This window comes from Hydrogenophaga pseudoflava NBRC 102511 (assembly GCF_001592285.1).
Taxonomy (GTDB): domain Bacteria; phylum Pseudomonadota; class Gammaproteobacteria; order Burkholderiales; family Burkholderiaceae_C; genus Hydrogenophaga; species Hydrogenophaga pseudoflava.
Genome location: NZ_BCWQ01000005.1, coordinates 1 through 55,806 on the forward strand (window position 1 = coordinate 1; position 55,806 = coordinate 55,806).

General features: G+C 67.6%; 54 protein-coding genes (1 of these 54 only partly in view). 14 read left to right on the forward strand and 40 right to left on the reverse strand.

What is annotated here, in order from left to right; genetic code table 11:
• Positions 1-232 precede the first annotated feature (232 nt).
• From HPS01S_RS07605 to HPS01S_RS07635, 7 genes are all read right to left on the reverse strand, one after another.
• Positions 233-1,114 carry a carbohydrate kinase family protein gene (locus HPS01S_RS07605; protein WP_066153445.1) on the reverse strand — a complete coding sequence of 294 codons (882 nt, stop codon included), beginning with the start codon at positions 1,112-1,114 and terminating at the stop codon, positions 233-235.
• 18 nt (positions 1,115-1,132) lie between these two features.
• Complete coding sequence (locus HPS01S_RS22170) at positions 1,133-2,170, reverse strand: zinc-ribbon and DUF3426 domain-containing protein (protein WP_084397159.1); 1,038 nt, start codon at positions 2,168-2,170, stop codon at positions 1,133-1,135.
• 44 nt (positions 2,171-2,214) lie between these two features.
• On the reverse strand, positions 2,215-3,099 hold the full coding sequence (prmA, locus tag HPS01S_RS07615; protein WP_066154009.1) for a 50S ribosomal protein L11 methyltransferase: 885 nt from the start codon (positions 3,097-3,099) through the stop codon (positions 2,215-2,217).
• A 16-nt stretch (positions 3,100-3,115) separates the two neighbouring features.
• A complete protein-coding gene (accC, locus tag HPS01S_RS07620) occupies positions 3,116-4,465 on the reverse strand; it encodes an acetyl-CoA carboxylase biotin carboxylase subunit (RefSeq protein WP_066153451.1) in 1,350 nt (449 codons plus the stop codon).
• Positions 4,466-4,480: 15 nt separating this feature from the next.
• Positions 4,481-4,939, reverse strand: a complete 459-nt coding sequence (accB, locus tag HPS01S_RS07625; RefSeq protein WP_066153454.1) for an acetyl-CoA carboxylase biotin carboxyl carrier protein — start codon at positions 4,937-4,939, stop codon at positions 4,481-4,483.
• A gap of 248 nt (positions 4,940-5,187) precedes the next feature.
• Positions 5,188-5,709: a TlpA disulfide reductase family protein gene (locus tag HPS01S_RS07630; protein WP_066153456.1), complete on the reverse strand. Its 522-nt coding sequence runs from the start codon at positions 5,707-5,709 to the stop codon at positions 5,188-5,190.
• The gene (locus HPS01S_RS07635) at positions 5,706-6,335 is read right to left on the reverse strand and encodes a hypothetical protein (RefSeq protein WP_066153458.1); all 630 of its coding nucleotides are present in this window, start codon (positions 6,333-6,335) and stop codon (positions 5,706-5,708) included. Before HPS01S_RS07635 ends, HPS01S_RS07630 begins: the two co-directional genes overlap by 4 nt.
• Before the next feature lie 39 nt (positions 6,336-6,374).
• Between HPS01S_RS07635 and mpl the strand changes: the two genes are divergently transcribed.
• Entirely contained in the window at positions 6,375-7,769 is a 1,395-nt protein-coding gene (gene mpl, locus HPS01S_RS07640) for a UDP-N-acetylmuramate:L-alanyl-gamma-D-glutamyl-meso-diaminopimelate ligase (RefSeq protein WP_066153461.1), read from the forward strand.
• Here mpl and HPS01S_RS07645 read toward each other — a convergent pair.
• The 6 genes from HPS01S_RS07645 to rodA all read right to left on the reverse strand — a co-directional run bounded on the left by HPS01S_RS07645 (position 7,763) and on the right by rodA (position 14,228).
• Positions 7,763-8,083, reverse strand: coding sequence for a hypothetical protein (locus tag HPS01S_RS07645; RefSeq protein ID WP_066153464.1), 321 nt, complete (start codon positions 8,081-8,083; stop codon positions 7,763-7,765). The genes mpl and HPS01S_RS07645 overlap by 7 nt on opposite strands.
• A gap of 65 nt (positions 8,084-8,148) precedes the next feature.
• Positions 8,149-9,180, reverse strand: coding sequence for a hypothetical protein (locus HPS01S_RS07650; protein ID WP_157576141.1), 1,032 nt, complete (start codon positions 9,178-9,180; stop codon positions 8,149-8,151).
• A 119-nt stretch (positions 9,181-9,299) separates the two neighbouring features.
• Positions 9,300-10,427, reverse strand: coding sequence for a 3-deoxy-7-phosphoheptulonate synthase (locus HPS01S_RS07655; RefSeq protein WP_066153470.1), 1,128 nt, complete (start codon positions 10,425-10,427; stop codon positions 9,300-9,302).
• Positions 10,428-10,650: 223 nt separating this feature from the next.
• Complete coding sequence (gene tldD / locus HPS01S_RS07660; protein ID WP_066153473.1) at positions 10,651-12,111, reverse strand: metalloprotease TldD; 1,461 nt, start codon at positions 12,109-12,111, stop codon at positions 10,651-10,653.
• Between the two features lie 60 nt (positions 12,112-12,171).
• The gene (locus tag HPS01S_RS07665; protein WP_066153475.1) at positions 12,172-13,074 is read right to left on the reverse strand and encodes an NAD(P)-dependent oxidoreductase; all 903 of its coding nucleotides are present in this window, start codon (positions 13,072-13,074) and stop codon (positions 12,172-12,174) included.
• Entirely contained in the window at positions 13,074-14,228 is a 1,155-nt protein-coding gene (rodA, locus tag HPS01S_RS07670; protein ID WP_066153477.1) for a rod shape-determining protein RodA, read from the reverse strand. The genes HPS01S_RS07665 and rodA overlap by 1 nt, the downstream gene beginning before the upstream one ends.
• Before the next feature lie 23 nt (positions 14,229-14,251).
• Between rodA and HPS01S_RS07675 the strand changes: the two genes are divergently transcribed.
• Genes HPS01S_RS07675 through ruvC form a run of 7 tightly spaced genes read left to right on the forward strand, consistent with a single transcriptional unit; the run spans position 14,252 to position 20,821 of the window.
• Positions 14,252-14,878: a YqiA/YcfP family alpha/beta fold hydrolase gene (locus HPS01S_RS07675; RefSeq protein WP_066153481.1), complete on the forward strand. Its 627-nt coding sequence runs from the start codon at positions 14,252-14,254 to the stop codon at positions 14,876-14,878.
• A 39-nt stretch (positions 14,879-14,917) separates the two neighbouring features.
• The gene (locus HPS01S_RS07680) at positions 14,918-16,963 is read left to right on the forward strand and encodes a ribonuclease catalytic domain-containing protein (protein ID WP_066153484.1); all 2,046 of its coding nucleotides are present in this window, start codon (positions 14,918-14,920) and stop codon (positions 16,961-16,963) included.
• A 22-nt stretch (positions 16,964-16,985) separates the two neighbouring features.
• Positions 16,986-17,852, forward strand: coding sequence for an energy transducer TonB (locus tag HPS01S_RS07685; protein ID WP_241559696.1), 867 nt, complete (start codon positions 16,986-16,988; stop codon positions 17,850-17,852).
• A 13-nt stretch (positions 17,853-17,865) separates the two neighbouring features.
• Entirely contained in the window at positions 17,866-18,654 is a 789-nt protein-coding gene (locus HPS01S_RS07690; RefSeq protein ID WP_066153487.1) for a transglycosylase domain-containing protein, read from the forward strand.
• Positions 18,651-19,268: a lysophospholipid acyltransferase family protein gene (locus HPS01S_RS07695; protein WP_066153490.1), complete on the forward strand. Its 618-nt coding sequence runs from the start codon at positions 18,651-18,653 to the stop codon at positions 19,266-19,268. Before HPS01S_RS07690 ends, HPS01S_RS07695 begins: the two co-directional genes overlap by 4 nt.
• Positions 19,269-19,275: 7 nt before the next feature.
• Positions 19,276-20,262, forward strand: coding sequence for a phosphatidate cytidylyltransferase (locus HPS01S_RS07700; RefSeq protein WP_066153493.1), 987 nt, complete (start codon positions 19,276-19,278; stop codon positions 20,260-20,262).
• A gap of 10 nt (positions 20,263-20,272) precedes the next feature.
• Positions 20,273-20,821, forward strand: coding sequence for a crossover junction endodeoxyribonuclease RuvC (gene ruvC, locus HPS01S_RS07705; protein WP_066153495.1), 549 nt, complete (start codon positions 20,273-20,275; stop codon positions 20,819-20,821).
• Between the two features lie 117 nt (positions 20,822-20,938).
• Here the strand turns inward: ruvC and HPS01S_RS21955 are convergent, their stop codons facing one another.
• The 17 genes from HPS01S_RS21955 to mraZ form a co-directional block, all read right to left on the reverse strand.
• The gene (locus tag HPS01S_RS21955) at positions 20,939-21,115 is read right to left on the reverse strand and encodes a hypothetical protein (protein ID WP_169803934.1); all 177 of its coding nucleotides are present in this window, start codon (positions 21,113-21,115) and stop codon (positions 20,939-20,941) included.
• Between the two features lie 22 nt (positions 21,116-21,137).
• Positions 21,138-22,061, reverse strand: a complete 924-nt coding sequence (gene lpxC, locus HPS01S_RS07710; RefSeq protein ID WP_066153498.1) for a UDP-3-O-acyl-N-acetylglucosamine deacetylase — start codon at positions 22,059-22,061, stop codon at positions 21,138-21,140.
• Between the two features lie 164 nt (positions 22,062-22,225).
• Positions 22,226-23,434 (reverse strand): cell division protein FtsZ, encoded by a 1,209-nt coding sequence (gene ftsZ / locus HPS01S_RS07715; RefSeq protein WP_066153500.1) that lies wholly within the window; start codon positions 23,432-23,434, stop codon positions 22,226-22,228.
• Between the two features lie 158 nt (positions 23,435-23,592).
• Positions 23,593-24,822, reverse strand: coding sequence for a cell division protein FtsA (gene ftsA / locus HPS01S_RS07720; protein ID WP_066153502.1), 1,230 nt, complete (start codon positions 24,820-24,822; stop codon positions 23,593-23,595).
• A 13-nt stretch (positions 24,823-24,835) separates the two neighbouring features.
• Positions 24,836-25,627 carry a cell division protein FtsQ/DivIB gene (locus HPS01S_RS07725; RefSeq protein ID WP_066153507.1) on the reverse strand — a complete coding sequence of 264 codons (792 nt, stop codon included), beginning with the start codon at positions 25,625-25,627 and terminating at the stop codon, positions 24,836-24,838.
• A 10-nt stretch (positions 25,628-25,637) separates the two neighbouring features.
• On the reverse strand, positions 25,638-26,591 hold the full coding sequence (locus tag HPS01S_RS07730) for a D-alanine--D-alanine ligase (RefSeq protein ID WP_241559697.1): 954 nt from the start codon (positions 26,589-26,591) through the stop codon (positions 25,638-25,640).
• Positions 26,592-26,605: 14 nt separating this feature from the next.
• On the reverse strand, positions 26,606-28,009 hold the full coding sequence (gene murC / locus HPS01S_RS07735) for a UDP-N-acetylmuramate--L-alanine ligase (RefSeq protein WP_066153509.1): 1,404 nt from the start codon (positions 28,007-28,009) through the stop codon (positions 26,606-26,608).
• On the reverse strand, positions 28,006-29,097 hold the full coding sequence (gene murG / locus HPS01S_RS07740; RefSeq protein ID WP_066153512.1) for an undecaprenyldiphospho-muramoylpentapeptide beta-N-acetylglucosaminyltransferase: 1,092 nt from the start codon (positions 29,095-29,097) through the stop codon (positions 28,006-28,008). Before murG ends, murC begins: the two co-directional genes overlap by 4 nt.
• The gene (gene ftsW / locus HPS01S_RS07745) at positions 29,094-30,329 is read right to left on the reverse strand and encodes a putative lipid II flippase FtsW (protein ID WP_084397188.1); all 1,236 of its coding nucleotides are present in this window, start codon (positions 30,327-30,329) and stop codon (positions 29,094-29,096) included. The genes murG and ftsW overlap by 4 nt, the downstream gene beginning before the upstream one ends.
• Before the next feature lie 53 nt (positions 30,330-30,382).
• On the reverse strand, positions 30,383-32,185 hold the full coding sequence (murD, locus tag HPS01S_RS07750; protein ID WP_066153518.1) for a UDP-N-acetylmuramoyl-L-alanine--D-glutamate ligase: 1,803 nt from the start codon (positions 32,183-32,185) through the stop codon (positions 30,383-30,385).
• A 7-nt stretch (positions 32,186-32,192) separates the two neighbouring features.
• A complete protein-coding gene (gene mraY / locus HPS01S_RS07755; protein ID WP_066153521.1) occupies positions 32,193-33,371 on the reverse strand; it encodes a phospho-N-acetylmuramoyl-pentapeptide-transferase in 1,179 nt (392 codons plus the stop codon).
• The gene (locus HPS01S_RS07760) at positions 33,361-34,800 is read right to left on the reverse strand and encodes a UDP-N-acetylmuramoyl-tripeptide--D-alanyl-D-alanine ligase (protein WP_066153524.1); all 1,440 of its coding nucleotides are present in this window, start codon (positions 34,798-34,800) and stop codon (positions 33,361-33,363) included. The genes mraY and HPS01S_RS07760 overlap by 11 nt, the downstream gene beginning before the upstream one ends.
• Entirely contained in the window at positions 34,797-36,326 is a 1,530-nt protein-coding gene (locus HPS01S_RS07765; RefSeq protein WP_066153526.1) for a UDP-N-acetylmuramoyl-L-alanyl-D-glutamate--2,6-diaminopimelate ligase, read from the reverse strand. The genes HPS01S_RS07760 and HPS01S_RS07765 overlap by 4 nt, the downstream gene beginning before the upstream one ends.
• Positions 36,326-38,071: a peptidoglycan D,D-transpeptidase FtsI family protein gene (locus tag HPS01S_RS07770; protein WP_066153527.1), complete on the reverse strand. Its 1,746-nt coding sequence runs from the start codon at positions 38,069-38,071 to the stop codon at positions 36,326-36,328. Before HPS01S_RS07770 ends, HPS01S_RS07765 begins: the two co-directional genes overlap by 1 nt.
• Complete coding sequence (ftsL, locus tag HPS01S_RS07775; RefSeq protein WP_066153528.1) at positions 38,068-38,370, reverse strand: cell division protein FtsL; 303 nt, start codon at positions 38,368-38,370, stop codon at positions 38,068-38,070. The genes HPS01S_RS07770 and ftsL overlap by 4 nt, the downstream gene beginning before the upstream one ends.
• Positions 38,367-39,290, reverse strand: a complete 924-nt coding sequence (gene rsmH / locus HPS01S_RS07780) for a 16S rRNA (cytosine(1402)-N(4))-methyltransferase RsmH (protein ID WP_066153532.1) — start codon at positions 39,288-39,290, stop codon at positions 38,367-38,369. The genes ftsL and rsmH overlap by 4 nt, the downstream gene beginning before the upstream one ends.
• Before the next feature lie 8 nt (positions 39,291-39,298).
• Positions 39,299-39,724 (reverse strand): division/cell wall cluster transcriptional repressor MraZ, encoded by a 426-nt coding sequence (gene mraZ, locus HPS01S_RS07785; protein ID WP_066153535.1) that lies wholly within the window; start codon positions 39,722-39,724, stop codon positions 39,299-39,301.
• Between mraZ and HPS01S_RS21960 the strand changes: the two genes are divergently transcribed.
• Positions 39,672-39,926 (forward strand): hypothetical protein, encoded by a 255-nt coding sequence (locus tag HPS01S_RS21960; RefSeq protein ID WP_164868307.1) that lies wholly within the window; start codon positions 39,672-39,674, stop codon positions 39,924-39,926. The two genes, mraZ and HPS01S_RS21960, sit on opposite strands and share 53 nt — an antisense overlap.
• Positions 39,927-40,047: 121 nt before the next feature.
• Here the strand turns inward: HPS01S_RS21960 and hslU are convergent, their stop codons facing one another.
• The 10 genes from hslU to dapF all read right to left on the reverse strand — a co-directional run bounded on the left by hslU (position 40,048) and on the right by dapF (position 50,791).
• Positions 40,048-41,376: an ATP-dependent protease ATPase subunit HslU gene (gene hslU / locus HPS01S_RS07790; RefSeq protein WP_066153538.1), complete on the reverse strand. Its 1,329-nt coding sequence runs from the start codon at positions 41,374-41,376 to the stop codon at positions 40,048-40,050.
• Positions 41,377-41,378: 2 nt separating this feature from the next.
• Complete coding sequence (hslV, locus tag HPS01S_RS07795) at positions 41,379-41,924, reverse strand: ATP-dependent protease subunit HslV (protein ID WP_066153541.1); 546 nt, start codon at positions 41,922-41,924, stop codon at positions 41,379-41,381.
• 147 nt (positions 41,925-42,071) lie between these two features.
• Positions 42,072-43,955, reverse strand: coding sequence for a type IV pilus assembly protein FimV (locus HPS01S_RS07800; RefSeq protein WP_066153545.1), 1,884 nt, complete (start codon positions 43,953-43,955; stop codon positions 42,072-42,074).
• 39 nt (positions 43,956-43,994) lie between these two features.
• A complete protein-coding gene (dksA, locus tag HPS01S_RS21500; RefSeq protein ID WP_255284181.1) occupies positions 43,995-44,999 on the reverse strand; it encodes an RNA polymerase-binding protein DksA in 1,005 nt (334 codons plus the stop codon).
• Positions 45,000-45,323: 324 nt separating this feature from the next.
• Positions 45,324-46,397, reverse strand: coding sequence for a CobW family GTP-binding protein (locus HPS01S_RS07810; protein ID WP_066153548.1), 1,074 nt, complete (start codon positions 46,395-46,397; stop codon positions 45,324-45,326).
• Between the two features lie 60 nt (positions 46,398-46,457).
• Positions 46,458-47,642: a class I SAM-dependent rRNA methyltransferase gene (locus HPS01S_RS07815; RefSeq protein WP_066153551.1), complete on the reverse strand. Its 1,185-nt coding sequence runs from the start codon at positions 47,640-47,642 to the stop codon at positions 46,458-46,460.
• A gap of 24 nt (positions 47,643-47,666) precedes the next feature.
• The gene (locus tag HPS01S_RS07820; protein ID WP_066153554.1) at positions 47,667-48,104 is read right to left on the reverse strand and encodes a DsrE family protein; all 438 of its coding nucleotides are present in this window, start codon (positions 48,102-48,104) and stop codon (positions 47,667-47,669) included.
• 132 nt (positions 48,105-48,236) lie between these two features.
• Complete coding sequence (locus HPS01S_RS07825) at positions 48,237-49,178, reverse strand: tyrosine recombinase XerC (RefSeq protein ID WP_066153557.1); 942 nt, start codon at positions 49,176-49,178, stop codon at positions 48,237-48,239.
• 34 nt (positions 49,179-49,212) lie between these two features.
• On the reverse strand, positions 49,213-49,893 hold the full coding sequence (locus HPS01S_RS07830) for a DUF484 family protein (RefSeq protein WP_066153560.1): 681 nt from the start codon (positions 49,891-49,893) through the stop codon (positions 49,213-49,215).
• A 22-nt stretch (positions 49,894-49,915) separates the two neighbouring features.
• Positions 49,916-50,791: a diaminopimelate epimerase gene (dapF, locus tag HPS01S_RS07835; RefSeq protein WP_066153563.1), complete on the reverse strand. Its 876-nt coding sequence runs from the start codon at positions 50,789-50,791 to the stop codon at positions 49,916-49,918.
• Between the two features lie 170 nt (positions 50,792-50,961).
• On the opposite strand from dapF, the gene HPS01S_RS07840 reads away from it, so the two are divergent.
• The 5 genes in view from HPS01S_RS07840 to HPS01S_RS07860 are tightly spaced (at most 53 nt apart) and all read left to right on the forward strand, a layout consistent with a single transcriptional unit that may run on beyond the window.
• A complete protein-coding gene (locus tag HPS01S_RS07840) occupies positions 50,962-51,969 on the forward strand; it encodes an ABC transporter ATP-binding protein (RefSeq protein ID WP_066153565.1) in 1,008 nt (335 codons plus the stop codon).
• A 53-nt stretch (positions 51,970-52,022) separates the two neighbouring features.
• Positions 52,023-53,300: an ABC transporter substrate-binding protein gene (locus HPS01S_RS07845; RefSeq protein ID WP_066153568.1), complete on the forward strand. Its 1,278-nt coding sequence runs from the start codon at positions 52,023-52,025 to the stop codon at positions 53,298-53,300.
• Between the two features lie 21 nt (positions 53,301-53,321).
• On the forward strand, positions 53,322-54,242 hold the full coding sequence (locus HPS01S_RS07850) for an ABC transporter permease (protein WP_066153571.1): 921 nt from the start codon (positions 53,322-53,324) through the stop codon (positions 54,240-54,242).
• Between the two features lie 2 nt (positions 54,243-54,244).
• Positions 54,245-55,120, forward strand: a complete 876-nt coding sequence (locus HPS01S_RS07855; RefSeq protein WP_066153574.1) for an ABC transporter permease — start codon at positions 54,245-54,247, stop codon at positions 55,118-55,120.
• Positions 55,117-55,806 carry the 5' portion of a GntR family transcriptional regulator gene (locus HPS01S_RS07860; protein WP_066153577.1) on the forward strand. It continues 12 nt past the right edge of the window, so the window shows 690 of its 702 coding nt (coding positions 1-690); it begins with the start codon at positions 55,117-55,119; its stop codon lies beyond the right edge, outside the window. The genes HPS01S_RS07855 and HPS01S_RS07860 overlap by 4 nt, the downstream gene beginning before the upstream one ends.

The window sequence follows — 55,806 nt, forward strand, 5'->3', positions numbered from 1 at the left end:
TCCGGCCAAGAAAGCCGCTGCCCCCAAGAAGGCTGCCGTCAAAAAGGCAGCCCCCGCAAAAAAAGCTGAGCCGGCCAAGAAGCCGGCAGCCCCTGCGGCCCCTGCAGCGCAAACCAAGCTGAACCCTCAGGCTGCCTGGCCGTTCCCCACGTCCAGCAAGCCCTGATTCATCCTCCGGGATGATTGACAAGCCCGGCGTGAAAACGCCGGGCTTTTTCATTGCCGCGCCCAGTCAGAGCGTGTAGTTCTGGCCACCCCTGCTGGCGATCTTGGTGGCCCCCAGGCGGTTGCCCAGTTCCGCACAACGCTCCAGAGACCAACCTTGCGACAGCCCGTGCAGCAGCGCGGCACGGAACGCATCACCGCAACCGGTCGGGTCCACCACCGCACTCGCAGACACACCAGCCACCCGGGTCTGGCGCCCCTCTGCATACACATCACAGCCGTGCTCGGCCAGCGTCACGACCAGCCCCTGAACCTGGCCAGCGATCTCCGACAGGCTCAAGCCCGTGCGATCGCTGAGCATCTTGCCTTCGTAGTCGTTGACCGCCACCCAGCTGGCCATCGACACGAAGTGGCGCAGTTCGTCGCCGTTGAACATCGGCAGGCCCTGACCGGGGTCGAACACAAAGGGAATGCCCGCGTCGTGCAGCTGTTGCGCATGCTCCAGCATGGCGTCCCTGCCATCCGGTGCCACGATCGCCAGGCGGATGCCGGCGTCGACGGGCACACGGTTTTCATGGGCCTGCGACATGGCGCCGGGGTGGAACGCCGTGATCTGGTTGTTGTCGCGGTCGGTCATGATCATCGCCTGCGCGGTGTAGTTGTCCGCCGTCGTGCCGATGAAGCGCGTGTCCACACCCAGGCCCTGCAGCCGCGACAGGTAGTCCTGCGCATCGTTGCCGACCATGGCCAGCGGCACCGCATCAGACCCCAGTTGCCGCAGCCCATACGCAATGTTGCCGGCACAGCCACCAAACTCCCGGCGCATGCCGGGCACCAGGAAGGACACATTGAGGATGTGCAACTGGCTGGGCAGGATCTGTTCGGCGAAACGACCTTCGAAAGTCATGATGGTGTCGAACGCCAGGGAGCCGCAGATGAGGATGGACATGATGAAAAGAAAAAGGGATCAGGGATAGAACACCAGGGCACGGTAGCCCGTCATGGAAGACACACCGCTGTCGGCGATGGACAGCCGCAGGCTCATGGACACGGCGCCTTGCGCCGGCAACACCTCTGGTGCTCCCGGCAGCTCGGCCGGAAGAAACACCCGCCGGACGATCACGTTGTCCCGGGTATCGGTCAGGCTCAGTTCGAGCGCGGGCACCGCCAGCGGCAGCGCGGCACTGTTCTTGAGCACCAGGTCGAATGAATAGAAGTTGCCCAGGCGACGCACCAGGTTGGAGCTGTCGATGAGCACCGCCTCGATCTCGCGGGCCGGACCGATGCTGCAGTCCAGAGGCCGGCACAGCATCGCCAGCAGGGGCGCGCTGAACGGATACCGGGCCGCCAGCCGGTCCCGGTCGTGCACGGCCCACTGAGCCATCAGCCCGGCCAGCAGCACGAAGCACACCGCCACCAGGGACACGCGCACCCCCGGGGACTGCCAGAAAGCCTTCCGCCGGGCCTGCCGAACGAAGCTGGGTTCTGTCAGCACGGGCACATCGTCATCCCGCACCGGTTCCGCCGCCACCGGCGGTGGCTGTGTTGCCGCCACCGGAGGGCGCGCAGGAGGCGGACTCACGTCCGTCGCCGCCGCCTCTTCGGTAGACGTTGGCTCAGGAGCCGGGGGTGCGACGGAGACTTCCGAAGCCTGGACATCGTCTTTGGCCTGCGCTGCGAACCGGCGCAACTCGTCGGAAAACCCGTCGTCGGCATTTGCCGGGCCCGGCCCTGACGGCAGCTCGTCGGTCGATGGCTTCGAGTGCAGCAGCCATTCCTCATCCGCGTCATCGTGCGCCACAGGGACTGGAGGCGGCGAGGCGGCGACGACGGAAGGGGCTTGCACCGGTGCGGATACAGCCACCGGGTCTCCCTCCAGGAACAGCGTGGCATCGAACACATCGGAACAATGCCCGCAACGCACCCAGCCGTCGGATATCTTGAGCTGGTCGGGAACGATCCGGAAGGTCGTTCCGCAAGCCGGACAGCGGGTGGTGAAACTCATCAATTATTGCAGGCGGCCGCAGCACGCCCGGCGGCAGAGACGCTTCACGCCTTGCGGGCGGTCATGAGAATCCAGCCGTCTTCCTCGTCGCTCACGCGCAGCTGCACCCAGGGCGCATAGGCTTCCCGCAGTTCGTCTTCCTGCCGGGCCAGAATGCCGGCCAGCACCAGATGGCCACCCGTCTTCACACGCTCGCACAGCAGAGGCGCGAGCACCTTGAGCGGCGTGGCCAGGATGTTGGCCAGCACGACATCGAAGTGCCCGTCGACCGCATCGGGCAAGCCGGTGCGCAGTACCACGCCGTTGGCATCGGCGTTGAGCCTCGTGGACTCGACGGCGGCCGGGTCGATGTCGACCGCCACGATGGGTTCGGCGCCAAACTTGGCCGCGCCGATGGCCAGGATGCCCGATCCGCAACCGTAGTCGAGCACGCGCTGTCCCTGCGGTGCATGGGCAGCGATCCAGCGCAGGCACATGCGGGTGGTCGGGTGGGTGCCCGTGCCAAAGGCCAGGCCAGGGTCCAGGCGGATCACTTCCTTCGCAGCGGCAGGCGGCTCGTGCCAGGTCGGCACGATCCAGAAGGTCGGGGTGATCTCGACCGGATCGAACTGCGATTGGGTCAGGCGCACCCAGTCCTGGTCCACCACGGCGCGCACGCCCATCACCTGCGAGCCCTCGAAGAAGTCTTGCGGCAGCAGCAACTCCGCCGCCTCGCGCGCCGCCGCCTCGTCCGGAAACAGCGCCACCACGCGCGAGCGGTTCCAGCCTTCTTTGGGTGGCGGCATGCCGGGTTCACCGAACAGCGCCTGCTCGGCCGGGGTCAGCGCATCGGCGTCCTCGACCGAGACGCTCAGCGCGTCCAGCGCCACCAAGGCATCACCGACCGGCTCGACACCGGCCTCGGGCACCAGCAGCACCAGTTCGTACAGCGAGCCACCGGACACGTCAGCGCTCACGCTGCGACAGCCACTCTTCGAGGTAGTGGATGTTGGTGCCGCCGGCCACGAAGCTGGCGTCGACCATCAGCTCGCGGTGCAGCGGGATGTTGGTCTTGATGCCTTCGACCACACACTCGGACAAGGCGGTGCGCATGCGCGCCAGCGCCTGTTCGCGCGTATCGCCGTGCACGATGATCTTGCCGATCATCGAGTCGTAGTTGGGCGGCACGAAGTAGTTGGTGTACGCATGCGAGTCCACGCGCACACCCGGCCCGCCAGGCATGTGCCAGGTGGTGATGCGCCCGGGCGACGGGGTGAACTTGTAGGGGTCTTCCGCGTTGACGCGGCACTCGATGGCGTGGCCTTTGAGCTGGATCTGGCGCTGCGTGAACGGCAGCTTCTCGCCGGCTGCGACCGCGATCTGGGTGCGCACGATGTCCACACCCGAAATCCACTCGGTCACCGGGTGCTCCACCTGCACACGGGTGTTCATCTCAATGAAATAAAACTCTCCGTTTTCGTACAGGAACTCGAAGGTGCCCGCACCGCGGTAGCCGATCTTCTTGCAGGCCGCCGCGCAGCGGTCGCCGATCTTTTCGATCAGGCGGCGTGGAATACCCGGCGCCGGCGCTTCCTCAATCACTTTCTGGTGGCGGCGCTGCATAGAGCAGTCGCGCTCGCCCAGATAGACCGCGTTGCGGTGCGTGTCGGCCAGCACCTGGATCTCGATATGCCGGGGGTTCTGGAGGAACTTCTCCATGTACACCTCGGGGTTGCCGAAGGCCGCCGCGGCTTCCGCCTTGGTGGTCTGCACTGCGTGCAGCAGCGCCGCCTCGGTGTGCACCACGCGCATGCCGCGACCACCACCGCCGCCCGCGGCCTTGATGATCACCGGGTAGCCCACCGCCTTGGCGGTCTTCTTGATCACGGCCGGGTCGTCAGGCAGCGCGCCTTCGGACCCCGGCACGCAGGGTACGCCAGCGCGGATCATGGCCTGCTTGGCCGAGACCTTGTCGCCCATGATGCGGATGGACTCGGGGGTCGGGCCGATGAAGGTGAAGCCGCTGCGCTCAACGCGCTCGGCGAAATCGGCGTTCTCCGACAGGAAGCCGTAGCCGGGGTGGATCGCTTCTGCGTCCGTGACCTCGGCGGCCGAGATGATGGCCGGCATGCTGAGGTAGCTCTGACCCGATGGCGCCGGGCCGATGCAGACCGCCTCGTCGGCCAGCCGGACGTACTTGGCGTCTCGATCGGCCTCGGAATACACCATCACGGCCTTGATGCCCATCTCGCGGCAGGCACGCTGCACACGCAGGGCGATTTCGCCGCGGTTGGCGATGAGGATTTTCTTGAACATGGGGCGAGGATCCCCTTACTCGATGATGAACAGCGGCTGGCCGTATTCCACCGCCTGGCCGTTCTCGACCAGGATCTGCGTGATGGTGCCGCTCTTGTCGGCCTCGATCTCGTTGAGGATCTTCATGGCCTCGACGATGCAGATGGTCTCGCCTTCCTTGATGGCCTGCCCGATCTCGGCAAACGGCTTGGCACCCGGGCTGGACGCTCGGTAGAAGGTGCCCACCATGGGCGATTTGACCGTGTGCCCGGCCGGAGCCGGCGCAGCGGCAGTTGCAGACGCGGCATCGGCCACGGCCTGCACTACGGGGGCTGCGACCGCCGCCACAGGCGCTGCGGCGACAACCTGGGCCACTGCGGCCGCTGGAGCACTCTTGACGATCCTGACCTTGCCTTCGGCTTCGGTAATTTCCAGCTCGGACACGTTCGACTCGGACACCAGGTCGATCAGTGTCTTCAGTTTTCTAAGATCCATGATTTCTCCAACGAATTGCAGTCAAGTTGGTCAAACTTCGCTTATTTTCGATCAAACGAAGCACTGCCGTCTTGCCGGGGTGCGCAGTGTACACGAGGCGGACCACACCGGAAGTGCCGCTCGTCACACCCGAAGAAGCGGGTGGCGGGCCGCGGCAGGCCCGCAAACTGGTCAAAGTTGGCGGGACTTTAACCGCTTTTTAATTCTGTTCGCAACGTTTGACGGGCACCGCCCGTCCGGTGGCGGACTCAGACCAGAAGGGCCCACTGTGCCAGCTCTTCGGCACTGACCTTGCCCAGCTTGCGGTGCAGCACAGCCCCGTCCACGTCAAACACCACGCTGAAAGGCAAGGCTCCGCTGGGGTTGCCCAGGCTTCGGGCCATGTCGGAACCGGCGAAGCCAGCCAGCGCCACGGGAAAGTCCAGCGGCAACCGCGCCAGAAACCGCGACACCGGAGCGGCCTGATCCACCGCCAGCCCCAGCACCTGCCAGCCGCGGTCCGAGTGCTCCCGGTAGAAGGTGTTGATGAGCGGCAGCTCCTCCACACAGGGCGGGCACCAGGTGGCCCAGAAATTCACGAGCAAGGGGCGCCCCCTGAAGCCCGCCATGGACACCGGAGCGCCCAACACATCAGGAAACGCGCTCGCCCAGAACTGGCTTTCTGCCTCACCGAGCACCGGCCCCGGGCGCAGCCGCCACCAGGCCACGCCCGCACCGGCCGCCGCAGCCGCCGCGCCCACCCCCCCCATCAACAAGGTCCGCCGGTTCATGCTGGCGCCCTCTGGGAACCGGCGTCGGCGGCCAGCAAGGCGCGCACCTCCTGTGCATCGCCCCTGGGGCGCCGCCCCTGCGCGTCCGGCCTGAGCGCGCCGCGCAAGGCGTCGTGGTCCAGCACCAGCAGGTGCAGGAGCACCCACTGCCCCAGTGCCTCGCAGCGCAGCCTCAGCGTGAGGGCCTCGACCGGATCCCCTTGCGCATCGCTGGCCGCCGTCCCCGGGTGGTACTCGACCCGCTGGTCCAGCAGCGCCCACTCGGCAGATTTCTGATCGTCGCAGTACAGCTGCACATAGATGTCGCTGTGGCGGGTGGCGGTCCCGTGCCAGACCGCACCGCACAGATGGGGTCTGAACGCGGCCAGCCGCTCCATCCACGCCAGTGCCAGCTCCCGCAGCGCCCGCAGTTCCACAGGCTGTGTGTCGGAGCAGAAGATCGCGATGTGTTCGCGCACCGCTTCCTCCACGGCTTGGTTGTCGGGCCAGGGGGTGCGCGAGGGTGGAAGGCCGAGCTGCCTGGCCGCACGCCGCTTGGCTGCCGCGTATTCCAGGCCCTCGTCGACCACCAGGCGCGCTGCCACCGAGGCGATCTCGGCGGACGTGTCGGTGCGGAAGCTGTCCATGGACGGGGATTGTGCATGGGTGCCCCCTAGAATCGCTGGATGCACATTCATATCCTGGGCATTTGCGGCACATTCATGGGCGGCCTGGCCGCACTCGCACGCGAAGCCGGCCACCGCGTCACCGGCTGCGACGCCGGGGTCTATCCTCCGATGAGCGACCAGCTGCGCGCGCTGGGCATCGACCTGATCGAGGGGTTCTCTGCCGACCAGATGGACCTGGCCCCGGACATGTACGTGGTCGGCAACGTGGTCAGCCGCGCCCGACTGGCCGACGGCAGCCCGAAATTCCCACTGATGGAAGCCATCCTGGAAGCGGGAGCCCCCTACACCAGCGGCCCCCAGTGGCTGGCAGAGCACGTGCTGCAAGGGCGCCATGTGCTGGCGGTCGCCGGCACCCACGGCAAGACCACCACCACCTCGATGCTGGCCTGGGTGCTGGAAGCCAGCGGCCTGCAACCCGGTTTCCTGGTGGGAGGCGTGCCGATGAACTTTGGCGTGTCCGCACGCCTGGGCGCAGGCAAGACCTTCGTGATTGAGGCAGACGAATACGACACCGCCTTCTTCGACAAACGCAGCAAATTCGTCCACTACCGCCCGCGCACCGCCGTGCTCAACAACCTCGAGTTCGACCACGCCGACATCTTCGACAACCTGGCCGCGATCGAGCGGCAGTTCCACCACCTGGTGCGCACGGTGCCCGGCAGCGGTCGGCTGGTGGTCAACGGCCTTGAAGAAAGCCTGGACCGGGTGCTCCACATGGGGCACTGGAGCGAGGTGCGCAGCTTCGGCGCCGCCGTCAGCGACTTCAGTGCGGCAGGCGAACCCCACGCGTTCGACGTGCTTGAACGAGGCCAGACAGTGGCTCGCGTAGAGTGGGCACTCACTGGCGAACATAACCAGCTGAACGCGCTCGCAGCCATTGCCGCGGCCCAGCACGTGGGGGTGTCGCCCGCCGATGCGGCGAAGGCCTTGGGCCACTTCCAGAACGTGCGCCGGCGCATGGAGGTCCGCGGCGCGGTGGCCCGTGAAGGCGGCGCCATCACCGTCTACGACGACTTCGCCCACCACCCCACCGCCATCCGCACCACGCTGGACGGACTGCGCCGGCATCTCGGCCCGTCGGGCGGGCGCATCCTGGCGGTGTTCGAGCCGCGCAGCAACACCATGAAGCTGGGCACGATGAAGTCGCAACTGCCCTGGAGCCTGGAGCAGGCCGACCTCGCGTTCTGCCACTCGGGCGGGCTGGACTGGGATGCGCGCGAGGCACTGGCGCCAATGGGCATACGCGCCTCGGTCGCCGAGACCGTCGACGAACTGGTGCGGCAGGTGGTCTCGGCCACCAGGGCCGGAGACCACATCGTCTGCATGAGCAACGGCGGCTTCGGTGGTGTCCACACCCGCCTGCTCACCGCCCTGGGTTCGACGAATCAGTAACCGACCGACATCGTGGCCAGGTCGACCGTCACGGTCGGCTTGGCCAGGGCAGCGCTGCTGGCGCGCGCAAACTCCATCGCCCAGTCCCGGTGCGCCGCATCGCGGAAGCGGTCCTGGCCAGCCGCCTGCGCCACGCCGAGCACCTTGTCGGCTGTCAGCACCTTGCCGGTCAGGCGGATGGGCTCGCAGTCGAACGCCGTGAACTGCTGGTCCAGCCAGGCGCGCGCCTGGTCGTGCGGCATGGGTTGCACCTCTTCAAGGTCGAAGCGGTAGGTGGCGGGTTCGCCCCAGGTCACGGTGACTTGGCTGCGCATGGGAATACTCCTGACGGCTAGGGATGAACACGGCGGTCCGCAAACCGGACCCCCCTCTTACATTGTTATTGTGCGCCCGTCGACACACGCAGTGGCGAATGAACCGCCTGCCGCAAGAGGCTGGACGGCACCACCGACTCTGGATTGTGCTGACGCGAGGAAAGGTCAGCGTCGAGATGGTCAAACCGCAGTGCCACCATTGAGCGCCTGTTGTCTCTTTCGGCCCGGCGGGCGCTGTCCACATCGGTCGTCAGCGCACCGCCGTGGTACAGCGCTGCCAGATGGCGCGCCAGGTCCAGATCCGACGACGAGGTTCGCTCGCGCAGCTGGGCGAACGTGGCCGGCCGGTCCATCAGTTCGCGCATCAGCACCAGGTGAAACTCGCCGAACCAGTGCGCCGGCAGGCGCGGCACCCGGCGCAGGTACAGACTCTGCTCGCGGTACCGGTGGGGCAACACATCGCGCCGGGTTCGCACCGCGTAGTTCCACATCACGCGGTGCAGCGGAAGGCGGATGAACGATGGTGGCACCTCCAGCGACAGCTTGGCGCCGAAGGTCCATTCGGCCATCGCCAGATCGATCGGCCGGGCCGGAATCAGCAGGGACGCCTGCCAGCGTTGAATGTCGATGACCGCCAGCAGCCGGTCACCCGCCGAGAGGTGGACCACACCACCGGAACGCATCTGGTCCATGTGGTCGTATATGCGTGCGCCTAGGGCGAACTGCGTGCGCAGGGGACGCAGCCAGGCCTCGAAACGCTGCAGGCGCTGGCGCACGCTGCCTTCACTGTCGGCCTCGAAGAACTCTGCCGACGCAAAACCCTCGGGCAAGGGAATGGCGAACGCCAGCGGTCGGTCGACTTCGGCACGGTTGAGGGTCAGGCGCTCACCGCTGCCGTGGGGATGACGGATCACCAGTTCATCGCGACCAAGCACATTGACGGCATCGCCAGCGATCATCCAGGCGTCGGCCAGATGCGGATCGCAGGTGCGCCATTCGGGCCAGCCGGCAGGCGTCTGGGCCGCCCAAGCCTGCAGGCGCAGTCCCGCTGCGTCGGAAAAACCCAACAATCCCAGACCCAGAACCGGCTGCTCCAAACACACCCCCTGCGGCACCCACGATGCGCATCACCAACTGCTCGCATTAGACCATTGTCCCCAGGGGTGGGCGCACCCGTTCGCGACAAGGATCTGCGAGCTACGCGACGAACGGCCGGTCAGCGCACGGTCCGCCGGCGGACCACCGCCTGGGAGAGGATTTCCAGTGCCTGCACCGAGTCGCCCCAGCCGAGGCAGGCGTCGGTGATGCTCTGGCCGTAGGCCAGTTTGTTCACGTCGTCCTTGCCCGGTGTGAACTTCTGGGCACCGGCCTCGATGTGGCTTTCGATCATGACGCCGAACACGCTCTTGCTGCCAGCGGCCATCTGCTGACCGATGTCGCGCGCCACCTCCAGTTGCTTCTCGTGCTGCTTGCTGCTGTTGGCATGGCTGCAGTCGACCATCAGGCGCGGCGTCAGCTTGGCGGCCTCCAGCTCCTTGACCGCTGCAGCGACACTGGCGGCGTCGTAGTTCGGCGTCTTGCCTCCGCGCAGAATGACGTGGCAGTCCTTGTTGCCGTTGGTCTGCACGATGGCGACCTGGCCGTTCTTGTGCACCGAAAGGAAGTGGTGGCCGCGCGCCGCGGCCTGGATGGCATCTGTCGCGATCTTGATGTTGCCGTCGGTGCCGTTCTTGAAGCCGATCGGTGCCGACAGGCCCGAGGCCAGCTCGCGGTGCACCTGGCTTTCGGTGGTGCGCGCACCGATGGCACCCCAGGCGATCAGGTCACCGATGTACTGCGGGCTGATCACGTCCAGGAACTCGCTGCCGGCCGGTAGGCCCTGGCGGTTGATCTCGATGAGCAGTTGGCGCGCGATGCGCAGGCCTTCGTCGATGCGGTAGCTCTCGTCGAGGTAGGGATCGTTGATCAGCCCCTTCCAGCCCACCGTCGTGCGCGGCTTCTCGAAGTAGACGCGCATCACTATTTCCAGCGTGTCGGCGTACTTCTCGCGCAGCGGCTTGAGGCGGCGGGCGTAGTCGAGCGCGGCGGCCGGGTCGTGGATCGAGCAGGGACCGATGATGACCAGCAGGCGGTCGTCCTTGCCGTGCAGGATGTCGTGGATGCGGCTGCGGGTCTGCTTGATGAGGGTTTCAACCGGCGTGCCGGCGATGGGGAAGAAGCGGATGAGGTGTTCGGGCGGCGGGAGCACGGTGATGTCCTTGATGCGCTGGTCGTCGGTCTGGCTGGTCTTGTCGGCAGGCCGCGCATACCAGGCATCGCTGGTGGTCGTGTTCTTGGCGTTCATCGAAAGCTCCTCGCAGGGTTGGAAAGTGAACAGGTGAAAAAAAACCGCCGGGCTGGAGGCCCGGCGGTTTCGGAGGTTCTGGGTTTCTTGGCGCGCTTACACCCTTGCCTCTCGTCCGCCGGGGACAGAGAACCAAAAGTAAAAGCCAAAAAAGATGGCGGCGCGGGTTTGCATGGCTGACGACTGTATCACAGCGGTTTTGACAAGCGTCTTACAAACCGGGTCAGGCGGTCCCGCCGACGGTCAGACCATCGATGCGCAGCGTGGGTTGGCCAACCCCCACCGGCACGCTCTGGCCTTCCTTGCCGCAGGTGCCGACGCCACTGTCCAGACGCATGTCGTTGCCAATCATGCTGATCTTCTTGAGCGACTCGGGGCCACTGCCGACCAGGGTCGCCCCCTTGACCGGGTACTGGATCTTTCCGTTCTCGACCCAGTACGCCTGGCTGGCGGAAAAGACGAACTTGCCGCTGGTGATGTCCACCTGGCCGCCCCCGAAGTTGGTGGCGTACAGGCCCTTCTTGATCGACGCCACGATCTCGTCCGGGCTCTTGTCGCCACCCAGCATGTAGGTGTTGGTCATGCGCGGCATGGGCACATGGGCGTAGCTTTCGCGGCGGCCGTTGCCGGTGGGCTTGACGCCCATCAGGCGCGCGTTCATCGCATCCTGGATGTAACCCTTGAGGATGCCGTCCTCAATCAGCACGTTCTTCTGTGTGGTGTGGCCCTCATCGTCGACGTTGAGCGAGCCGCGGCGGTCGGCAATGGTGCCGTCGTCCAGCACCGTCACGCCCTTGGCTGCCACGCGCTGGCCGATGCGGCCGCTGAACGCGCTGGAGCCCTTGCGGTTGAAGTCGCCCTCCAACCCGTGACCCACGGCCTCGTGCAGCAGCACACCGGGCCAGCCCGGGCCGAGCACCACCGTCATCTCGCCGGCCGGCGCCGGGCGGGCATCCAGGTTGGTCAGCGCCGACTGCACCGCCTCGTCCACGTAGCCGCTCACCACAGCGTCGTCGAAGTAGGCCAGACCGAAGCGGCCACCGCCGCCCGAGCTGCCCATCTCGCGGCGCCCCTTCTGTTCCGCGATCACCGTCACCGACAGCCGCACCAGCGGACGCACATCGGCCGCCACCGTGCCGTCGGCGCGCGCGATCAGCACCACGTCGTGCTCGGCGGCCAGCCCGGCCATCACCTGCACCACGCGCGGGTCACGCGCCTTGGCCAGCTTCTCCACCTTTTCCAGCAGGGCGATCTTGGCCGCGCTGTCGAGCGTGCCGATCGGGTCGAGCCCTGGATAAAGCGAACGCGACTTCGAAGTCTTGGCGGCTGGCACACGGACCTTGCGGCTCTGACCCTGGCCGGAAATCGAGCGGACCGTGTGCGCCGCGTCCAGCAGCGAGTCCCAGGACAGGTCGTCGGAATAGGCGAAAGCGGTCTTCTCGCCGCTGACGGCGCGCACGCCGACCCCTTGGTCGATGCTGAAGCTGCCGGTCTTGACGATGCCCTCCTCCAGGCTCCAGCCCTCGCTGCGCGTGGTCTGGAAGTAGAGGTCGGCGTCGTCGACGCCGTGCGAGGTCATCTCGCCCAGCGCACGCTGCAGGTGGGACATGCTCAGGCCGTAGGGGGTGAGCAACAGGCTTTCGGCGGTGGCCAGTCGGGCCAGGGTGGGTTCGCGGGCAATCATGGGTCGATTGTAGGAAGCCGGGCGCCAGAGCGCCTGCCGCCGGTCGTGACCCCGGGCGGATCAGTGGGATTGCCCGGCCTGCCCGCGCAGCAGCGGCAGCAGGGTGCCGTCGTCGCGGTCGGCCAGTCCGGCGGCGCGGGCCTGGGCGAACACGGCCGCCGCCCGCGCGCCGAGCGGGCCGTCGAAGCCGGCCTGCCGGGCGGCCTCGACCGCCAGCCGCGTGTCCTTTTCCAGCAGGGTCACGTGCGCGCGGGGTTCGAAATCGCCGGCGATCGCACGGCGCATGCGGTCCGAGCCGATCCAGCTCTGGCCGCTGGACTGCTCGATCACGTCCAGCGTGGTGCCCAGGTCCAGCCCCATGCGGTCGGCCAGCGCCAGTACCTCGGCCGCGCCGACGAGGTTGATGCCCGCCAGCAGGTTGTTGACCAGCTTGGTGCGGGCGCCGTCGCCCACGCGCCCGCTGATGACGAAGCGGCGCGAGGACAACCGGGCCAGAAGCGCTTCGTGGCGCTGCAGCAAGGGTTCCGGTGCGGCCAGCATCAGGCTCATGCTGCCGTCGCGCGCCCGCGCCGGGCCGCCCGACATGGGAGCATCGATGCAGCCGATGCCATGCTCCGCCAGGCGGGCGGCCAGGGCCTCGGTGTCCTGCGGCGCGATGGTGGGGCAGAGCATCACTGTCTGGCCGGCGCGCATGCGAGAGGCCGCGCCGTCGGTGCCAAACAGCACATCGTGCGACTGCTGCGCATCCACGACACAAACGATCAGGACGCCGCCGTCTTCCAGCACAGAAGCCGCCAGCGACGGCGTGTCGGCCAGTTCGGCGCCGGCCACAAGGGCCTGCTGCTGCCGCGCGGAATCGATATCGCAGACCACCACGGCCGTGCCGGCCTCGCACATGCGCTCCACCATGGCGCCGCCCATGTTGCCGGCGCCGACGACCACGACGGGAAAGGACGGGGTCATCACGATTGCATGAGTCGTTTGGACTTGGCAATCGACATCAGGATGCCCAGCCCCACGCCCATCGTGACCATGGCCGTGCCGCCGTAGCTGATGAAGGGCAGCGGCACCCCCACCACCGGCAGGATGCCGCTGACCATGCCCATGTTGACGAAGGCGTAGACGAAGATGTTGAGCGTCATGGCGCCGGCCAGCAGGCGCGCGAACAGGGTCGGCGCCTCCATCGCGACGGTCAGGCCGCGCACGATCAGGAAGATGAACCCCGCCATCAGGCCCAGGGTGCCCACGAGGCCGAACTCTTCGGAAAACGCGGCGTAGATGAAGTCGGTGGTGCGCTCGGGAATGAACTCCAGGTGGGTCTGCGTGCCCTGCATGAAGCCCTTGCCCCACACGCCGCCAGAGCCGATGGCGATCATGCCCTGGATGATGTGGAAGCCCTTGCCCAGTGGGTCCTTGAACGGGTCTAGCAGGGTGCAGACGCGCTGGCGCTGGTACTCGTGCAGCACCTTCCAGTCGACGTCCGGTGCGCACCACTGGGGCTCCATGATGATCAGCGTGACGATGCCGACCGCCGCCAGCAGCACGGGCGGGATGATCAGCTTCCAGCTCAGGCCGGCAAAGAAGATCACCGCCAGGCCCGAGGCCAGCACCAGCAGCGTGGTGCCCAGGTCGGGCTGCTTGAGGATCAGGAAGGCCGGCACCGCCAGCAGCAGCCCCGCCATGGCGAAGTCCAGCGGTTTGAGCATGCCCTCGCGGCGCTGGAACCACCAGGCCAGCATCAGCGGCATGGCCACCTTCATCAGCTCGCTGGGCTGGATCACGATGCCCACATTGATCCAGCGCGTGGCGCCTTTCTTGGTGATGCCGAACAGCTCCACCCCCAGCAGCAGCATCACGCCGACCACGTACATCGGCACCGCCAGCGCCATCAGCCGCTGCGGCGGCACCTGGGAGACGGTGAACAGCACCACAGCGGCCAGCAGCATGTTGCGGCCATGGCTGGTGAAGCGCGTGCCGTGGTCGAAGCCGACCGAGTACATGGTCATCAGGCCCGCGCCGGCCAGCAGCAGGATGGCCAGCGCCAGCGGTCCGTCAAAGCCCTGGAAGATGGGTCGGATGCGTTGCCAGAGCGAAGGTTTGTCGAGTACGGCGGCCATGAGGCAGCCATTATCCTTCCGGCATGCACACCCCTCCCCGCCCTCCGGTCAGCCACCTGCTCTATCTGCACGGTTTCCGCTCCTCGCCGCAATCGGCCAAGGCCCTGCTGGTGGCCGAGCGGGTGCGCTCGCAGCACCCGGGCGTGGTCTGGTGCTGCCCGCAGCTGCCGCCGTCCCCGCGCGAAGCCGCGGACCTGATGCGGCGGCTCACAGACGGCTGGCCGGCCGACCGCATGGCCGTCATCGGCTCTTCGCTGGGCGGCTTCTACGCCCGCTGGCTGTCGCTGCAACGGGGCTGCGTGGCGGCCTTGCTCAACCCGGCGCCATTTCCGCAGCGCGATCTGGCGAAGTACATCGGCGAACACCCGGTCTGGCAGAACCCGGACGAACACATTTTTTTCCGGGCCGAGTTCGTGGACGAGCTGGTGGCGCTGGCCGGCGACATCTCCCGGCTGGCGCCAGCCCAACCGATCACTCCCGACCGCCTCTTCGCAATCGTCTCCGAGCAGGACGAGGTACTGGACTGGCGCGAAATGATGACCTTCTGCGCAGGCGGCAGCATCCACCGCCTGCCAGAAGGCGACCACGCCATTTCCGACTTCGACCGGCACATCGACCGGCTGTTCCAGTTTCTTGGGCTGGCAGCCTGAGACGAGGAACGCCCTGCCCTGCGTGGGACAATCGCGCCCATGCACATCCTGTTCGACGAAGCCGGCAAGCTGATGACCGGCCGCCTCATGTCCGAAGCCGAGAGCTCCCTGCAGGTGGAGCTCGATTCGGGCAAGCGCGTGAAGGTCAAGCTGGCCAACACCCTGCTGCGTTTCGAGAAGCCCGCCCCCGCCCAGCTCATGCCTGCCGCCACCGCCCTGGCCGCCACCATGGAACTGGAGCTGGCCTACGAGTTCGCGCCCGAGGACGAGTTCGGCTTCGCCGACCTGGCCGCCGACTACTTCAGCGACCCGGCCACCACCGAGCAGCAGGTGGCGGCGCTGATCTGCCTGCAGGGCGCGCCGCACTACTTCCGCCGCGCCGGCAAGGGCCGTTACAAGAAGGCGCCGGCCGAGGTCGTGGCCCAGGCGCTCGCCGCCATCGAAAAGAAGAAGCAGATCCAGGCGCAGATCGACGCCTGGGCGGCCGAGCTGGTCGCCGGCACCTGCCCCGAGCCGGTGCGCGCGCAGCTCTACAAGATCCTGTTCAAGCCGGACAAGAATGCGCCCGAATACAAGGCCGTGGTCGAGGCCGCGCGCAGCAGCCACCTCAACCCGCTGGCCCTGCTGGAAAAGGCCGGCGCCATCACCAGCGCCTACCAGTTCCACTGGCAGCGCTTCCTGTTCGACCAGTTCCCCAAGGGCACGGGCTTCCCGGCCCTGCAGGCACCGGCCATCACCGACGAGCTGCCGGTGGCCGCGGTGCAGGCCTTCTCCATCGACGACTCGCACACCACCGAGATCGACGATGCGCTCTCGCTGCAGGGGCTGGGCAGCGGCACGGTCACGCTGGGCATCCACATCGCGGCGCCGGGCCTGGCGATCAAACCGGACGACGCCATCGACCACGTGGCACGCCAGCGCCTGTCCACGGTCTACATGCCGGGCCACAAGATCACCATGCTGCCCGACGAGGTGGTGCAGCGCTACACGCTGGAGGCCGGGCGCGACTGTCCGGCGGTGTCGCTGTACGTGAGCTTCGACGAAGCGACCCTGGAGATCAGGGACAGCCGCACCGCGCTGGAGCGCGTGCCCATTGCGCACAACCTGCGCCACGACCAGCTCGACAGCGTGATCACCGAATCCTGGCTGAACGGCGAGTCGCCGGTCGACGCGGCGGGTGGCGAGATCGCCGCGCTGCAGCCGCAGCTGGCCTTCATCTTCCGCCTCGCCGGGCACCTGAAGGCCCAGCGCGAGGTGGTGCGTGGCAAGCCCGAGACGTTCACCCGGCCCGACTACACCTTCAAGCTGCAGGGCATGGCGGGCGACGAGCCCGACGGCAGCGAGACCGTGGTGATCGGCACCCGCTCGCGCGGCGCCCCTCTGGACCTGATGGTGGCCGAAGCCATGATCCTGGCCAACAGCCACTGGGGCCAGTGGCTGGCCGCCTGCGGCGTGCCCGGCATCTACCGCAGCCAGGCCAGCCTGGCGCCCGGCGTCAAGGTGCGCATGGGCACCAAGGTCGCGCCGCACGCCGGCCTCGGCGTCAAGGCCTACGCCTGGAGCACCTCGCCCCTGCGCCGCTACGTGGACTTGGTCAACCAGTGGCAGATCATTGCCTGCGCCCGCCATGGCACCACGGCCGCGCTGGCCGCACCGTTCAAGCCCAAGGACGCCAATCTGTTCGCCATCATCAGCGGCTTCGACGCGGCCTACACCGCCTACAACGGTTTCCAGAACGGCATGGAACGCTTCTGGACGCTCAAGCACCTGCAGCAGGTGGGCATCACCGAGCTGACGGCCACGCTGATCAAGGACAACCTGGTGCGCGCCGACACCCTGCCGCTGGTGTTGCCCGTGCTGGGCGCCGAGGGACTGCCTCGCGGCGCCCATGTGCGCGTGCGCCTGGGCGCCATCGATGAGATCGCGCTGGATGTGTCGGGCACCGTGGTCGAGCGGCTGGACGGGCCGGTCGAAGCGCTGGACGAATCGGCCGAGGCAGAGGACGAAGAGCTGGCCGCGCCGCTGGCCCTGGCCATCGACGTCAACGAAGCCGAGGCCGGTGCCGCCGACCCCGCGGCCTCCTGACGCTGCACGGATAATCGCGCCCGTGAATCCGGTTCTGAACTTCCTGCGGCGGCTGAGCACGCTCCAGATCGCCCTGGGCATCTCGGTGGCGGTGCATGCCGCCCTGCTCACGGTGCGCTTCGTCGACCCCGAAGGCTTCAACCGCGTGTTCCAGGACACGCCGCTGGAAGTGATCCTGGTCAACGCGAAGAGCAACGACCGGCCGGACAAGGCGCAGGCCATCGCACAGGCCTCCCTGGCCGGTGGTGGGGATGTGGAAAAAGGCCGCGCCACCTCGCCCCTGCCGTCCATGCAGCAAGCCCGGATCGGCGACACCCCCGAGAAGGACGAGCAGATGATCGAAGCGCTCAAGGAGCGCCAGAGCCAGATCCTGGCCCAGGTCCGGCAACAGCTGGCGAGCATGCCGCCGCCCGATCTGCAGGCCGTCAACCCCAGCCCGGAATCGGTCGAACGCGAACAGCGCCGGCAGCTGCTGACCAAGCTGCTGGCCGAGATCGAAAAGCGCATCAACGAAGAGAACGCTCGCCCGCGCAAGCGCTACATCAGCCCTGCCACGCGGGAAGAGGTCTACGCGATCTACTACGACGAACTGCGGCGCCGGATCGAGGACCGCGGCACGACCAACTTCCCCGAGGTGGCCGGGCGCAAGCTCTATGGCGAGCTGACCATGGTCATCACGGTCAACCACACCGGCGCGGTGCTGGACACCGAGGTGGTCCAGACCTCGGGCACGCTGACGCTGGACCGGCGGGCCGAGTCGATCGTGCGCAGCCTGAAGTTCGGCAAGTTCAATGAGGCCATGCGCCGGCGCGCCGACCAGATCGTGGTCGTGTCGCGCTTCCGGTTCACCCGGGATGCGGGCCTGCAGACCCAGATGAGTTCGCAGTAGGTCGGGAGCGGTGATGCGTTCGTTCGGGCGTTGGTTGTTGTGGATGCTGCTGGCGGGCGTGGCGCTGCAGCTGTTCTTCGTGCTGCGGATCGCGCTGATGCTGGTGGTCGATCCGCAAAGCACGGCCTTCATGCGCTCGGAAGCGTGGCGCGTGGCGACCGAGAGCCTGACCACCGCCGACAAGCAATGGCGCTGGTCCTCGCAGTGGGTCGACTACGACAACATCAGTCCGAACCTCAAGCGCGCGGTCATGGCCTCCGAAGACGCTGGCTTTGCCGAGCACGGCGGCGTGGACTGGGAGGCCATCGAGGCCGCCTGGGCCAAGAACGAACGCCGGCAGGAGCTGATCGAGAAGCGCCAAGAGCAAATCGAGAAGAAGCTGGCGAAGAAACCCGAGGCCGCGGAGGCCGCGCTCAGGGCCATCAAGCCGGCCAAGATCCTCGGCGGATCGACCATCACACAGCAACTGGCCAAGAACCTGCTGCTCTCGGGCGAGCGCAACCTGCTGCGCAAGGGCCAGGAGCTGGTGCTGACCCTGACGCTGGAAGCCTTGCTGTCCAAGCGCCGCATTCTGGAGATCTACCTCAACAGCGTCGAATGGGGTGAAGGGGTGTTCGGGGCCGAGGCGGCCGCCCAGCGGTACTTCAAGAAACCGGCCAGCAAGCTCAGTGCCTATGAGGCCGCCCGGCTGGCGGTGATGCTGCCCAGCCCCAAGTTCTTTGAAACCCGCCCGGGCTCGGCCTACCTGTCCCGGCGCACGGCCACCATCGTCGCGCGCATGGGTGATGTGAGTCCACCATGAACTGGCGCGCCCAGGCCATGGGCATGTTCCTGCTCGGGCTGGTGCGCGCGCTCACCGGCGCCCAGGCGCGCTGGCACGGCTGCCCCCCCAAGGCCGAACAGCGCATCTACTTTGCCAACCACCAGAGCCACGCCGACCTGGTGCTGATCTGGGCCGCCCTGCCGACCGAGCTGCGCAGCATCACCCGGCCCATCGCGGCCCGGGACTACTGGACCGCCTCCACCTTCAAGCGCTGGATCACCACCGCGGTGTTCAACGCCGTCTATGTCGAGCGCGAGCGCAAGGGCGACGAGGACCCGCTGCAGCCGCTGATCGACGCACTGGACAGCGGCGACTCGCTGATCATCTTCCCCGAGGGCACGCGCGGCCACGGCGAAGAACCGCAGCCCTTCAAGTCCGGGCTGTACAACCTGGCCAGACGCTTTCCGGACGTGGTGCTGGTGCCCGCCTGGATCCACAACGTGCAGCGCGTGATTCCCAAAGGCGAGGTGATCCCGGTGCCGGTGCTGTGCTCGGTCACCTTCGGCGAGCCCCTGAAGCTGGGCGCCTACGAGGACCGGGCCGATTTCCTGCGGCGCGCCCGGGACGCCGTGATCACCCTGCGAGACGTGTAGGCCCCGCATGACCTCCTTCCTCCGCAGCCTCAGCGCCGAACAGCAGGTCAGCCTGCTGTTCGTGGTCTTGTTCGGGCTGCTCACCCTGGCCAGTGGCGCGGCCGTGCTGCTGTCGCTGCGCGAGCGGCGGCAGTCCGAGGTGGACGAGCGCCTGCACCACCGGCTGCAGGACTACACCACCCTGCTGCGCAACTCCTGGCTGATGACCCTGGTGTTCTGGCTCGCCTGGGCGGCGGGTGAGCATGTTGCCATCGTGCTGTTCGGCATCGTCTCGTTCTTCACGCTGCGCGAGTTCATCAGCCTCTCGCCAACCCGACGCGGCGACCACCGCAGCCTGGTGCTGGCCTTCTTCATCGTGCTGCCGCTGCAGTACGCACTGGTCTGGCACCGCGAGTTCAACCTGTTCACCGTGTTCATCCCGGTCTACGTGTTCCTCGCCATCCCGGTGGTGAGCGCCCTGGGGAACGACCCGCAGCGCTTCCTGGAGCGCAACGCCAAGCTGCAGTGGGGCATCATGGTCTGCGTCTACGGCATGAGTCACGTGCCCGCCCTGTTGCTGCTGCAGTTCCGCGGCTTCGAGGGCCGGATGGCCTTTCTGCTGGTCTTCCTGGTGCTGGTGGTGCAGACCTGCATGCTGGTGCAGCACCTGGTGGCGCGCCGGCTGGACCGGCCGGTGGCCCCGGCCATCAGCGAGAGCTTCCAGTGGCGCAGTTGGGCCGCCGGTCTGGTGGCCGGAGGTCTGCTGGGCGCCGCGCTCGCCGGCCTGACGCCATTCAAACCCGGACGGGCGCTGGCCATGGCGCTGATCGCCTGCGCGGCCGGCTCGCTCGGTCACCTGGTCATGAAGGCCATCAAGCGCGACCGCGGCGTGACCCACTGGGGTGCCGCCGGCCGCTCGGTCACCGGCGCCAGTGGTGTGCTCGACCGGGTCGATGCCCTGTGCTTCGCCGCGCCAGTGTTCTTTCACTCGGTCCGCTGGACATTCGACCTCTGAACCGCCCGCCATGCGCATCCTCGGCATCGACCCCGGCCTGCAATGCACCGGCTTCGGCGTGGTTGACGCAGAGGGTTCTGCGCTGCACTACGTCGCCAGCGGCACCATCCAGACCAGTCCCAAAGACGGCGCCCTGCTGCCCGAGCGGCTGAAGATCCTGTTCGATGGCATAGGCGAGGTGGTGCAGCGCTACCAGCCCGGCGTGGCGGCTTGCGAGATCGTGTTCGTCAACGTCAACCCCCAGGCCACGCTGCTGCTGGGCCAGGCGCGAGGCTGCTGCCTCACGGCGCTGGTGGCCAACGGCCTGCCGGTGGCCGAATACACCGCGCTGCAGCTGAAGAAGGCCGTGGTCGGCTACGGGCGGGCGGACAAGGCGCAGATGCAGGAGATGGTCAAGCGCCTGCTGCAGCTGCCGGGCCTGCCCGGCAAGGACGCCGCCGACGCGCTCGGGCTGTGCATCACCCACGCACAGGTGGCGCGTAGCGTGGCGGCGATCAACAAGGTGGCCCCGACCCGGGCGCGCACCCACGCGGCCTACAAGGGTGGGCGGAGCTATTGACCCCCCCGCGCCGCCTGCGGCGTCACCCCCCAGGGGGCGATGCCTGTGGCCCGGCGAAGCCGGTTCCACGGCATCACTGGATGGGGTTCACCCTCGCCGGATCAATGCGTGGCGCAGCTACAGGATGCGCTCAAGGAACAGGATGCCGAAGAAGCCGAGCGCCGCGACCAGCGCCACTCTGAGCACCATCCAGCCCCAGCGCAGGTAACGGGGATTGCTGGTGAAGGCGTAGGCGGCGAAACACACGCCGGACCCGATCAGCAGCAGGACCAGGACGAAGCGCAGCAACAGCATGGCCGGTCGCTGGGGGGGCCGGTCACCAGGCCGGTGCGAGCTGGGCGAAGCCCAGCGGCGCTTCGCGCTCGTGCTCGAAGCTCACGATCTCGTAGGCGTCGGGCTGGGCCAGCAGCGCTCGCAGCAGCTGGTTGTTCATTGCATGACCGCTGCGGAAAGCGCTGTAGGCCGCCAGCAGCGGCTTGCCCACGATGTACAGGTCGCCAATGGCGTCGAGGATCTTGTGCTTGACGAACTCGTCCGAGTAACGCAGCCCGTCGGCGTTGAGCACCTTCACATCGTCCATCACGATGGCGTTGTCCAGACCACCGCCCAGACCCAGGCCGCGCGATCGCATCATCTCCACGTCTCGCGTGAAGCCGAAGGTGCGGGCGCGGGCAATCTCGCGCGCATAGCGGCCACTGCCCATGTCGAACTCGACGCGCTGGCCGGTGGCGTTCACCGCCGGATGGTCGAACTCGATCTCGAACGCGAGCTTGTAGCCGTGGAACGGGTCCAGCCGCGCCCACTTCAGGTTGCGCCCCTCACCTTCGCGCACCTCGACCGGCTTCTTCACACGGATGAAGCGCTTGGCCTTGTTCTGCAACGCGATGCCAGCGCTCTGCAGCAGGTAGACAAAGGACGCCGACGATCCGTCGAGGATGGGCACCTCTTCGGCCGTGATGTCGATGTAGAGGTTGTCCAGCCCGAGCCCGGCGCAGGCGCTCATCAGGTGCTCGATGGTGTTGACCTTGACGCTACCGTTGGAGATGGTCGAGGCCAGCCGGGTGTCGGTCACCGATTCGGCGGTGACCGGGATGTCCACCGGTTCGGGCAGGTCGACACGGCGGAACACGATGCCGGTGTCCGGCGCCGCCGGCCGAAGCGTCAGCTCCACCCGCTGTCCGCCGTGCAGGCCGACGCCGACCGCCTTGGTCAGAGATTTGAGGGTGCGTTGAGCGAGCATCCGTCGATTTTAGGTTGGCAAACGTCTTCGCATCGAGCAGAAAAACTATCCCCGCGATATGCGAGAGCGCCCTTCCCCTCAAGCAAACACCGCGGAACCGGCTTCGCCGGGCCGCAGGTGTTGCACCCTTGGGGGGTGACGCCGCAGGCGGCGCGGGGGGATCCTCAATCGGCTTGCTTGCGAAGGAACGCGGGGATCTCGAAGTCGTCCATGCCGCCCGAGGCCAGCGCATCGACCTTGGCCGCCGCCTGGGTGCGGTTGGTGCGCCACACGCTCGGCACGGCCATGGTCTCGTAGTTGGGCTGCGCAGCCCCGGTGCCGGCCACCGCGGCATTGACCGTGGGCACGGTGAACGGGGTGTTGTCGGTGCCCGTGCGCAGCACCTGCAGGGGCGGCGCGGTGCGGCGGGCGCCGACGCGGCTCAGGCCCGTGGCCACCACGGTCACGCGCATCTCGTCGCCCAGGCTTTCGTCGTAGGCGGCGCCGTAGATCACGTGCGCATCCGGTGCGGCGTAGGCCTTGATGGCGTTCATCGCTTCCTTCGACTCCTTGAGCTTCAGGCTGTCCTTCGATGCCGTCACCAGCACCAGCACGCCCTTGGCGCCGGACAGATCCACACCATCCAGCAGCGGGCAGGCCACGGCCTGCTCGGCAGCGATGCGGGCGCGGTCCGGGCCGCTGGCGGTGGCCGTGCCCATCATGGCCTTGCCGGGCTCACCCATCACGGTGCGCACGTCTTCGAAGTCGACGTTCACGTTGCCGTACTCGTTGATGATCTCGGCGATGCCGCCGACCGCATTCTTGAGCACGTCGTTCGCATGCGCGAAGGCCTCGTTCTGCGTGACTTCGTCGCCCAGCACCTCCAGCAGCTTGTCGTTGAGCACCACGATCAGCGAGTCCACATTGGCTTCCAGCTCAGCCAGGCCGGCGTCGGCGTTCTGCATGCGCTTGCCGCCTTCGAAGTCGAAGGGCTTGGTCACCACGCCCACGGTCAGGATGCCCATCTCCTTGGCCACGCGGGCGATGACCGGCGCGGCGCCGGTGCCGGTGCCGCCGCCCATGCCGGCGGTGATGAACAGCATGTGCGCGCCATTGATGGCGGTGCGGATCTCGTCGACCGCCATTTCGGCAGCCTCGCGCCCCTTTTCGGGCTTGCTGCCGGCGCCCAGGCCGGTGCCACCGAGCTGGATGGTGCGGTTGGCCAGACTGCGCGTGAGCGCCTGTGCATCGGTGTTGGCGCAGATGAACTCCACGCCCTGGACGTTGCGGTCGATCATGTGGTCCACCGCGTTGCCGCCACCGCCTCCGACGCCGATGACCTTGATCTGGGTACCCATGTTGAACTCTTCCACTTCGATCATTTCGATGCTCATGTCACTCTCCTGTGTGGCCCTTTTCCGCTGGGGTCCGGGCATGGTTTCGATTGTATTGACGGGGGTTTTGAAAGCTGTCGAGGAGAACCCTCAGCCAGGCGGTCCGGTGCATTCGCGGCAGCGGTCGAGACGGCGGGCTCCGGTGTTGATCGTGTTCATCAGAAGGTCCCCACAAACCAGTTCTTCACGCGGTCCAGCGCGCTCTGCATCGAGCCCGCCTTCTGCGCCACCTTGTGACCTCGCACGCGGGCCAGCCGCGCCTCTTCAAGCAGTCCCATGACGGTGGCGGCCCGCGGCTGCGCCACCATGTCAGACAGGGCACTGGTGTACTGGGGCACGCCGCGGCGCACCGGCTTGAGGAAGATGTCCTCACCGAGTTCGACCATGCCCTGCATCACCGCGCTGCCGCCGGTGAGCACGATGCCCGAGGACAGCACCTCCTCGAAGCCCGAGTCGCGCACCACCTGCTGCACGAGGGCGAAGATCTCCTCGACGCGCGGCTCGATCACGCCGGCCAGGGCCTGGCGGCTGAGCATGCGCGGGCCGCGGTCGCCCAGACCGGGCACCTCGACCTGGGTGTCCGGGTCGGCCAGCAGCTGCTTGGCGCAGCCGCTCTCGACCTTGATGTCCTCGGCGTCCTTGGTCGGCGTGCGCAACGCCATGGCGATGTCGCTGGTGATGAGGTCGCCCGCGATCGGGATCACCGCCGTGTGGCGGATCGCGCCGCCGGCGAAGATCGCCACATCCGTCGTGCCGGCGCCGATGTCCACCAGGGCCACGCCCAGGTCCTTCTCGTCCTCGGTCAGCACGGCCTGGCTCGACGCCAGCGGGTTGAGCATGAGCTGGTCGACCTCCAGGCCGCAGCGGCGCACGCACTTGATGATGTTCTCGGCCGCGCTCTGTGCGCCGGTGACGATGTGCACCTTGGCCTCCAGGCGGATGCCGCTCATGCCGATCGGCTCCTTCACTTCCTGGCCGTCGATCACGAACTCCTGCGGCTCCACCAGCAGCAGGCGCTGGTCGGTCGAGATGTTGATCGCCTTGGCGGTCTCGATCACGCGCGCCACGTCGGCGGTGGTCACCTCGCGGTCCTTGATGGCCACCATGCCGCTGCTGTTGATGCCGCGGATGTGGCTGCCGGTGATACCGGTGTAGACGCGGGCAATGCGGCAGTCGGCCATCAGCTCGGCCTCTTTCAGCGCCTGCTGGATGCTCTGCACGGTGGCGTCGATGTTGACCACCACGCCGCGCTTGAGGCCGTGGCTGGCGGACACCCCCAGTCCGGCCAGCTTGAGCTCGCCGTTGGCCTGGACTTCGGCCACCACCACCATGATCTTGGCGGTGCCAATGTCCAGTCCCACCACCAAATCCTTGTATTCCTTGGCCATGATCGTTGTCTGTTCAGCGGTTTCGTGTTGGGGTCGCAGGGGTGTCTTCGGTCACGGTCGTCACGCCCTGCACGCGCAGGGCGTAGCCATTGGGGTAACGCAGGTCCACCGACTGCAGGGCTCCGGGATAGCGCTGCGCCAGCTGTCCCACCGTGGTGGTGAAGCGGCGCGTGCGCGCGAGCAGCTCGTCGCTGCTGCCCCGCCCCAGTTCCAGGCGGGTGCCGTTGTCCAGCTCGGCGCGCCAGCTGCCGCGCTCGTTGAGTTCCAGGCGGACCAGGGTCCGGTCCAGCCGGGCGACTTCTTCGGACAGGCTCTGGTACAGGGTCCACACCAGCGGCGCCTGCTCCGGCGGCCCGGCCAGTTCGGGCAGACCGTCGCCCTCGTCGGGGCTGGCCTCGAACACCTCACCCAGGCGGCTGACCAGCTGGCCCGAGCCGGACTGGCCCCACCAGGCCACGGCCTCGTGCTCTTCCAGCGTGACCCGCAAGCGGTTGGGAAACTCGCGCTGCACCCGGGCGTGGCGCACCCAGGGCACGGCCTCGAACATCCGGCGCACCTGCTGCAGGTCCAGGGTCAGGAAGCTGCCTTCCAGCTTGCGCAGCGGGGTCGCGAGCTGCGCCCGCAGACCGACGGCGTTCTGATGGCCCAGGTCGCCCTGCACGCTGATGCCCTTGAGGGTCCAGGCCGGGTGGCGCGCGATCCAGGTGCCGACCGCGCCCAGGCAGAGCAGGACAAAGACCACGACCAGGCCACGCGTGACCACGGTCATGAGTCGGATGTCCAGGGGCAGGTCGGTGTGCTGCATGGTGCGTGCTTCAGGCCTTGGCGTTGTCCAGCGAAGCAGTCGCCAGCACGGTCAGGCAGAGGTCCTCGTAGGACAGGCCGGTCGCACGCGCCGACATCGGCACCAGCGAGTGGCCGGTCATGCCGGGCGAGGTGTTGATTTCCAGCAGCCAGGGCTTGCGCGTGGCGGCGTCGATCATCACGTCGGCGCGCGCCCAGCCGCGGCAGTCCAGCGCGCGGAAGGCTTTGAGCACCAGCGCCTGGATCGCAGCTTCCTCGCCCTCGGGCAGGCCGCAGGGCACGAGGTACTGCGTGTCGTCGGTGAAGTACTTGTGCTGGTAGTCGTAGTTGCCGTCGGGCGCCACGATGCGGATCACCGGCAGCGCGCGGGCCGACGCCCCCGTGCCGAGCACCGGAATCGTGACTTCGTCTCCAGCGATGAACTGCTCGCACATCACCATCGGGTCCTGGCCCGAGGCCAGCGCATAGGCCGCGTCGCACTGCTCCAGGGTCGTCACCTTGGTCAGGCCGATGGTCGAGCCCTCGCGCACCGGCTTGACGATCATCGGCGAGCCCAGCGCCTCGAAGGCGGCGCGGGTCTCGGCCGCGCTGTGCACCTGGCGCCAGGCCGGCGTCGACAGGCCTTCGGCGATCCAGATGCGCTTGGTCATGAGCTTGTCCATGGCCACGCTGGAGGCCATCACGCCCGAGCCGGTGTAGGGAATGCCCAGCAGCTCCAGCGCGCCCTGCACCGTGCCGTCCTCGCCGAAGCGGCCGTGCAGCGCGATGAAGACGCGGTCAAACCCGTCGCGCTTGAGCTCGGACAGGTCGCGTTCGGCCGGATCGAAGGCGTGCGCGTCCACCCCCTTGGACTTCAGCGCGGCCAGCACACCGGTGCCGGACATCAGCGAGACCTCGCGTTCGGCGGAGCGCCCGCCCAGCAACACGGCCACCTTGCCGAGTGCCTTCACATCGATGGGTTTCACAACAGCTCCCACGTTCACACCTTGTCCTTGCCGGCCAGGTCGACCACCTGCCCGGCCACCGCGCCGATCGAACCGGCGCCCATGCACAGCACCACGTCGCCGTCGCGCGCGTTGTCCAGCACCGCCTGCGGCATGTCGGCGATGTCGTCCACGAACACCGGCTCCACCTTGCCCGCCACGCGCAGCGCGCGCGCCAGCGAACGACCGTCGGCCGCCACGATGGGCGCCTCGCCTGCGGCGTAGACCTCGGCCAGCAGCACCGCATCGGCCTGGCCGATCACCTTCACGAAATCCTCGAAGCAGTCGCGGGTGCGGCTGTAGCGGTGCGGCTGGAAGGCCAGCACCAGGCGGCGGCCCGGAAAGGCGCCGCGCGCGGCCGCCAGCGTGGCCGCCATCTCCACCGGGTGGTGGCCATAGTCGTCCACCAGGGTGGCGGTGCCGCCCGCGGGCAGCGCGGCCTCGCCATAGCGCTGGAAGCGGCGACCCACGCCCTTGAACTCGGCCAGCGCCTGCTGAACCGCGGCGTCCGGCACGCCCAGTTCCTCGGCGATGCCGATGGCGGCCAGCGCGTTGAGCACGTTGTGCATGCCCGGCAGGTTCAGCACCACTGGCAGCGGCGGCTGGCCGTCGTCGCGCAGCACGTTGAAGTGCATCTGCCCACCGACCGCCTGCACGTCGACCGCGCGCAGCTGGGCATCTTCCGAGAAGCCGTAGCGTGTGATCGGCCGGGCGATGCGCGGCAGGATGTCTCGGATCGCCGGGTCGTCCACGCAGACCACGGCCGCACCGTAGAACGGCATCTTGTGCAGGAAGTCCACGAAGGCCGACTTGAGCTTGCCGAAGTCGTGCCCGTAGGTGTCCATGTGATCGGCGTCGATGTTGGTGACGACCGACAGCACCGGCAGCAGGTTCAGGAACGAGGCGTCCGACTCGTCGGCCTCGACCACGATGTACTCGCCCGAGCCCAGCTGCGCGTTGGCGCCGGCGCTGTTCAGGCGCCCGCCGATCACGAAGGTCGGGTCCATGCCGGCGGCGGCCAGCACGCTGGCCACCAGGCTGGTGGTGGTGGTCTTGCCGTGCGTGCCGGCAATGGCCACGCCCTTCTTCATGCGCATCAACTCGGCCAGCATCACCGCGCGCGGCACCACTGGAATGAGCTTTGCGTGCGCCGCGACCACCTCGGGGTTGTCGTCCCTGACCGCGGTGGAGGTGACGATGGCGTCGGCGCCTTCGATGAACCTCGCGTCGTGGCCCTTGTGCACCGTGGCGCCCAGCGAGACCAACCGCCGCGTGGCCGCGTTCTCGCCCAGGTCGGTGCCCGAGACCACGTAGCCCTGGTTGAGCAGCACCTCGGCGATGCCGCTCATGCCCGAGCCGCCGATGCCCACGAAATGGATGTGCCGGATCGCGTGCTTCATGACGCCTTCACCTTCGCGAGTTGCTCGCAGGCCGTCACCACGGCGGCCACGGCCTGTGTTTTTTCCATCTGTTTGGCCTTGGTGGCCATCTCCATCAGTTGTGCACGGTTCACCGAGCGCAGGCGCTCGGCCAGCGACTGCGCCGTGAGCTCGGTCTGCGGCACCAGCCAGGCGCCACCCGCCTCGACGAGGAAACGGGCGTTGGTGGTCTGGTGGTCGTCGACCGCATGCGGGAAAGGCACGAACAGTGCGGCGGCACCCACCGCGGCGATCTCGGTCACCGTGGAAGCGCCGGCCCGGCAGACGATCAGGTCGGCATGGGCAAAGGCTGCGGCGGTGTCGTCGATGAAAGGCGTGAGCTCGGCCTGCACGCCGGCCGCCGCGTAGTTGGCCTTCAGCGCCTCGATCTGCTTCTCGCCGCTCTGGTGAACCACCACCGGGCGCTCGTCCTCGGGCAGCAGCGCCAGCGCCTGCGGCACGGTGTCGTTGAGCGCCTTCGCGCCCAGGCTTCCACCCACCACCAGCAGCCGCAGCGGACCACTGCGACCCGAGAAGCGCTCCGCGGGGGCGGCCTGCCGCAGGAACTCGGCGCGCAGCGGGTTGCCCACCCACTCGGCCTTCCTGAACACGTTCGGGAAGGCGGTGAACACGCGGTCGGCGATGCCCGAGAGCACCTTGTTGGCCATGCCGGCCACCGAGTTCTGCTCGTGCAGCACCAGCGGCTTGCCGCGCAGCACGCCCATCATGCCGCCCGGGAAGGTGATGTAGCCGCCCAGGCCCACCAGCACGTCGGGCTTCACGCGCCCGACCATGGTGAAGGCCTGCGCAAACGCCTTGAGCAGGCGCAGCGGCAGCAGCACCAGGGTCGACAGACCCTTGCCACGCACGCCGCCGAAGTCGATCAGTTCCAGCGGAATGCCGCGCGGCGGCACCAGGCGACTTTCCATGCTGCCCGGCGAACCCAGCCAGTGCACACGCCAGCCCTTCTCGCGCAGCGCTTCGGCCACGGCGAGGCCCGGGAAGATGTGGCCACCGGTGCCGCCGGCCATGATGAGGGCGCAGGGCTGACCCTGGTGGACGCTGCTCATGAGCGGCCTCCCTTCATCAGCAGGCGGTTCTCGTGGTCCACCCGCAGCACGATGGCCAGCGCCACCAGCTCCAGCAGGATGGCCGAGCCGCCGTAGCTCATCAGCGGCAGGGTCAGGCCCTTGGTGGGCAGGGCGCCGAGGTTCACGCCGATGTTGATGAAGGCCTGGAAGCCGATCCACAGCCCCACGCCCTGGGCCACCAGCCCGGCGAACACCTGGTCCAGCGCAATCGCCTGGCGCCCGATCAGCACGATGCGGCGCACCAGCCAGAGGAAGGCGGCGATGATGATCGTCACGCCCACCAGACCGAACTCCTCGCCCACCACCGCGAGCAGGAAGTCGGTGTGCGCCTCGGGCAGCCAGTGCAGCTTCTCCACGCTGCCGCCGAGGCCGACACCGAAGATCTCGCCACGGCCGAAGGCGATCAGCGAATGCGACAGCTGGTAGCCCTTGCCCAGCGCGTACTGCTCGGACCAGGGGTCGAGGTAGGCGAAGATGCGCTCGCGCCGCCACTCGCTCATCATCACCATCAGGGCGAACGCGGTCACCACCACCAGCACGATCAGGAAGAACATGCGGGCGTTGACGCCGCCCAGGAACAGGATGCCCATGGCGATCACCACGATCACCATGAACGCGCCCATGTCGGGCTCGGCCAGCAGCAGCATGCCCACCACGGCCAATGCCACGGCCATCGGCGCCACGGCGCGGAAGAAGCGCTCCTTCACGTCCATCTTGCGCACCATGTAGTCGGCGGCGTACAGCAGGATGGTGAGCTTGGCCAGCTCGGAGGGCTGGAAGTTGATGACCCCCAGCGGAATCCAGCGGCGGGCGCCGTTCACGCCCTTGCCGATGAAGGGAATCAGCACCACCACCAGCAGCAGCAGTGCCAGCGCGAACAGCCAGGGCGCGTAACGCTCCCAGGTCTGCATGGGCACCTGGAAGGCGATCAGCGCGGCCACCAGACCGATCACGATGAACAGGCCGTGCCGCAGCGCGAAGTGGGTCTGGGCGTAGTTGGCGAAGCGGGGGTTGTCGGGTAGCGCGATGGAGGCCGAATAGACCATCACCAGGCCCCAGGCCAGCAGGGCCACCACCACCCACAGCAGGGGCTGGTCGAAGCCCAGCTCGCGCACGGGCCGCTGGCGCAGGCCGGCGTAGGTCCGGCTGGACAGGCGCACCGGCAGGCCATCGGTGCCGAGCGCGTTGCCCAGGCCCACGAGCGCGGGCATCTTGCCGCCCAGGGTGGTGCGCAGGCGCTGCAGGAAGCTGGCGAGGGCGGCCTTCACGACTCCCCTCCCAGCATCACACCGCGCTCATCGGCCAGCGCACGCACCGCCTCAATGAACACGTCGGCACGGTGCTTGTAGTCGCGGAACATGTCCAGACTCGCGCAGGCGGGCGACATCAGCACCGCATCCCCGGCCTGGGCCAGCTGGGCGGACAGGGTCACCGCGCCGGGCATCGTCTCGGCCTCGACCATCGGCACGCCAGCCTGCTGCAGCGCCTCGGCGATCTGCTCGCGGATCCTGGGGCCGTCGCGCCCGATCAGCACCACGGCGCGTGCGTGGCGGGCCAGCGGCTCGGCCAGTGGGCCGAAGTCCTGGCCCTTGCCGTCGCCGCCGAGGATGACAACCAGGCGCCGGTCGACGCCCAGGCCGCGGATGGCGGCCAGCGTGGCGCCGACATTGGTGCCCTTGCTGTCGTCGAAGTATTCGACGTCGTCCAGGATGCCGATGGGCTCAACGCGGTGCGGCTCGCCGCGGTACTCGCGCAGGCCGTGCAGCATCGGGGCCAGCGGCGCACCGGTGGAAGTGGCGAGCGCCAGCGCCGCCAGCGCGTTGGCAGCGTTGTGGCGACCGCGGATGCGCAGCGCATCCACCGGCATCAGGCGCTGGAAGTAGATCTCTTCGCCGGCGTCCTGGCCACGCCCGCGCTGGCGGGTTTCGTCCAGGGCCAGCGCCCGCACCAGCCAGTCCATGCCATTGACCGACTCGATGCCCCAGTCGCCCGCGCGCACCGGGGTGTCCAGACCGAAGCTGGTCCAGGGGCGGGCCGGCTGCTGGCGGTTGCGGCCACCGATCTTGACCGTGACCATGCCCGGCGCCATGGCGGCCACCAGCGGGTCCTCGCGGTTGAGCAGCATGAGCGCCCGCACGCCGAACACGGCGGCCTTGGCCTGGGCGTAGGCCACCATCGAACCGTGCCAGTCGATGTGGTCTTCGGTGATGTTGAGCACGGTGGCGGCGGTGGGCACCTGGTCCCAAGCGCCACCGGCGGTGCCGTCGAGCTGGAAGCTGGAGAGTTCGAGCACCCAGGCCTGCGGTAGGTGGGGCGGCTCGGGTTCCGGCGGGGGCGGCGGCACCAGCAGGGTCGGGCCTTCGTCGTCGGCCGCGGCTGCGGCGTCCTGCAGCGCGTCGCCCTCTTCCACGCTCTCTTCCACGCCCTCTTCCGCGCCATCGTCAGCCTCGGCGCTGGCGGGCACCTCCGGGGTGTCCTGCACCACTTCGGCGGGGTCCTGTGCGGTTTCCTCCGCCGCGCGGGCGGCGTCCTGTGCGACGGCTTCGCGCTCCGCGTCCAGCGACGCGGACAGCACGTCCAGCAGCGCCGGCCCGATGTTGCCGGCCACGGCCACCCGCAGCCCGGCGCGCTGCAGCAGCAGGCCGGTCAGCGAGGTCACGGTGGTCTTGCCGTTGGTGCCGGTGATGGCCAGCACCTTCGGGCGATAGGGCAGCTCCTCGCGCTGCGACAGGTCGCACAGCGCCTGGGCAAACAGGTCGAGCTCGCCGACGAAGGCCGCCCCGTGCGACTGCGCCCAGGTGCGGGCGGGCGCCAGCTGCTCGGGCGGCAGGCCGGGGCTGCGCGCGATCACGTTCCAGGCCGCGCGCGCCAGCAGGGTCTCGTCGAAGGCACCGTGCACGAAATCGACCGACGGGCACTCGGCGCGCAGCGCCGCCAGCGACGGCGGGTTCTCGCGCGTGTCGGCCACGGTGACCTGTGCCCCATGACGCACGCACCAGCGCGCCATCGACAGCCCGGAAATGCCGAGGCCGAGGATCAGGACGTGTTGGTTTTGAAGGGCGTTCATCGTGGTGTCAACGCAGCTTCAGGGTGGACAGGCCGACCAGGCACAGCAGCATGGTGATGATCCAGAAACGGACCACCACCTGGGTCTCCTTCCAGCCCTTTTTCTCGAAGTGGTGGTGCAGCGGCGCCATCTGGAACAGGCGCCGGCCTTCGCCGTATTTCTTCTTCGTGTACTTGAACCAGCTCACCTGCAGCATCACCGACAGGGCCTCGACCACGAAGATGCCGCCCATGATGGCCAGCACGATTTCCTGCCGCACGATCACGGCGATGGTGCCCAGCGCGCCGCCCAGGGCCAGCGCGCCGACGTCGCCCATGAAGACCTGCGCCGGGTGAGTGTTGAACCACAGGAAGGCCAGGCCGGCGCCGGCCATGGCCGCGCAGAAGATCAGCAACTCACCCGCGCCGGGGATGTAGGGCAGCAGCAGGTACTTGGAGAACACCGAGCTGCCGGTGACGTAGGCGAACACGCCCAGCGCCGAGCCCACCATCACCACCGGCATGATGGCCAGGCCGTCCAGACCGTCGGTGAGGTTGACCGCGTTGCTGGCGCCGACGATGACCAGGTAGGTCATCACCACGAAGCCGAACACGCCCAGCGGGTAGCTGATTTCCTTGAAGAACGGCACCATGAGCCCGGCCTGCGGCGGCAGCTCGACCGTGAAGCCCGAGAGCACCCACTGGAAGAACAGCTCGATCACCCGCAGGTTGGTGGTGCCCGAGACGCTAAACACCAGGTAGAACGCGGCCAGCAGACCGATCAGCGACTGCCAGAAGTACTTCTCGCGCGAGCGCATGCCCTCGGGGTTCTTGTGCACCACCTTGCGCCAGTCGTCGGCCCAGCCGATGGCGCCAAAGCCCAGGGTCACCACCAGCACGATCCAGACGAAACGGTTGGTCAGGTCGAACCAGAGGATGGTGGACAGTGCGATGGAAAACAGGATCAGCACGCCCCCCATGGTCGGCGTGCCGCTCTTGCTCAGGTGGGTCTGCATGGCGTAACCGCGGATCGGCTGGCCGATCTTGAGCGCGGTCAGCCGGCGGATGAAGTACGGGCCGGCCACCAGGCCGACGATGAGCGCCGTCAGTGCGGCCATCACCGCGCGGAACGTGAGGTACTGAAAGACCCGCAGGAACCCGAATTCGGGTCCCAGGCTTTGCAGCCAGAGGGCCAGGCTAAGCAGCATGGGAGGTGTCCTTGTGGTTGTTCTGTCCGTCCGGTGTGGTCAGGGCCTGCAGCCCCTGCACGACCCGCTCCATGCGCATGAACCTCGACCCCTTGACCAGCACGCTCAGCACCGGCGCGGGCTGGGGCGCCGACACCGCGTGGCAGACGTGCGCGACCAGGGCCGACACGTCGGTCCAGTGGCGTGGCGCGGCTTCGCCGGCGACCTGCATGGCCTGCACGGCCTGCGCCATCCAGTCGCCGGTGCAGTGCACGGCCTCGATGCCCGAGGCCATGGCGTGGCGCAGCACCTCCAGGTGGAAGGCCAGCCCCTGCTCGCCCACCTCGCCCATGTCGCCCAGCACCAGCAGGCGCGGCGCCGGCAGCTCGGCGAGCACGCGGATGGCGGCGACGACGGAGTCGGGGTTGGCGTTGTAGGTGTCGTCCACCAGGGTCAGCGTGCGGCCGCCCAGCGGGAGGGCCAGCGCGCGCGAGCGCCCGCCCACCGGTTCGAAGGTTTCCAGGCCGCGTTCGATGTCGCGCAGCGCCACGCCCGCGGCCAGGGCGCAGGCGGCCGCGGCCAGCGCGTTGCGCACGTTGTGGCGACCGGCGATGTGCAGGCGGCAGGCCCCCGCGCCGGAGGGCGTCGTGAAGTCCAACACCCAGGCGCCGTCGCGCCACTCGGCGCGCAGGGCCCGCACATCGGCCTGCGGGTCGGTGTCGCTGAAGGTGAGCACGCGGCGCCCGTCGGCCAGTGCGCGCCAGAGGCCCGAATGCTCATCGTCGGAAGGAAACACGGCCACACCCGTGGCCTGCAGGGCAGCGATGACCGCGCCGTTTTCGCGCGCCACCGCCTCCACCGTGCCCATGAACTCCTGGTGCTCGCGCTGCGCGTTGTTGACCAGGGCCACCGTCGGCTGGGCCAGGGCGGCCAGGTAGGGAATCTCGCCGGGGTGGTTCATGCCCAGCTCGATCACCGCCAGCCGGTGCTCGGGCCGCAGCCGGAGCAGGGTCAGCGGCACCCCGATGTCGTTGTTCAGGTTGCCCTGCGTGGCGTGGGCCGCATCGCCCGCCGCCGCCCGCAGGATGGACGCGATCATCTGCGTCACCGTGGTCTTGCCGTTGCTGCCGGTCACGGCGATCAGCGGCAGCGAAAACTGTTCGCGCCACAGCCGCGACAGCTCGCCCAGGGCCAGGCGCGTGTCCGGCACCTCGGCGCCCGGCAGGCCGGCCGCCGCCAGGCCCCCGTGGGCGATGGCCGCCACGGCGCCAGCGGCCTGGGCCTGCGGCAGAAAGTCGTGGGCGTCGAAGCGCTCGCCCTTGAGCGCCACGAACAGGTCGCCGGGCTGCAGGCTGCGGGTGTCGGTGTGCACGCGGCGGATCGACGGCGGCAACTCGCCCACCGTGCGCGCGCCGGTCAGGCGGGGCAGCAGTTGCTGCAGGGCCTTCATGCCGCACCTCCTGCCGCCATGCGCTTCGCCAAGGCCAACTGCGCCTGCTCCAGATCGGAGAACGGGCGCTTGACGCCCATGACCTCCTGGTAATCCTCGTGCCCCTTGCCCGCGATCAGCAGCACGTCGCGCGCACCGGCCGCCATCACCGCCTGCGCGATCGCCTGGCCGCGGTCGGCCTCGATCTGCGCCGATGCCGGATGCGCCAGCCCCGCTGCCATCTGCCGCAGGATCTCGGCCGGGTCTTCGGTGCGCGGGTTGTCGCTGGTCAGCACCACCCGTTGGGCCTCGCGCTCCGCCACCGCGGCCATGAGCGGGCGCTTGCCCGGGTCGCGATCACCGCCACACCCGGCGATGGCCCACAGGGCGCCCCCGCGCTGGCGGGCCATGGGTTGCAAGGCTCTCAGAGCCTTCTCCAGCGCGTCCGGCGTGTGGGCGTAGTCCACCAGCACCAGCGGCTGGCCGGCCACGGCCGGCACCTGCTCCATGCGCCCGGGCACCGGGCTGAGCGCGGCGCAGGCGCGCAGGGCCTCGGCCAGCGACACCCCCAGGGCGCGCGCGGCCCCGACCACACCCAGCAGGTTCGACACGTTGTAGTGCCCGATCAGGTCCAGCGCGAGATCACCCCGGTCCACCTCGGCCCCGTGGGCGTCGCGTTCGACCACCACGAAGCGCATGCCGTGGTCGGTGTAACGGATGTCGCGCGCCATCAACCGCGCCGCGCGCTCGATGCCGACGCTCCAGCGGCTCAGCGACGGGCAACCGGCCAGGGCCTGGTCCAGCACCATGCCCTGGTCATCGTCGACATTCACCACGGCGTGCGCCAGGCCGGGCCAGTGGAACAGCCGGGACTTGGCCTCCCAGTAGTCGGCCATGCTGCGATGGAAGTCCAGGTGGTCCTGCGTGAAATTGGTAAACACCGCGACGCGGATCTGGCAGGCGTTGAGACGGCCCTCGACCAGGCCGATGGACGAGGCCTCGATGGCACAGGCCGACAGCCCTTCGTCGACCATGCCACGCAACCGCGCCTGCAGCAGCACCGGATCGGGCGTGGTCAGGCCGGTTGGGACCAGGGTGTGGCTGCGCTCTCCGGTCGCCGGCGGGCGGCCGATGCCCAGGGTGCCGACCACCGCGCACCCGCGCCCCACGGCGTTGAGCAGCTGCGCCATCCACCAGGCCGACGAGGTCTTGCCGTTGGTGCCTGTGAAGGCCACGAGGTCCAGCGACGCACTGGGATCGCCGTGGTAAGCGCTCGCGATCGGACCCGCCAGCGCCTTGAGCCCGGGCACCGCCCGCACCCGTTCGTCGCTGAAGCCCAAGGCCTCCACGCCTTCGGCCTCGACCAGCACCGCCGTGGCCCCGGCCTGCAGGGCAGCGGGCACAAACCGGCGGCCATCGGTCGCAAAACCCGGCCAGGCCACAAAGGCATCGCCCGGGCGCACCCGGCGGCTGTCGCACTGCAGCTCGCCGGTCACGCGTTCGCGCAACCAGTTGGCAATGTGGCGGGGATCGCTGTGCTGAGACATCAGAACGACTCCTCAACCACTTCGGTCACGATCTGCGGCTTGACGTTCATGTCCGGCTGCACGCCCAGGATGCGCAGGGTCTGCTGCACCGTCTCGCTGAACACCGGCGCCGCGACCAGTCCGCCGAAGTAGACCCCATTGGAAGGCTCGTCGATCATCACCGCCACCACGATGCGTGGCTGCTCAATGGGCGCGATGCCCACGAACCAGCTGCGGTACTTGTTGGCGGCGTAGCCCTTGCCCTCCTGCTTGTGGGCCGTGCCGGTCTTGCCGCCCACCGAATAGCCCATGGTCTGTGCCTTGGGCGCCGTGCCGCCGGGGCCGGTGGCCAGCTCCAGCATTTTGCGCACCGCCACCGCGTTCTTCTCGCTGAACACCCGCACGCCGGTGGCGGGGCCCTCGGTCTTGAGCATGCTCACCGGGATCAGCTCGCCGTTGCGGGCGAAGATCGTGTAGGCCTGCGCCAGCTGGAACAGCGACGCCGACAGGCCGTAGCCGTAACTCATGGTGGCCTGTTCGATGGGGCGCCAGGTCTTGTACGGCCGCAGACGGCCCGACACGGCGCCGGGGAACGGCACCTGCGGCTTCTGGCCGAAACCGGCCTGGGCGTAGGTCTCCCACATCTCGCGCGGATGCATCTGCATCGCCATCTTGACGGTGCCGACGTTGCTCGACTTCTGGATGATCTCGTTGACCGTCAGCACCTCGTGCGGGTGGGCGTCGCTGATGGTCGAGCCGCCGATGGTGACGCGTCCGGGCGCAGTCTGAATCTGCGTGGTGGGCCGGACCAAACCCTTCTCCAGCGCCAGCGCCGCGATGAAGGGCTTCATCGTGGAGCCGGGCTCGAAGCTGTCCGTCAGCACGCGGTTGCGCAGTTGCTCGCCGCTGAGGTTGACGCGCTTGTTGGGGTTGTAGCTGGGGAAATTGGCCAGCGCCAGCACCTCGCCGGTCTGGGCATCCAGCACGATCACGCTGCCGGCCTTGGCCTTGTTCTCCTTGACCGCCTCACGCAGCTTCTCATAGGCGAAGAACTGGACCTTGCTGTCGATGGACAGCTGCAGGTCCGGCCCGTCGACCGGCGGGATCACGTCGCGCACGTCCTCGATCACACGCCCCAGGCGGTCCTTGATCACCCGGCGCGAACCGGCCTTGCCGGCCAGCTGGGAGTTGAAGGCCAGCTCGACACCCTCCTGGCCACGGTCTTCCACGTTGGTGAAACCCACCACATGCGCTGCCGCCTCCCCTTCAGGGTACTGGCGCTTGTACTCACGGCGCTGGTAGATGCCCTTGATGCCGAGGGCCGCAATCTCCTTGGCGATCGGCTCGTCGACCTGGCGCTTGATCCAGACAAAGGTCTTGTCCTCGTTGGCCAGCTTCTTCCTCAGGGCACTCAGCGGCATTTCCAGCAGCTTGGCCAGGTCCTTGAGCTTGGGCTCGGACTTGTCCACGTCCTCGGGAATGGCCCAGATGCTCTGCGCCACCACACTGGAGGCCAGGATCAGGCCATTGCGGTCCAGCACCCGGCCGCGGTTGGCCGGCAGCTCCAGCGTGCGGGCAAAACGCACCTCGCCCTGGCGCTGGAAGAACTCGTTGCCGAACACCTGCACGTAGGCCGCGCGGGCGCCCAGACCGGCGAACGCCAGCGCCAGCAAGGCCACGACGAACTTGCTGCGCCAGACCGGCGTCTTGCTGGCCAGCAGCGGGCTGGCGCTGTAGTTGATGGCGCGGTGGCCGGACTTGCTCATCGCGCGCCCTCCACTGCACCGGCCGCAGGCGCCGGCTCGTTAACCGTGACGTATTCGGTGATGCCCGGCGTGACCGGGCGCATCTTGAGTTGGCGCACGGCCAGCTGCTGCACCCGGGCCGGCGTCGCCTGTTCGCGCTTCTGCACCTGCAACTGCTCGTGATCGGCCGCCAGACGGTGCGCCTGGGCATTGGCCTTGTCGATGGCCGTGTAGAGGCGGCGCGATTCGTACTGGGTGTGCACCAGGTAGAAGGCACTGGCCATCACGGCCGCGAGCAGCATGAGGTTGAGCCGGATCATGCCGCCACCTCCGTGCGCGTGGCCACACGCATCACGGCGCTGCGAGCGCGCGGATTGCCCTCGACCTCGGCCTGCGAAGGCATCACCCGGTGCACCTCGGCCAGGCGCGTGGGCGCCGGCTCGGCGAAGGGCACGCGCCGGTCCACAACGGCGCGCGAGTGGCGCGCCATGAACTGTTTGACCATGCGGTCTTCCAGCGAATGGAAGCTGATCACGACCAGCCGACCTCCGGGACGCAAGACATGAAGGCTGTCCTCTAGCGCTTGTTGCAGCTCTTCAAGCTCGGCGTTGATGAAAATCCGAAAAGCCTGAAATGTGCGCGTTGCAGGGTCCTTGCCCGGCTCGCGGGTTTTGACCGCGCCAGCCACGACTTCGGCCAGCTCGCGGGTGGTTCGAAGAGGGCCCCGTTCCTGTCGGCGACGATCAATCGCCTTTGCAACCTGTTGAGCAAACCGTTCTTCGCCGTATTCACGGATGACCTCCGACAGGGTGGACACATCGGCCGTTTCCAGCCATTGGGCGACGCTCTGTCCGCGCGTGGTGTCCATGCGCATGTCCAGAGGACCGTCGTGACGAAAAGAAAAACCCCTTTCGGGGTCGTCGATCTGGGGAGAACTCACACCCAGGTCCATCAACACCCCGTCCGCACTCTGCGGCCCAAGCTCGCCCAGTTGCCGGAAGCCCTGGTGACGGATGACAAACCGCGGATCGGCAGCCGCCAGTGCCTCGCCCACAGCGATCGCCTGCGGGTCCTTGTCGAACGCCGTCAGCCGCCCCGACGCGGCCAGCCGCCCCAGGATGGCGCGCGAATGTCCGCCACGGCCGAAGGTGGCGTCCACGTACTGTCCGTCGGGCCGAACGGAGAGTGCTTCCACAGCCTCGTTCAGCAGTACGGTTTGGTGTACCCATGGGTCGTTCACCGCCGTCCTCAGAAACTGAAGTCCTTGAGCACATCGGGCATGGGTTTCTGCATTTCCTCGGCCTCCTTGGCGGCGTAGGACTGCGCATCCCAAAGTTCCAGGTAGGAACCCATGCCCAGCAACACGGCGTCGCGGCTGATGCCGGCTGCGGCGCGCAGCTCGGGCGATACAAGGATCCGGCCCGAGGCGTCCATATCCACATCCATCGCATTACCCAGAAAAATGCGGCGCCACCACTGCGCATCCATCGGCAGCGAGGCAATGCGGGCCCGGAACTTCTCCCACTCGTCGCGGGGGAATACCATCAGACAGCCATGAGGGTGCTTGGTGATGGTCAGCTGACCGGACTGGGCGCTCAGGGCGTCGCGGTGCCGGGTCGGCATGGACAGCCGGCCTTTGGCATCGAGACTGAGAGAGGAAGCGCCTTGGAACACCCGGAATCACCCTGCTAAAAACACTTTTCACCACTTAATTGCACTTTTTTCCACTGTAGCAGGAAAAGCAGTGGCTGCAAGCTTCTGCGGGCAGTTTTTTTCCAATGAAATCAATCACTTAGAACACATTTTGAAGCAATTTCAACTTCAAAATACGCAGCAAAAGCAAGCACTTACAGCGCGCTGTGAATGTGATGCTTGAAAACCCTGTTACACACAGGGTGGGCGACAGACGGCCAGGGATGCGGGCATCGCCCGCCAGGGGTCAATGAAAAATCCCGGCGACCCTGAGGGCGGCCGGGACTGCATGCCAGGAACGGCCATCAGAGGATGTAGCGGGACAGATCCTCGTTGCGGCTGAGTTCGGCCAGCCTGCCGTTCACATACGCGGCGTCGATCACCACCGTGCTGTTCTGCAGGGAGGTGGCGCCGAAGCTGACCTCGTCCAGCAGGTGCTCCATCACCGTCGCCAGGCGGCGCGCGCCGATGTTCTCGGTGCGCTCGTTCACGTCGCAGGCAATCTGCGCGAGCTGGCGGATGCCATCGGGCTTGAACTCCAGCGCCACGCCCTCGGTGGCCAGCAGGGCCTGGTACTGCTTGACCAGGCTGGCATGGGTGCTGGTGAGGATGGCCTCGAAGTCGTCCACCGACAGCGACTGCAGCTCGACCCGGATCGGGAAGCGCCCCTGCAGCTCGGGAATCAGGTCGCTGGGCTTGGCCAGGTGAAAGGCCCCGCTGGCAATGAACAGGATGTGGTCGGTCTTGACCATGCCGTACTTGGTCGAGACGGTGGTGCCTTCGACCAGCGGCAGCAGATCGCGCTGCACGCCCTGGCGGGACACCTCGGCACCGCCCGACTCGCTGCGCGAGGCCACCTTGTCGATCTCGTCGATGAAGACGATGCCGTTCTGCTCGGTGTTGTGCAGCGCACGCGTCCGCACGTCTTCCTCATTGACCAGCTTGCCGGCCTCCTCGTCGATCAGCAGCTTCATCGCCTCGGCGATCTTGAGCTTGCGTTTGCGCCGCCGCTCCTGTCCCATCTGGCTGAACATGCCGCGCAACTGCTCGGCCATTTCTTCCATGCCGGCCGGCCCCATGACCTGCATGGCGGGCGCCGACTCGGCGAGGTCAATTTCGATCTCGCGGTCGTCCAGCTGCCCCTCGCGCAGCTTCTTGCGGAAGGTCTGGCGGGCCGTGCTGTCGGGGTTGGGCTGCGGTTCACCGGACAGGCCACGCGGCGGCGGCAGCAGCACGTCAAGAATGCGGTCTTCGGCCGCGTCCTCGGCGCGCATGCGCTGCTTGCGCATATCGGTTTCGCGCGTCTGCTTCACCGCGATCTCGACCAGGTCGCGCACGATGCTGTCGACATCCTTGCCCACATAGCCCACCTCGGTGAACTTGGTGGCCTCGACCTTGATGAAGGGCGCATCGGCCAGCTTCGCCAGGCGACGCGCGATCTCGGTCTTGCCCACGCCGGTGGGTCCGATCATCAGGATGTTCTTGGGAGTGATTTCGGGGCGCAGCTTCTCGTCGACCTGCTGGCGGCGCCAGCGGTTGCGCAACGCGATGGCGACGGCGCGCTTGGCACCGTTCTGGCCGATGATGAAACGGTCGAGTTCGGAAACGATCTCCTGCGGCGTCATGGAGGACATGTTCAAAGCACCTCGACCGTGTGGTTCATGTTGGTGTAGATGCAGATCTCGCCGGCGATGGCCAGCGACTGCCGCACCACGTCCTCGGCGCTGAGCGCCGTATGCTGCACCAGCGCCCGCGCCGCGGCCTGCGCGTAGGCGCCGCCCGAGCCGATGGCAACCACCCCGTGTTCGGGCTCCAGCACGTCCCCGTTGCCGGTGATGATCAGCGCGGCACTGCGGTCACCGACTGCCAGCATGGCTTCGAGCCGGCGCAGCACACGGTCGGTGCGCCAGTCGCGCGTGAGGTCAATGGCCGCGCGCACCAGGTGGCCCTGGTGCTTTTCCAGCTTGGCCTCGAAACGCTCGAACAGGGTGAAGGCATCGGCGGTGGCACCGGCAAAACCCGCCAGCACCTGGTCGCGGTAAAGCTTGCGCACCTTGCGCGCGGTGCCCTTGACGACGACATTGCCCAGGGTGACCTGGCCGTCGCCTCCGATGGCGACCTGAACACCGTCGGGCGTCTCGCGGCGCACGCAGACGATGGTGGTTCCGTGAAAAGTGTCCATAGCAAAAGAAAGTGGAGGCAACTGGGCCGAACTCAAGCCCGTCGGCGCATTGAAGGGAGTCGTTCCAAGGCACCGCGGAACCGGCTACGCCGGGGCCGCCCGTGCCATCCCCTTGAGGGGATCGCGCGCAGCGCGGCAGGGGCGGGCCTAATCGTTCCTCACGACGACCTTGGCGTATTCGGTGATGCCGATGACATTGAAGAATGCCGACACCAGTCGGTGCACATCCACGAACTGCACAAGTCGCCCGGAGGCATGGTGCCCGGCCACCCAGTTCAGCAGCGTGCCAGCCGCGGAGAAGTCCACACGGATCAGGTTGCGGCACGAAATGATCATGACATCGGCCCCCTGCAGCCGATGCTCCAGATCCTCCAGGGTGGCCTGCGGATCACCACGGATCTCGCCAGACAGTTCCACCAGGCCCAGATGATTGAACTCTGTCGACGGGCCTTCGGCCCCCGACTCCGTCGTGTAGCCGGAAGAAACGGTCTCCCGCACCACCTCGCCCAGCACAGAGGCGCCCTCATCGGGGTCCACGGCGCCGTTGGTCATGGCCTTGAAGTGACAGCGCGGGCGCTCCCATCCCGGCGGCGACACCTCGTAGGTGACACAGAAGTCCAGCGCCGTCAGTTCAAACTCGTCGGGCCGGTTCATCACCCGCAAGACGGCCATGCGCAACTCCCACCAGAGCTGTTCGACGTCCCGGCGCCCCGAAGGCGTGAGTTGCTTGAGGACCTCGCGCAGGCGAGGTGCGTCAATGAAGGAGATCTCGACCTCCTGATCGCCCCAGAGCGTGAAGATGCCCAGCAATGCGCGCGCCGCCTTCACGTCGATGGACTCCAGCTCGGTCCATTCCAGCACCCAGGGCTGAGGCGCCCGGAGCAGCACGTTCTGCAGCGTGCCCACAGCATGGGCATCCAGCTCGGGATCGCAGGCCCAGGACGCCCGGGTCGGCGTGACGGACGGCTTGAAGGCCTTGCCGGTCATGGACGACACCAGCTCGGGCATGTCGTACCACTGGGGTGGCGAGCGGCCGAAGCGGTTCACAAAATCCACGGCGCGGCTCTCGAACGGCGCCATCTGCCCGGTCGCCCGGTACAGATCAAACAGGGCCAGCCAGTCGTCCAGCTGGTTCTCGCGCGGCCCGCCTTCTGCAATCGTGTCCTTGAGCCCCTGCTCGGCGCCTGCATCGTCTCCATTGGCGAAGCGGATGGCGGCTTCCTCGACCTCCGGGTCCTGGGCAATTTCGTGCACGTCCAGCGCATAGAAATGCGAGGCCGAGAAGCCCGACCCCGACCCGCCGCGAGCGGCGCCTGCGATCGCCGTACCCGAAGTGGGCGCCATCAGGCCTGTGCGCGCAGTCGACGGCGCCGGGCCAGTATCTGGTCCCGACTTGGGCGGAGGAACCGCTTCGCGAAGCACCGGCACGTTGTCCGGGGTTGGTGCCGGCGCCTGCGTCTTCGCAGCGGGCACCGAAAGCGGCTGGGGTGGCGAGGAGGTGGATTCGCCGTCGCCCAGTGTCGCCGCTTCGGTTTCGTTGTACTGGGCTCTGAGGCGCCTCTGCTCTTCCGCCTCCCTGGGGGAAACCGGTTTTTCCACCTTGCGCTCAAGGGGCGTACCTCCGGTAGAGTGCGCCCCGGAATTGGTCCCGCCGGTCACCAGCGAGTCAGGCCCCTTGGTCTTCCACCACTGCATCGACATCTGGGCTTCGATCTCGTCGATCTTCTTGAGCGTCATCGCCCGGTCATCGGGCTTGGAAGGAAGACTGCTCTGGAAGAAAGAAGGCCGGACGCCCTGGGCCCCGTCCACGGCGCCCTCACGGCTGCGAATCTTGCGCAGCATGTCGAACTCGCGCTTGCGCACGAAGTCGTTGCGCCGCTTGCGCTCGATCATCTCTTTGAGCGCCGCCTTGTTGTATTCGCTCTCCCGGTCGGCGTTGCGGGTGTCCAGATCCGCCCAGCTCGTGGTCGGATGACGCACGAACTTCACCACCTTGGACAGAAAGCCGCCGCTGGAATCGTCCTTGGACATGGATCAGGGTATGAGAGTGTTCCGCAGAAAAGGCCGCAATCAGTCACCAAACATCTTCTGCTTGAGCTCGCGCCGCTGTTGTGCCTCCAGCGACAGGCTGGCCGTCGGGCGCGCCATCAGGCGGCCAACACCAATCGGCTCACCCGTCTCTTCACAGTACCCGTAGTCGCCCGAGTCGATGCGGGCAATGGCCTGCTCGATCTTCTTGAGAAGCTTGCGTTCCCGGTCGCGGGTGCGCAACTCCAGAGCATGCTCTTCCTCGATCGTCGCACGGTCCGCGGGGTCGGGAACCACGACGGTGTCTTCGCGCAGGTGCTCGGTGGTTTCGCCGGCGTTGGCCAGCATGTCGTCCTTCAGCTGCGTCAACTTTCGACGGAAGAAAGCGAGTTGCACGTCGTTCATGTACTCCGAATCGGGCATGGACTGGACGTCCTGGTCGGTCAGTTTCTCGACCGGCAGAGACTTCCAGTTGTTGGCACGTTTCGGGTCTTTCTGGATGGCGGTGGGCGCGGGAGCAGTCATCACACGTTCGTTCGATAAAGAGAAGGTCGCCTTGGCGGCGTTGGGAGCATGGGTCGGAATGACCGCAGCCTGTGTCATCTGTTCCATCATCACTTTCTTGGCGGCCCGCTTGCCCAGAGGACGCGGCGTCGGTTCGATGATGATGGGCGCCGGAGCGGCCACGGGGGGCGGCACGACGGTCGACTTCTGTTTGGTCACCGCCTTGGCCGGTGGCGCCGGCACCTTGACCGGAGCCGGTTTGCTGGCTGGCTTCGCTGCAGGCTTGGGAGCTGCCGCAGGCTTGGCGGCAGCCAGCGCCTTGGGGCCAGCCGTCTTTTTGGCGGCAGGCAGAGCGGTTTTGGAGGCCAACTTGGCCGCAGGCTTGCCGACCGTAGCCCTGGCACTGGCCGGCTTCGCCGTGGTTTTCGCAGCGGCCTTGGCAGGCGCCTTGGAAGCCGGGGCCACAGCAGACGCGGATCGCCCCTTGCCGGCCGACGCGGCGGGTTTGCGATTCTTCGCGGTGGGGGTGGCCTGGGCTTTCACAAAGGATCTCCTCTCAGTGCCTGACGCTGCCTGGTGGCGGGGTGGCGCGCTGGACGGGGTGGAGCCCCCGACCGCATCGCTTTGCTCGGCCGAAGCCGGCTGGTTTGTGGTTATACCCCGTTTGCGAACGTCGGTAGCGCCTGCCTGCCTCTGCTGGCGGACAGATGACTCGGGTAGGCTGCGGGCTGCCGACTTGGGCGGCGATTGTAACGACGCGGCCCTCAAAGACACTGACGCGGGATCCGAGGGAAAACCCAGGCTCTGGAGAAGCGAGACAAACAGCATCAGGGGCTCCGTTCCCGCTTTGTTGGCACAAGCGTCCGCTCAAACCAGCGCCTGGTCGAGACCCTGGACCAGGATATCCTTGGGCAGGTCGATGCCGATGAACACCATCTTGCTGGTGCGGGCCTCACCTTCGGCCCACAGCGGCCCCAGGTCACTGCCCATGAGCTGGTGCACGCCCTGGAAGATCACCTTGCGGTCGGTGCCCTGCATGTTCAGCACGCCCTTGTAGCGCAGCATCTTGGGGCCGTAGACCTGCACGATGGCGCCCAGAAAGTCCTCCAGCTTGGCAGGGTCGAACGGCTTGTCGGCCCGGTAGACGAAGCTTTTCACATCGTCGTCGTGGTGATGGTGGTGGCCATGGGCATGACCGTGCTGGTGCGACGGGTGGTTGCAGTGCTCGCCGTGTTCGTGGTCATGGTCGTGGTGTTCATGGCCATGGTCGTGATCGTGGTCATCCACGCTCAGGAAGTCCGGGTCGATGTCCAGCTTGGCGTTCAGGTTGAAGCCGCGCAGGTCGAACACCTCCTTGAGCGCCACCTCGCCGAAATGCACCGGGCGCATGGGCGCGCGCGGGTTCATGTGTTTGAGGCGGTGGATCAGCGCGTCCACCTCGTCCTGGGACACCAGGTCGGCCTTGCTGATGAAGATCTGGTCGGCAAAGCCCACCTGGCGGCGCGCTTCCTGGCGGTCGTTGAGCTGGTCGGCGGCGTGTTTGGCGTCCACCAGGGTCAGGATGGAGTCCAGCAGGTACTGCTCGGCCACCTCGTCGTCCATGAAGAAGGTCTGCGCCACGGGCCCCGGGTCGGCCAGGCCGGTGGTCTCGATCACCACGCGCTCGAAGTCCAGCTCACCCTTGCGTTTTTTCTGTGCCAGGTCGGCCAGTGTGGCGCGCAGGTCGTCGCGGATGGTGCAACAGATGCAGCCGTTGCTCATCTGGATGATGTTTTCCTGCGTGTCGGCCACCAGGATCTCGTTGTCGATGTTTTCTTCACCGAACTCGTTTTCGACCACCGCGATCTTCTGACCATGCGCCTCGTTCAGCACGCGCTTGAGCAGCGTGGTCTTGCCCGAGCCGAGGAAGCCGGTGAGGATGGTGGCAGGGATGAGCGACATGGCAGGTTCCGTATGCAAAAAGCAGGCCGGGAGTGTAGTGCAGCGATGTGACCGTGCTGCTCAGAGTTTTTTCATGACGACCAATCCCTTCAGGTATTCGCCCTCGGGGAACGCGGTGGTCATCGGATGGTCGCAGGCGCCGCCCAGGCGCTGCAGGATGGCGCCGTCGACGCCCGCATCGCAGGCCGCCGAGGCCACGATCTTGTGGAACAGCTCGACACCAATGCCGCCCGAGCATGAGAAGGTGAACAGCACACCACCGGGTGGCAGCAGCTTGAAGGCCAGGCGGTTGATGTCCTTGTAGGCGCGGGCGGCACGTTCGGCGTGCGCCGCCGTCGGCGCCAGCTTGGGCGGGTCGAGCACGATGGCGTCGAACAACCGGCCCTCGGCCACAAACTGGCGCAGCGAGGCGTTGACGTCGGCGTCGAGGAAAGTCGCCTGGGTCGGGTCCAGCCCGTTGAGCACCAGGTTGGCGCGCGCCTGCTCCAGCGCCGGACCCGACGAGTCGATGCTGGTCACATGCCCGGCCCCGCCGGCCAGCGCCGCGACCGAAAAGCCGCCGGTGTAGCTGAAGCAGTTGAGCACCTGGGCGAACTTCAGGCGCTTCGTGTACCCGTGCAACGCCAGCCGGCTGTCGCGCTGATCCAGGTAGTAGCCGGTCTTGTGGCCCAGGGCGATGTCCAGGCCCAGGCGCCAGCCGTGTTCCTGCAGCTCGAAGGCGGTGGGGCCGTCGCCGCGCAGCCAGCCGGTCACCTCGGGCAGGCCTTCGAGAGCGCGCGAACTGGCGTCGGAGCGTTCGTACAGGCGCGGGCAGCCGGTCAGTTCGACCAGCGCGTCGGCGATCACGTCTTTCCAGCGCTCCACCCCGGCCGCACCGAACTGGGCCACCAGGGTGTCGCCATAGCGGTCCACCACCAACCCCGGCAGGCCGTCGGACTCGCCGTGCACCAGGCGCAGCCCATTACTGGCAATACCCATGCGCTCGCGCAGTGCGATGGCGCGGCGCAGCGTGTCACGGAAGAAAGCGGCGTCGATGCGCTGGGCCTGGTCGAAGCTCCAGGCGCGCACACGGATCCTGGAACTGGGCGAGTACGCACCCCAGGCGAGGAACTGGCCGTCGGCGCTGTCCACACGCACGGTTTCTCCGGCATCGGCGCCGCCCTTGGCAATCGCGCCGTCGAACACCCAGGGGTGCCGGCGCTGCAGCGAGCGTTCCTTGCCGGGCTTGAGTCTGATGATCTTCATGCGGGGATTGTGCCCCGCGCAAAGTCAGGGGCGCAGGTAGACGAAGCCTTCGCGGGCCTGCAGCCGGGCCACCTCGGCCACGCCGGAAGGCACGATCTTGGCTTCCATCGCCACCTTGGAAGCGTCGATCTTGCGCGAGACCAGGGTGTTGTTGCAGACCCGGAACTCCACGCCCTTGGCCGCCAGTTCGCCGATGGCGCCGGCAAACGGCTGCTCCATCTGGTTGGTCGCGCCATCGAGCAGGAAGTCGATGCCCAGGCCATGGGCGACCACCACGATCTTGGCCTTGGGGTCGGCCGCCAGGTGGTTGCGAATGTTGTTGATGGCGCGCGAGGCCTGGGGAATGCCTTCGCTCATGTGGTAGACCGTCTTGATCACGTCGTCGGCCGCGTGCGACGGCGCCGACACCGCAAGGAAAAGGGCGAGCAATGCGGCCTTGAAGGCCAGGAACAGTCGGGGCATGGGGAAGTCTCCTAAGGTGTCGCGCCAGACAGCGCATTTAAAAGAAGCAAGCAATGATATTTGCAAGAAGAATTTTTGATCGACCCGCCCTGTTTCGTCAGCGGGTATTCCCGGTCGGTCGAAGGACCGCCATCAGGACTTGGCCGGCCCGCGCCCCTTGGCGCGCGGGTGGGCTGCGTCGTAGGCACGGGCCAGGTGCTGGAAGTCCAGCCGGGTGTACACCTGCGTGGTGCCGATGCTGGCGTGCCCCAGCAGCTCCTGCACCGCGCGCAGGTCACCGCTGCTCTGCAGCACGTGGCTTGCAAAGGAATGCCGCAGCATGTGCGGGTGGACCGGGGTCGAGAGCCCGGCCAGCAGCGACCGGCGCTTGAGCCGCACCCGGATGTGCTGGGGGGTCAGGCGGGTGCCGTGGCGGCCGACGAACAGCGCCGGGTCTTCGGCGGCCAGGGCCAGGCGCGCTGCCAGCCAGCGCTGCAGCGCCTCCAGCGCCGCACGGCCCACCGGCACGCTGCGCCGCTTGGAGCCCTTGCCCAGCACATGGGCCTCGCCCGCCTGCAGGTCGATCCAGCCGCGCGCCGTGCCGCTGGCGGCGACATCCAGCCCCACCAGTTCGCCGATGCGCAGGCCGCAGCCGTAGAGCAGCTCGGTGATGCAGGCGTCGCGCGCCTCCAGCGCCGGGTCGTCGCCCTCTTCCACGTGCGCGGCCAGCTGCACCGACTCGTCCACGCCCAGCGCCTTGGGCAGGGGCTTGCCGGCCTTGGGCGCGCGCACGTCCTGCACCGGGTTCTGGGTCACCAGGCCCTGGCGCCCCAGCCACACGTAGAAGCCGCGCCAGCCTGAAAGGATCAGTGCAATGCCGCGGGCGCTGCGGCCGGCGCTGTGCATCTGCGCCACCCAGCGCCGCACATGGGCGCTCTGCACCTGGCGCAGACCGACGCCTGCGGACTGGGCGTTCTGCGCCAGCCGGGCCAGATCGCCGGTGTAGAGCTCGACGGTGCGCGCCGCCAGCCGCTTGTCGATGCGCACATGGGCGAGGTAGGCCTCGACCAGCGCCGCGTCGTCGACGCCATTCATGGACGCGGCACCACTGTCCACGGATCTGCCTGGTTCAGGGGCGCAGGCGCGAGAGGGCCGCGCTGGTCAGGTCGCCCATGCGCTCCAGGAATTCGGTGCCCATGTCGGCGGCAAAGCGCTGCGGATCGGGCGAGCCCAGCACCAGCAGGCCGAATGCGTCCTGGCCCTCACCGGCGCGCAGCGGGATCAGGGCCAGCGAGGCCACCGCACCGGGATCGACCAGCCAGCCGGCCGCTTCCAGACCGGGGTTGGCGCCGCAGTAGGGCCGCGGCAGCGACGAGGCAAAGGCCTGCACGTCGTCGCTGGCGCCCTGGGCGTAGGACTGACCGGAGAAGTCGTCCGCCACGCCCCACAGCTTGATCGCCACCTGCGGCACATTGAACTGGGCCGCCATCTCGCGCGCCGCCACCAGGGGCAGATCCTGCGTGTCGCGGGTCATCAGCAGCTCGCGGGTCCAGCGGTGCAGACGGTCGGCGATGGCGGAGTTTTCCTGGCCGTGGCGGATCATCTCGGCCGAGCGCAGCTCCAGGCCCTTGATCTTCTCGCGCAGCATCTCGGCCTGGCGCTCCTGCAGGCTCACCGCGCGCTGGCCGTGCGGGCTGCTCAGCTGCACCGTCGCCAGCACGCCCGCGTGGCGCTCGAAGAAGTCGGGCGTGTTGGCCAGGTAGTTGGCGATGTCGTCTTCGGTGATCGGGGGAATGGTCGGGTCGGTCATGGAAGTGTGTCGATCCTGATGTTCACGCCAGCTCGGGGACGTCGATCTCGCCCTCGAACACCGAGGTGGCCGGTCCGGTCATGAAGACCGGTGCGTCATGGGCCGCATTGTCGCCCCATGCGATGGTGAGCCGGCCGCCGCGCGTCTCGACGTCGACGCTGTCGTCCAGCAGGCCCAGGCGGATGCCGGCCACCACCGCTGCGCAGGCGCCGGTGCCGCAGGCCAGGGTCTCACCCACGCCGCGCTCGTGCACGCGCAGGCGCACAAGGGCACGGTCCACCACCTGCAGGAAGCCCGCGTTCACGCGCGCAGGGAACTGCGCATGGCGCTCGATCTGCGGCCCCCAGGTGGGCACGGGCGCCGTGTCCACGTTGTCCACCAGCAGCACGGCGTGCGGGTTGCCCATGGACAGCACGGCCACCGGCGCCATGTCACCGCCGGCCAGCGGCAGGGACCAGCGCTCGAAGTTGCCCATGGGCACGGGCGTCTGACCGGCCGCGTCGAAGGGCACGCGCGCCAGGTCGAAGATGGGCGCGCCCATGTCCACGGTCACGCGGCCATCGTCGTTCAGCGCCAGGCTGATCTCGCCGTGCTTGACCTTCACCCGCACCGGGTTGCGCTCGGTCAGACCCTTGTCGCGCACGAAACGCACGAAACAGCGCGCGCCGTTGCCGCAGTGTTCGACCTCGCCGCCGTCGGCGTTGTGGATCACGTATTCAAAGTCCACGCCGTCCGACGGCGCGGGGCGCACCGACAGGATCTGGTCGGCGCCGACGCCGAAGTGGCGGTCGGCCAGGAAACGGTACTGGGCCGCGCTCAGGCCGAGGCGGCCACGGGTCTCGTCGAGCACGACGAAGTCGTTGCCCGCGCCCTGCATTTTGGTGAAGTGCACTCGCATGGTTCGATTATCCGCCCACCCCGGTGCGCGCCGTGCCGGTGCGTGCGCACCGCCGCGGACTGCGGCGCACCCCTCGGGGCATATTGCGCACAAAGCCGGTGCTGTTTTGTATGCAATTTTGTGCAAATTGCATACAAAACAGCTGGCACGGCTCGTGCAACAAGGCCGGCATGAATGCAGACTCCCCCGCCCCCGCCGCCGTCGAACTGATCGCCCTGACCAAGCAGTACGGTCCGGGCGCCACCGCGGTCGACGCGATCGACCTGCGCATCGCCGCCAACAGCTACTGCTGCCTGCTCGGTCCCTCGGGCTGCGGCAAGAGCACGACGCTGCGCATGATCGCCGGGCATGAGAGCACCACCAGCGGCGACATCCTGCTGGAGAACCGCAACATCACCAACCTGCCCGCCGCGGCGCGCGGCACGGCCATGATGTTCCAGAGCTTCGCGCTGTTCCCGCACCTCTCGGCGCTGGACAACGTGGCCTTCAGCCTGAAGATGAAGGGCATCGGCAAGGCCGAGCGCCACGCCCGCGCGCAAGACCTCCTGCAGCGCGTGGCCATGGGGCACCTGGCGCACCGCAAGCCGGGCGAACTCTCGGGTGGCCAGCAGCAGCGCGTGGCGCTGGCGCGCGCCCTCATCACCCAGCCGCGCGTGCTGCTGCTAGACGAGCCGCTGTCGGCGCTCGACCCCTTCCTGCGCATCCAGATGCGCGCCGAGCTGCGCCACTGGCAGCGCGAACTGGGCCTGACCTTCGTCCACGTCACGCACAGCCAGGAAGAGGCCATGGCGCTGGCCGACACCATGGTGGTGATGAACCACGGCCGCATCGAACAGGCCGGCCCGCCGCACGCCGTCTACAACCGGCCGGCCAGCGAATTCGTGGCGCGCTTCATGGGCGGCCACAACGTGCTGCAGACCGCCGACGGCAAGGTCGCCGTGCGCAACGACCACATCCGCCTGACCGAGGCCGGCAGCACCGGCTGGACCGCCACCGTGAGCGACGTGGAGTACCAGGGCACCTACGTGCTGCTGGGCCTGCAGCTCGACGGCGACAGCGCCGACCGCAGCGTGTCGGTCATGTTGCCCGAAGCCGCCTTTGTCGACCGCCCCTGGACCACCGGCGAGCGCGCCGACCTGAGCTGGGACCCGACCCAGGCGCACGCCCTGGCCGCCTGATGGCGCCCGTTTTCCCCTCCCCTGTCCTTCCCCCTGCAACCAAGGAGTTCTCCATGCCCGATTCCACCGACATCCAGCACGACGGCCTGTCGCGCCGCAGCCTGCTGCAAGGCACCGCCGGCCTGGCCGGCATCCTGGCCAGCGGCCTCTCGCCGGCCATCGCCCAGGAAAAGATCACCCTGCGCTACCTGGGCACCGCGGTGAACCAGGACAAGGCCATCGCCGAGAAGTTCGAGAAGGACACCGGCATCAAGATCCAGTACGTGGCCGTGACCACCGACGACGTGACCAAGCGCGCCGTCACCGCGCCCAACAGCTTCGACCTGATCGACACCGAGTACTTCTCGCTCAAGAAGATCGTGCCCACCGGCAACCTCAAGGGCATTGACACCAAGAAGATCAAGAACGCCGACAAGATCACGTCGCTGTTCACCACCGGCACCGTGGCCGGCAAGGCCGTGGGCGACCAGGGCACCGCGCCCAAGAAGGTCATCTTCCTGGAGGGAGAGAAGAGCAAGGTCTTCGCCAAGAGCCCGACCCAGTTCATGAGCCTGATCCCCACGGTCTACAACGCCGACACGCTGGGCATCCGCCCCGACCTGATCAAGCGCCCGATCTCCAGCTGGGCCGAAATGCTGAACCCCGAGTTCAAGGGCAAGACCGCCATCCTGAACATCCCGTCCATCGGCATCATGGACGCGGCCATGGTGGTGGAAGCCATGGGCATCCACAAGTACGCCGACAAGGGCAACATGACCAAGGCCGAGATCGACCTGACGATCAAGACCCTGATCGAAGCCAAGAAGGCCGGCCAGTTCCGCGCGCTGTGGAAGGACTTCAACGAGTCCGTGAACCTGATGGCCTCGGGCGAGGTGGTGATCCAGTCCATGTGGAGCCCGGCCGTGACCGCCGTGCGCACCAAGGGCATCGACTGCGTGTTCCAGCCGCTCAAGGAGGGCTATCGCGCCTGGGCCGCCGGCTTTGGCCTGCCGACCACGCTCTCGGGCCGCAAGCTCGACGGCGCCTACGAGTTCATCAACTGGTTCCTCGACGGCTGGGCCGGCGCCTACCTCAACCGCCAGGGCTACTACAGCGCCGTGCTGGAAACCGCCAAGGCCAAGATGGAGCCGTACGAATGGGCCTACTGGATGGAAGGCAAGGAAGCCACCCAGGACATCAAGAGCCCCAACGGCGACCTGCTGGCCAAGAAGGGCGCCAAGCGCGACGGCGGCAGCTACGAGCAGCGCATGGGTGGCATCGCCTGCTGGAACGCCGTGATGGACGAGAACGAGTACATGGTCCGCAAGTGGAACGAGTTCGTCGCCGCCTGACCACCCAGCCCCTCTGAGCCCATGAGCACGAACACCGCCGTGATGGCCCCCGTCACCGACAGCCCCAACCGCACCGTGCCCGCCGGGTGGCAGGCCGCGCCGTACACGCTGGTGTTCGTGCTGTTCTTCCTGATCCCGCTGGGCCTGGTGCTGATGGTCAGCTTCTGGGACTTCAACGAGTACGAGCTGATCCCGGCCTTCACGGTCCGCAACTACCTCTCCATCTTCGAGGGCTGCTCCACGCTCACCGACCACGGTGATTTCTGCGTGACGCTCTCGACTTACCTGTCCACGCTCAAGTTCAGTTTCCTGGTCTGGCTGATCACCCTGATGCTGGGCTTTGCCGTGGCCTATTTCCTGGCCTTTCACGTGCGGTCCTCGGGCATGCAGACGGCCCTGTTCGTGCTGTGCACGGTGCCGTTCTGGACCTCGAACGTCATCCGCATGATCTCCTGGGTGCCGCTGCTGGGCCGCAACGGCCTGGTGAACCAGAGCCTGCAGGGCATCGGCCTCATCGACCAGCCCATCGAGTGGCTGCTGTTCTCCGACTTCTCGGTGGTGCTGGCCTTCGTGCACCTCTACACCATGTTCATGATCGTGCCCATCTTCAACAGCATGATGCGCATCGACCGCAGCCTGCTGGAAGCCGCCAGCGACGCCGGGGCGAGTGCCTGGCAGACGCTGTGGAACGTGATCGTGCCGCTGTGCAAGACCGGCATCATCATCGGCTCGATCTTCGTCATCACCATCGTCATGGGCGACTTCGTGACCATCGGCGTCATGGGCGGCCAGCAGATCGCCTCGGTCGGCAAGATCATCCAGGTGCAGACCTCGTACCTGCAGTTCCCGCTGGCCGCGGCCAACGCGGTGATCCTGCTCGCCGTGGTGCTGATGATCATCTGGGGCCTGACGCGCCTCGTCGACATTCGCAAGGAACTCTGACCATGCAAGCCCGAGTCTCCGACGCCCGCGCGCCCGGCTTCTGGCCGCTGGCTGCCGTCTTCGCGTTCTTTGTGCTGTTCATGTACGGCCCGATGGCCGTCATCTTCGTGCTCTCGTTCCAGGGGCCGGAGGGCGGCCTCACCTTCCCGATGAGGGGCTGGTCGTTGCACTGGTTCCGCCAGCTGGCCGAAGGACTGGGCACAGTGGACATCGGCGCCGCGTTCACCCGCTCGCTGATGCTGGGCGCGGTGGTCATGGCCTTCACCGTCGTGCTGTCGGTGCTGGCAGGCCTGGCCTTTCGCAAGAAGCTGGGCAGCGGCAATGCGCTGTTCTATGTGACGGTGGCCAGCCTGATCATGCCGTCCATCATCGTGTCGCTGGGCATCGGCCTGCAGTTCCGCCTGCTCGACGGTGGCATCAAGCACCTGCTGGAAGCGGTGGGCGCGACGACCACGCTGGAGGAATACGGCACCGCGCTCGGCTTGTTCACCTCGGCCCTTGGCGCGCACCTGACCTGGACCCTGCCCTTCGGGCTGCTGATCATGTTCGCGGTCTTCAACCGCTTCAACCCGGCGTATGAAGAAGCGGCGCGCGACCTCGGCGCCACGCCCTGGCAGACCTTCCGCCACGTGGTGCTGCCGCTGATCGGCCCCTCGGTGGTCGGCATCGGCATGTTCGGCTTCACCCTCAGCTGGGACGAGATCGCCCGCACCTCGCAGGCCATCGGCGATGTCAACACCCTGCCGCTGGAGCTGCAGGGCCTCACGTCCACCGTCACCACGCCGGCCATCTACGCGCTGGGCACGGTGACGACCGTGGTGTCGTTCGCGGTCATGGGCCTCACGGTCGGTCTCGCGATGTGGCTGAAGAAAAAATGAAAGCCACCACGACGCCGCTGTCCGACCAAGCGATCTACGAGCGCATGGTCTCGGCCATCCTCGACCACCAGCTGCCGCCGGGCACCAAGCTGGTGGAAGACCGGCTGGCGGCAGCCTTTGGTGTCTCGCGCACGCGCATCCGCCCGGTGCTGGTGCGGCTGGCCAACGAGAAGGTGGTCACGCTCACACCCAACCGCGGCGCGGCGATTGCCGAACCCAGCGAGCAGGAGGCGCACGAGGTGTTCGAGGTGCGGCGCATGATCGAACCGCTGCTGGTCGAGCGCTTCATCGCCCGCGCCACCGCGTCTCACATCCAGGCGCTCAAGGCCTGCATCCGCGACGAGGAGGCGGCGCGCAAGGCCGGCGACATGCGCCGCGCGATCCGCCTCTCGGGCGACTTCCACCTGCAGATCGCCGAACACGCCGGCCACCAGACCCTGGGCGGCATCCTGCGCGAGCTGGTCTCCCGCACCTCGCTCATCCTCATGGCCTACAGCGCGCCGCACGCCCAGGCGCGCGAGGACGCCACCGCTTGCGGCTGCCAGGAACACCGCGGCCTGATTGCCGCCATCCAGCTGCGCGATGCGAAGGAAGCCGCACGGCTGATGCGCGAGCATCTGGAACGGCTGGAATCACAACTCAGCTTCACGTCCGCTCCTGAAGCAGCACCGGACCTCCTGGAACTG

What these genes read in the sequence shown, in the direction of transcription:
- HPS01S_RS07605 (WP_066153445.1), bottom strand. Translation starts at nt 1,114, where the DNA reads ATGTCCATCCTCATCTGCGGCTCCCTGGCGTTCGACACCATCATGACT.
- HPS01S_RS22170 (WP_084397159.1), bottom strand. Translation starts at nt 2,170, where the DNA reads ATGAGTTTCACCACCCGCTGTCCGGCTTGCGGAACGACCTTCCGGATC.
- accC (WP_066153451.1), bottom strand. Translation starts at nt 4,465, where the DNA reads ATGTTCAAGAAAATCCTCATCGCCAACCGCGGCGAAATCGCCCTGCGT.
- accB (WP_066153454.1), bottom strand. Translation starts at nt 4,939, where the DNA reads ATGGATCTTAGAAAACTGAAGACACTGATCGACCTGGTGTCCGAGTCG.
- HPS01S_RS07630 (WP_066153456.1), bottom strand. Translation starts at nt 5,709, where the DNA reads ATGAACCGGCGGACCTTGTTGATGGGGGGGGTGGGCGCGGCGGCTGCG.
- HPS01S_RS07635 (WP_066153458.1), bottom strand. Translation starts at nt 6,335, where the DNA reads ATGGACAGCTTCCGCACCGACACGTCCGCCGAGATCGCCTCGGTGGCA.
- mpl (WP_066153461.1), top strand. Translation starts at nt 6,375, where the DNA reads ATGCACATTCATATCCTGGGCATTTGCGGCACATTCATGGGCGGCCTG.
- HPS01S_RS07645 (WP_066153464.1), bottom strand. Translation starts at nt 8,083, where the DNA reads ATGCGCAGCCAAGTCACCGTGACCTGGGGCGAACCCGCCACCTACCGC.
- HPS01S_RS07655 (WP_066153470.1), bottom strand. Translation starts at nt 10,427, where the DNA reads ATGAACGCCAAGAACACGACCACCAGCGATGCCTGGTATGCGCGGCCT.
- tldD (WP_066153473.1), bottom strand. Translation starts at nt 12,111, where the DNA reads ATGATTGCCCGCGAACCCACCCTGGCCCGACTGGCCACCGCCGAAAGC.
- HPS01S_RS07665 (WP_066153475.1), bottom strand. Translation starts at nt 13,074, where the DNA reads ATGACCCCGTCCTTTCCCGTCGTGGTCGTCGGCGCCGGCAACATGGGC.
- rodA (WP_066153477.1), bottom strand. Translation starts at nt 14,228, where the DNA reads ATGGCCGCCGTACTCGACAAACCTTCGCTCTGGCAACGCATCCGACCC.
- HPS01S_RS07675 (WP_066153481.1), top strand. Translation starts at nt 14,252, where the DNA reads ATGCACACCCCTCCCCGCCCTCCGGTCAGCCACCTGCTCTATCTGCAC.
- HPS01S_RS07680 (WP_066153484.1), top strand. Translation starts at nt 14,918, where the DNA reads ATGCACATCCTGTTCGACGAAGCCGGCAAGCTGATGACCGGCCGCCTC.
- HPS01S_RS07690 (WP_066153487.1), top strand. Translation starts at nt 17,866, where the DNA reads ATGCGTTCGTTCGGGCGTTGGTTGTTGTGGATGCTGCTGGCGGGCGTG.
- HPS01S_RS07695 (WP_066153490.1), top strand. Translation starts at nt 18,651, where the DNA reads ATGAACTGGCGCGCCCAGGCCATGGGCATGTTCCTGCTCGGGCTGGTG.
- HPS01S_RS07700 (WP_066153493.1), top strand. Translation starts at nt 19,276, where the DNA reads ATGACCTCCTTCCTCCGCAGCCTCAGCGCCGAACAGCAGGTCAGCCTG.
- ruvC (WP_066153495.1), top strand. Translation starts at nt 20,273, where the DNA reads ATGCGCATCCTCGGCATCGACCCCGGCCTGCAATGCACCGGCTTCGGC.
- HPS01S_RS21955 (WP_169803934.1), bottom strand. Translation starts at nt 21,115, where the DNA reads ATGCTGTTGCTGCGCTTCGTCCTGGTCCTGCTGCTGATCGGGTCCGGC.
- lpxC (WP_066153498.1), bottom strand. Translation starts at nt 22,061, where the DNA reads ATGCTCGCTCAACGCACCCTCAAATCTCTGACCAAGGCGGTCGGCGTC.
- ftsZ (WP_066153500.1), bottom strand. Translation starts at nt 23,434, where the DNA reads ATGAGCATCGAAATGATCGAAGTGGAAGAGTTCAACATGGGTACCCAG.
- ftsA (WP_066153502.1), bottom strand. Translation starts at nt 24,822, where the DNA reads ATGGCCAAGGAATACAAGGATTTGGTGGTGGGACTGGACATTGGCACC.
- HPS01S_RS07725 (WP_066153507.1), bottom strand. Translation starts at nt 25,627, where the DNA reads ATGCAGCACACCGACCTGCCCCTGGACATCCGACTCATGACCGTGGTC.
- murC (WP_066153509.1), bottom strand. Translation starts at nt 28,009, where the DNA reads ATGAAGCACGCGATCCGGCACATCCATTTCGTGGGCATCGGCGGCTCG.
- murG (WP_066153512.1), bottom strand. Translation starts at nt 29,097, where the DNA reads ATGAGCAGCGTCCACCAGGGTCAGCCCTGCGCCCTCATCATGGCCGGC.
- ftsW (WP_084397188.1), bottom strand. Translation starts at nt 30,329, where the DNA reads ATGCCCGCGCTCGTGGGCCTGGGCAACGCGCTCGGCACCGATGGCCTG.
- murD (WP_066153518.1), bottom strand. Translation starts at nt 32,185, where the DNA reads ATGAACGCCCTTCAAAACCAACACGTCCTGATCCTCGGCCTCGGCATT.
- mraY (WP_066153521.1), bottom strand. Translation starts at nt 33,371, where the DNA reads ATGCTGCTTAGCCTGGCCCTCTGGCTGCAAAGCCTGGGACCCGAATTC.
- HPS01S_RS07760 (WP_066153524.1), bottom strand. Translation starts at nt 34,800, where the DNA reads ATGAAGGCCCTGCAGCAACTGCTGCCCCGCCTGACCGGCGCGCGCACG.
- HPS01S_RS07765 (WP_066153526.1), bottom strand. Translation starts at nt 36,326, where the DNA reads ATGTCTCAGCACAGCGATCCCCGCCACATTGCCAACTGGTTGCGCGAA.
- HPS01S_RS07770 (WP_066153527.1), bottom strand. Translation starts at nt 38,071, where the DNA reads ATGAGCAAGTCCGGCCACCGCGCCATCAACTACAGCGCCAGCCCGCTG.
- ftsL (WP_066153528.1), bottom strand. Translation starts at nt 38,370, where the DNA reads ATGATCCGGCTCAACCTCATGCTGCTCGCGGCCGTGATGGCCAGTGCC.
- HPS01S_RS21960 (WP_164868307.1), top strand. Translation starts at nt 39,672, where the DNA reads ATGGACAGCCGGCCTTTGGCATCGAGACTGAGAGAGGAAGCGCCTTGG.
- hslU (WP_066153538.1), bottom strand. Translation starts at nt 41,376, where the DNA reads ATGTCCTCCATGACGCCGCAGGAGATCGTTTCCGAACTCGACCGTTTC.
- hslV (WP_066153541.1), bottom strand. Translation starts at nt 41,924, where the DNA reads ATGGACACTTTTCACGGAACCACCATCGTCTGCGTGCGCCGCGAGACG.
- HPS01S_RS07800 (WP_066153545.1), bottom strand. Translation starts at nt 43,955, where the DNA reads ATGTCCAAGGACGATTCCAGCGGCGGCTTTCTGTCCAAGGTGGTGAAG.
- HPS01S_RS07810 (WP_066153548.1), bottom strand. Translation starts at nt 46,397, where the DNA reads ATGTCGCTCATCCCTGCCACCATCCTCACCGGCTTCCTCGGCTCGGGC.
- HPS01S_RS07815 (WP_066153551.1), bottom strand. Translation starts at nt 47,642, where the DNA reads ATGAAGATCATCAGACTCAAGCCCGGCAAGGAACGCTCGCTGCAGCGC.
- HPS01S_RS07820 (WP_066153554.1), bottom strand. Translation starts at nt 48,104, where the DNA reads ATGCCCCGACTGTTCCTGGCCTTCAAGGCCGCATTGCTCGCCCTTTTC.
- HPS01S_RS07825 (WP_066153557.1), bottom strand. Translation starts at nt 49,178, where the DNA reads ATGAATGGCGTCGACGACGCGGCGCTGGTCGAGGCCTACCTCGCCCAT.
- HPS01S_RS07830 (WP_066153560.1), bottom strand. Translation starts at nt 49,893, where the DNA reads ATGACCGACCCGACCATTCCCCCGATCACCGAAGACGACATCGCCAAC.
- dapF (WP_066153563.1), bottom strand. Translation starts at nt 50,791, where the DNA reads ATGCGAGTGCACTTCACCAAAATGCAGGGCGCGGGCAACGACTTCGTC.
- HPS01S_RS07840 (WP_066153565.1), top strand. Translation starts at nt 50,962, where the DNA reads ATGAATGCAGACTCCCCCGCCCCCGCCGCCGTCGAACTGATCGCCCTG.
- HPS01S_RS07845 (WP_066153568.1), top strand. Translation starts at nt 52,023, where the DNA reads ATGCCCGATTCCACCGACATCCAGCACGACGGCCTGTCGCGCCGCAGC.
- HPS01S_RS07850 (WP_066153571.1), top strand. Translation starts at nt 53,322, where the DNA reads ATGAGCACGAACACCGCCGTGATGGCCCCCGTCACCGACAGCCCCAAC.
- HPS01S_RS07855 (WP_066153574.1), top strand. Translation starts at nt 54,245, where the DNA reads ATGCAAGCCCGAGTCTCCGACGCCCGCGCGCCCGGCTTCTGGCCGCTG.